Source organism: Pseudomonas sichuanensis, from assembly GCF_003231305.1.
Lineage (GTDB): Bacteria > Pseudomonadota > Gammaproteobacteria > Pseudomonadales > Pseudomonadaceae > Aquipseudomonas > Aquipseudomonas sichuanensis.
The window spans coordinates 1-56498 of record NZ_QKVM01000001.1; the positions used below are offsets into that span (position 1 = coordinate 1).

Consider the following 56498-nt stretch of genomic DNA (forward strand, 5'->3'; position numbering starts at 1 on the left):
GTTACTTTGGCCGCGGCCGGCGAGGCAAGACCAAAGTAACCCGCCGTAAGGGCGGAAAGGTGACTACGCGTCGACATCGCAAATGAATGCGCATACAACTTTCAAAACAAACACCAAAACACCAAACACCAAAACGCCAGAAGTCCACATAAACTTCTGGCGCCTAGATCAAACAACCAAACAACCTATCAACCAAACGGCCGCAGCCCCTGCCTCATCCCAAACAGAAACAGCAACAAATCATGATCCGGTTTAACGGACACCTGCTCGACCTTCGCCTCCCGCGGCAGCGGGCACAAACCACCCACCTCGGCCTTGCTGAACACCGTCAGCCCCGGCTGCTCCCAGGCAGCCGCAGCCACCGTGGTCACCGCCAGTGCCCCAACAAGAAACAAAGCTCGAGCGATTTCTAGTTTCATTGCTCTAACCCTTTGACCGCGCTGCCAAACGCCATCTGGTAAAAATAGAGCAAGGTCTGCCATTCCGCGTCAGTGATCGACGAATGGCGCCGCAACTGACGCAAATCGTTGTACGCCGCGCGTTGGCAGCTGATTCGTCGCCGGCACTTCTCCAGATCGAGCAAGGCCACTTCAGCCCGGGCCTGCTCACCGGTGCCGATCACCTTGACGAACACATGCTTGCCGTAGAGGCAACCATGCTGCCAGTGCCCCAGGTGCATGCGCGCCAGGTTATCGGCAAGGTCCTTGAACACCCGCTCATGGACTGCCTGGGGATAACGCTCACGAGCGCCTTCGCTGTACCAGGTATCCAGGTCGACAAAACCGTCCAACGCTTCGCTTACCAGCAGCGCACGCCACTGGTGATCGGCATCGCGTTCAGCACCGGCAAACACGATACGCGGCACACGCACACCCAACTGCTCGAAACTGTTCAAGGCATCGAGTTCACGCAAGACCGTGGGCCGACCGAACGGGTGCAGCAGGCTCCGGTAGATATGGCCAACCTGGCGCTTGGCATACAACAGCTGGCCGCTGGCGTCGCTGAGGCGTTGCACGCCGCTTTCGCCACCACGCCGCTGGTTGGGTTCCTCGACCCATTCGCCCTGCTGCTGCCAGTAGAAATCAAACTGACCGGACTCATTCTGCACTGCCGCCATCAATCACTACCCCTTACGTAAAACGTACACGCGCCACATCGCGTAGAACGGCAGAAAGTCGAGCCGTTCCTGAATTCTGAAACCCGCAGCCGTAAATTCTTCTTCTACTGTAGCCGCCGGTAACACAAAGCGGTTCTGGTAGCTGTCCTGCTCAGCTCTGACACTGCGTCGAGCTTCAAGTTTCTTGCGCCGCCACGCCTTGAAGTTGCCATCCACCCACAGTGACAGAATCACACTGTCACGGCTAACCCTTTGAAATTCAGAGAGAATTGTTTTTCGGTGGGCGGGGTCACCGATATGGTGGAACAGCCGCATGCAGAAGATGCTGTCTACCGCGTTGTCCGGCAAGTCAATGGCAAAGGCGGAAGTCTGCAAAGGGCGTACCCGTGCCACCACCTCTGGCGGTTGTGCTGCACAGGCTGTCTCGATCATCGCTGCGGAATTGTCAGCGCCAATGATCACCCGGTTAGGCTTTTCCGCCAACAGGGGCCAAAAACGCCCTGCGCCGCATGGCAGGTCCAGGACCAGGCCTGGCTCGCCGGCCAAGGCCAAGGCATTGCGGGCCATCTGCTCGTCGCGTTTGTGCGATAGCCGCCTGGCCAAGCCATCCTGGTGTTTGAGGAAGTAGTCGCGGGCATGATCCCGATCGTACTTTTCGGAAAATTCGAGTTTGATGGGGCTACGCATCGAGCATCTCCTGACTCCAATGCGCTCACGTTAGGTAAGTGCGCGTAGGAATCAGGTTATGCAGATGTGAAAAAACCGTGATCAAACAGAACAGGTGTTACAAGACGTTAACCTGGATCCAGAACCTTACTGCCCGTCCTGATCCTCATCGACCATCTTGTTACCCTGGCTCAGGTCTACCTGGAAACGGCATCCGTGGGGCTGCGTGGTACTCAGGGTGACGCGCCAGCCCTGGTCATCGCAGATCCGCTGCACCAACGACAGCCCCAGGCCAAGCCCCTCGCCACGGCGCTCGTCACCGCGCACGAACGGGCGGAACATCGCTTCGCGCTGCTCCTCCGGGATACCCACCCCGCTGTCCTCGACACTGAACCCGTTGGGCTCCAGGCTCAGGCGGATATAGCCGCCATCGGTGTAGTGGGCGGCGTTGCGCAACAGGTTGCCCATGACCGATTGCAGGAAGGTGGCGTTGTACAGCGTCGGGCCGGCGCTCACCCGACCATCGTAGTAAAGGGCCAGGCCTTTCTGTTCGATAGTGTCGCGCCATACGGCGGTCAAATCATCACCCACTTCACGCAAGGTCGCCTGGGCGGCGATTGCGCCTTCATCACGTTGCGCGCGAGCCAGCATGAGGAACGTCTTGACCAGCTCGCGCATCTCCTCGGTGGCCCGTGCGATGCGCTCGACCTGGCTGCGCGCACGGCTGTCCAGGTTGGGGTTTTCAATCAGCAGCTCGCAGGAGGTGGCCAGCACCATCAACGGCGTGCGCAGCTCATGGCTGACGTCGCTGGTAAACAGCCGTTCACGGGTCAGCGCATCACGCAGGCGGCCCAGGGTATCGTCGAAGGCCACCGCCAGCTGCCCGACTTCGTCCGCCGCGTAATCCGGCGCCAGCGGTGGCGCCAGGCCGAGCAACTGGTCGCGATGACGCACCTGTCGAGCCAGGCGGATCACCGGCGCCATCACCCTTCGTGCCAACACCCAGCCGAGGATCACCGCCAGCGCCAGGCTGAGCACGAAGCCCACCACCACGACGGCGAACAGCACCCGCTCACGCTCCTCGAAATCGCTCTGGTCCTGCAGCAGCACATAGCGCCGCCCATCGACGATCTCGACCATCGCGTGATACGACAACTGGTCGCGGAACACCTCGTGGAAGCCCGGTTCCAGATGCCGCAAGTCCTTGGGCAGCTCGAAGTCATCACGCCCGCCGCTGAAATAGAACAGCTGGTCCGGACGCGGCCGGTGGCTCCAGTCGCTGACACTGTCCATGCGCAACAGACGCTGCAGGTCACCGCCGAGCACCGAGGAAATCAAGCGTTCCTCGACCAGGTGCACGGTGGCGACAATGCCGAAGGCAAAGGCCCCGGCCACCAACGCACTCATCAACGCAAAGGCGATGATGATGCGCTGGGCAAGGCTCTGCTTAAACTCCATCGCGGCCCTCGGCGAGGCGATAGCCGACGCCATGGACGGTATGCAGCAGGGGTTTGTCGAACGGTTTGTCGATCACCTGGCGCAGCTGATGGACGTGGCTGCGCAGGCTGTCGCTGTCGGGGCAATCATCGCCCCACAGGGCCTCTTCCAGCACTTCGCGGCGCAGCACGTGGGGGCTTTTCTGCATCAGCACGGCGAGCAGCTTGAGGCCCACCGGGTTGAGCTTGAGCAGGCGGCCCTGGCGGGTCACTTCGAGCGTGTCGAGGTCATAGCTCAGGTCGGCCACCTGCAAGGTACGGCGACCGCCGCCCTGGGCACGGCGCAGCACCGCTTCGATGCGCGCGGCCAGTTCGGACAAGGCGAATGGCTTGAGCAGGTAATCATCGGCACCGGAGCGGAAGCCCTGGAGACGATCATCCAACTGGTCACGGGCGGTCAGCATGATCACCGGGGTATCGCGGCGGGCATCCTCGCGCAGGCGCTTGCACAGCGTGTAGCCGTCGATGCCGGGGAGCATGATGTCGAGCACGATCAGGTCGTAATGCTCGGTAGCGGCCAGGTGCAGGCCCGACAGGCCGTCCTGGGCGCAGTCCACCGTGTAGCCTTTCATGCCCAGGTAGTCGGCCAGGTTGGCAAGAATGTCGCGGTTGTCTTCAACCAAAAGAATACGCATCGGGGTCTCCTGTACCGCGCTTCGCTCGGCGGCAGCTTAAGGCCATCGCCCGCGCTGTGCCAGCCCTCGGGAAAATTCACCAGGCTTTACAGTTTTTTCACCGAACCTTCACGGACACAGGATAGCGGGCGCCCGACAATGCCCGGTCTTTTTCCACCCCTGGAGCTGTCATGCAGGAAACTATCCGCCCACGCCCGATCAATCCGTGGCTTTACCTGGGCATCCCTTTCATCACCATCGTCGCGTTGATCCTGCTGGAATGGACATCGGTAGACATGGACCTGGCCAACCTGTTCTTCGACCGGGCTGCCGGGGAGTTCATCGGCCGCCATAGCTACCTGCTGGAAACCATCCTGCACGACCGGGTCAAACAGGTGGTGATCGCCTTGAGCCTGGTGGCGGTCGCAGCGTTCATCGCCAGCTTCTTCTGGCAACGCCTGTTCGGCTGGCGCCGTGAACTGGGCTGCCTGGTGCTGGCGCTGAGCCTGTCCACAGCCTTCGTCACCCCGCTCAAGCAACTGACCCAGGTACAGTGCCCGTGGAGCCTGAGCCAGTTCGGCGGCAGCGAAACCTACAGCAAGCTCCTCGAACCACGCCCGGCTACCGACAAGGCTGGCCTGTGCTGGCCGGGTGGCCATGCGGCGACCGGGTTCTGCCTGTTCGCGCTGTTCTTCGTGCTGCGCGATCGCCGGCCGCGCCTGGCCAAGGCGGCGCTGGGGCTGGCGTTTGTGGCAGGGTCGGTGCTGTCGGTGGGCAGGATGATGCAGGGTGCGCACTTTCTCTCGCACAACATCTGGACAGCGGTGTTCTGCTGGCTGATCGGGTTGGGGTGCTATTACCTGGTGCTGTATCGCCGGGGGATGGCGACGGCACCGGTGGCTCAACGCAGCGTTGCCTAATGACGGGGCCGCTGCGCGCCCCATCGCCGGCAAGCCGGCTTCCACAGGGTCGATATCTGCGCGGTCCGTGTGGGAGCCGGCTTGCCGGCGATGGGCTGCACAGCAGCCCCAAAGACAGCGACAAACGAAAAGCCCCGCACTAGGCGGGGCTTTTCATTACAGCTGGGGGTAAGGCTGGCTTACATCATGCCGCCCATGCCACCCATGCCGCCCATGTCAGGCATGCCAGCAGCTGGCTTGTCTTCCGGCAGGTCGGCAACCATGGCTTCGGTGGTGATCATCAGACCGCCAATCGAAGCTGCGGCTTGCAGGGCCGAACGGGTGACCTTGGCTGGGTCCAGGATGCCCATCTCGATCATGTCGCCGTATTCGCCGGTAGCGGCGTTGTAGCCGTAGTTGCCCGAACCTTGCTTGACCTTGTCGGCCACAACGCTTGGCTCGTCGCCGGCGTTGGCAGTGATCTGGCGCAGCGGGGCTTCGACAGCGCGACGCAGCAGGGCGATACCGACGTTCTGGTCTTCGTTGTCGCCTTTGAGGTCAGCGATGGCCGACAGGGCACGCACCAGGGCAACACCACCGCCAGGCACCACGCCTTCTTCGACGGCTGCACGGGTAGCGTGCAGGGCGTCTTCAACGCGGGCTTTCTTCTCTTTCATTTCAACTTCGGTGCCGGCACCGACCTTGATCACGGCAACACCGCCAGCCAGTTTGGCCAGACGCTCTTGCAGCTTCTCACGGTCGTAGTCCGAAGAGGTTTCCTCGATCTGGGCACGGATCTGCTTGACGCGGGCTTCGATCTCGGTGTCGGCGCCAGCACCATCGATGATGGTGGTGTTTTCCTTGGACAGGATGACGCGCTTGGCGTTACCCAGGTGCTCCAGGGTGGCGGTTTCCAGGGACAGGCCGATTTCTTCGGAGATGACCTGGCCGCCGGTCAGGACGGCGATGTCCTGCAGCATGGCCTTGCGGCGGTCGCCGAAGCCCGGTGCCTTGACCGCAGCAACCTTGACGATGCCGCGCATGTTGTTGACGACCAGGGTAGCCAGCGCTTCGCCTTCGACGTCTTCGGCAACGATCAGCAGCGGACGGCCGGACTTGGCAACGGCTTCCAGAACTGGCAGCAGTTCGCGGATGTTCGAGATCTTCTTGTCGACCAGCAGCAGCAGCGGGCCTTCCAGCTCGGCAACCATGGTGTCCGGCTTGTTGATGAAGTACGGCGACAGGTAGCCGCGGTCGAACTGCATGCCTTCTACGACGGACAGTTCGTTTTCCAGGCCCGAGCCTTCTTCAACGGTGATCACGCCTTCTTTGCCGACTTTTTCCATGGCTTCGGCGATGATTTCACCGATGGAGTTGTCGGAGTTGGCAGAGATGGTACCGACCTGGGCGATGGCCTTGGAGTCGGCGCATGGCTTGGCCAGGTTCTTCAGCTCGGCGACAACGGCGGCGGTGGCCTTGTCGATGCCGCGCTTGAGGTCCATCGGGTTCATGCCGGCAGCGACGGCTTTCAGGCCTTCGTTGACGATGGCCTGAGCCAGGACGGTAGCGGTGGTGGTGCCGTCACCGGCAGCGTCGTTGGCCTTGGAAGCGACTTCCTTGACCAGCTGGGCGCCCATGTTTTCGAAGGCGTCTTTGAGCTCGATTTCTTTGGCGACGGAAACGCCGTCCTTGGTGATGGTCGGCGCGCCGAAGCTCTTGGCCAGGACCACGTTGCGGCCTTTCGGGCCGAGGGTCGCTTTTACCGCGTCAGCCAGAACGTTGACACCAACCAGCATTTTCTTACGGGCGGAATCGCCGAATTTTACGTCTTTAGCAGCCATGATCGTTTAATCCTTGGAATTCTTTGGAGTAACGGGAAGTCGGGGAAATCAGCCTTCGACAACGGCCAGGATTTCGTTTTCGGCCATGACCAGCAGGTCTTCGCCATCGACTTTCACGGTGTTGCTGCCCGAGTAAGGGCCGAAAACCACTTTGTCACCCACTTTCACGGCCAGCGCGCGAACTTCGCCGTTGTCCAGGATGCGACCGGTGCCGACAGCGACGACTTCGCCGCGGTTCGGTTTTTCAGCGGCCGAACCCGGCAGGACGATACCGCCAGCGGTTTTCGATTCTTCTTCGCTGCGACGGATGACGACGCGGTCATGCAGAGGACGAAGCTTCATTGTCGATCTCTCCCAAATAGTGGTTTTCATCGGCCGGTGTCAGCACCGGCGGGTTGATGCGGTCCGGCGTTGCCGGGAGTGGCCCGCGAAGGGCGAACCACCTGTGTCATGTCTGGTGTCACCACCAGAAACCTTGCGGTGACCACATACATGAGGCCGGCTTATTCGATTACAAGGCTTGATACGGAAATTTTTTCATCAGGGGATTCATTGCAATTACTTGTCGCGGCGCTCGTACTCGCCTTCGATCACATTGGGGCGGTGGCCGGGATCACGGGGCTGGGCCTGGAACGGGTCATCCTGGAACGCCCGCTGGCGCAGGGCCTGCTCTTCGGCACGGCGGCGCAGCTTGCCGGCCACCAGGCGGCGGGTGAACGGCAGCAGGCACAGCAGGCCCAGCACGTCACTGATGAAGCCCGGCAGCAGCAGCAGGCCACCACCCACCGCCATCATCAGCCCCTGGAACATTTCTTCGGCGGGCAACTCGCCGCGCTGCAGGCTCTCACGGGCACGCAGGGCGGTCGCCAGGCCGGCTACGCGCATCACCAGCACACCCAGTGCGGAGCCGGCGATGATCAGCAGCAGCGCCGGGAAGAAACCGATGGCGGCGCTGACCTTGACGAAGACGAACAGCTCCAGCACAGGGAAAAGGAGAAACAGCAGTAAAAAGGCACGCATCACTAATTCCTCGACGGAAGAACATCTTCCTGTAGGAGCATCAGATGGATGCGTGCAGGCGTTTTTTCAACCCTCTGCGCGCGCCACCGTCGGCCACTGTTCGGCACGGGCCAGCAGCACCAGGGCTTCACGGACTTGTGTCGGGTTATTACAAGTTGTTGGGAAGGCCAGCCAGTACACCGCCTGGCCGATGCGCAGGTGCATGCCTTCGCTGTCGATGCCGACCATTTCAGCCGCTGTCGTGCTCGGCAGGCCGCTCAGCGCGACATAGTGGGCGATCGCTTTGGCATGGTCGCTGTTCATGTGTTCGATCATGCTCGCTTCGCCAGCGCCGGCAAAGGGGTTGGCCAGGGTAACCTGGTCGAGCCAGTGAATCGCGCCGAAACCACCGATGTAGCGGTGGCGCACCGGCAGCAGCACCCAGAAGTCGAAATCGTGGGCCTTGTGGTAGTTCGCCGACTCCGGGAAATAGCGGTAGTAGCGCGCGGCGGCCGCTTCGATGGCCGCTTCGTCGCTGAGCTTGTGCGCCTCGGCCATCACCGTCAGGCGCCCGACTGCCTGCACGTCCTCGGCCTCACGTTCGCCCACCAGCAGCGAACACTTGGGGTCCTTCTGCAGGTTGTGGGTGTGCTGGGCGATACGGCTGATAAGAATGATGGGGTGCCCATCGGCGTCCAGGCAGTAGGGGACCACCGAACCGAACGGGAAGCCCGGCATCGACTTGGAATGGGTGGAGAGCACGCCACGGTACTCCTTGAGCAGCAGTTCCCGGGCTGGACGAAGGGCGTTGGTACTCACGAAGGGGCTCCTGGCGATGGGCGGGGTGACAGACAAGATAAGCATTATCACCGCCAGGTGCCAGACAGGCCGGTCGCGCAGCGGCCCGGGGCCTACCAGGTCACGCCGAAACCGGCGGTGTAGCGGGTCTTGTCGAGATCACGATCATCGGTGCCCTTGATCAGGTCCTTTTCCGCCTTGAGGTTGAGCGAAGCCCATTCGGTGACCTTGTAGCGCAGCCCCATTTCCGCATCCAGGGCGTAGTCGGCGACGCCGCCAAACGGCTTGCCCACCTCGCCATTGGTGAAGAACTGCACTTTCTTGCCGATCAGGTAACGGGTGTAGTCCCACTTCACGGCCGCGGCGTAGAAGTTGTCCTTGCCGCCGTCGCGATACTGGTAATCGGTGCGGTTGATCAGCGAGCCCAACGAGAACGCCCCCAACTCGTCATCCCAGAACTGGTAGCCCGGGCCAGTACCGACGGTGCGCTGGCGCGCCAGCTCTTCGATCTGGTCGCGCTTGTACTCCAGACGCCCCTGCCAGAACCATTTCTCGGTGATGAAACGGTCGAGCGCATATTCCGCGCTCCAGTTGTTGGCGGTGGTGACATCGTCCTTGCTCTCGCGGTTGTATTCGCCTTCGGCGTTGTGCCGCCAGCGACCGTGGCGCGCGCTGGTCTTGAAACTGACGTCGTAGTCGTCGGTGTCGTTCTCGGCGCGCTTGTAGTCCAGCGCCACGTCGACATTGCCTTTCCACAGGAAGTCCTCGACCAGCGGTCGGGGCTTCATGATCTGCTCGATGCTGGCCAACTCCACGGTCTTGGGCGCATCGCCGTTGGCCAAGGTCACCTTGCCCGGTTCGGCAGCCTTGAGCGACTTGGCCTTCTCGCCGCTGTAGGCGTCCTGCTTGACCAGCAGTTCCTGGTCGCTCTCAAGGGTCTTGACCTGTTTCCAGTCCAAGGCGATCGAACCACCGTACGAGGTCTCCAGCAGCAACTTGCCGCCATCGAAGACGGTGATCTTGCCAGTGAGTCGATCGCCGTTCTTCATCCACACGGTATCGGCCAGCGCCGAGGTGCAAAGCGATACAGCGAAGAAGCAGAGCAGGATTCTTGAGTACATAAGTGGACTACGGATTCGATTTGCCGAAAAAAGCCGGGCATTATCCGGATGCCCACGCCATGAGCAAGGACAGACCCAGACCATGCCGATGAGTTCCACTCTTATTTGCCGTTGCCATCCGTCCGGTTTCATCTACAGGCCAGGGGGGCTCTGATGTCTGCCATCTCTGCTCCACCACCGGAAGATGCCGAAGCCCGACGAATGGCGTTGTACTCGGTACTCGGCCAAGTACCGCCGGGCAAGGTGGTCAGCTACGGCCAGCTCGCCGAGCTGGCGGGCCTTGGCCGCGCGGCACGCTGGGTCGGCCGCACCCTCGGGCAGCTGCCTGCGGACACCCGCCTGCCGTGGCACCGGGTGCTCGGCGCGGGGGGGCGCCTGAGCCTTGCCCTGGGCACCCCATCGGGCGACGAACAGCGTGCCCGTCTGCGCGCAGAAGGCGTGAATGTAGCCAATAATCGTGTGGATATGGCGCGCCATGGCTGGCGCCCGATGGAGCACAGCGGTTAGAGTGCGCGCTTTGTTTTCGCAAACTTGAGGCAGATGTTGGCCCATGCCCCGTAAAACCTGGCGCGCTGCGCTCGCTGCCTATGCCAGCCCGTCAACCTTGGTACTTCTGCTGCTCGGATTCGCCGCCGGCCTGCCCTACATGCTGGTGTTCTCGACCCTGTCGGTCTGGTTGCGCGAAGCGGGTGTGGCGCGCGAAACCATCGGTTACGCCAGCCTGATCGGCCTGGCGTATGCCTTCAAGTGGGTGTGGTCACCCCTGCTCGACCAATGGCGCCTGCCGCTGCTCGGCGGCATGGGCCGCCGCCGTTCGTGGTTGCTGCTGTCGCAGGTGCTGGTGGTGCTGGGCTTGGTCGGCATGGGCTTCTGCGACCCGCAGAAACACCTGTCATGGCTGGTCGCGCTGGCAGTGCTGGTGGCCTTTGCGTCGGCTACCCAGGACATCGCCGTCGATGCCTATCGCCTGGAAATCGCCGACGACCAGCGCCAGGCTGCGTTGGCCGCCAGCTACATGGCCGGCTACCGGGTCGCCGCCCTGCTGGCCACGGCCGGCGCGCTGTTCTTCGCCGAGTGGTTCGGTTCCACCGGCTTCAGCTATCTGCATCAAGCCTGGACCGGCACCTACGTGCTGTTCGGCGTGCTGATGCTGCCGGCAGTGTTCACCACGCTGATCATGCGCGAACCCCCGGTACCGCTGCGTACCCAGCTGTCGGCGGCGCGCTACGGGCTGATGCACCAGCTGGCGTCGGTGTTCGTACTGATCATCCTGCTGGTATCGGTACCTGCCAGTTTCACCCAGATGTTCAATACCGACTGGGCCAGCGTGCTGTTCGGCGACGCCACCCCGCTCGACCTGCTGCTCGAAGACCGCGCCTTCCTGCGCCTGCTGCTGTATGCACTGCTGAGCTGGGCGTGCCTGTCGTCCCTCGGCCGCCGTGGCCTGGCCCCGGTGCTCACCCCGGTCAACGACTTCATCAGCCGCTACCGCTGGCAGGCCCTGCTGCTGCTCGGGTTGATCGCTACCTACCGCATGTCCGACACGGTGATGGGCGTGATGGCCAACGTGTTCTACATCGACATGGGCTTTACCAAGGACCAGATCGCCAGCGTCAGCAAGATCTTCGGCCTGATCATGACCCTGGTCGGTGCCGGTGCCGGCGGCCTGCTGATCGTGCGCTTCGGCATCCTGCCGATCCTGTTCATCGGCGGCGCGGCGTCGGCGGCGACCAACATCCTGTTCCTGATGCTGGCCGACATGGGGCCGAACCTGGAAATGCTGGTGGTGACCATCTCGCTGGACAACTTCAGCTCGGGCCTGGCCACCTCGGCGTTCGTCGCCTACCTGTCGAGCCTGACCAACCTGAAGTTCTCGGCCACGCAATATGCCCTGCTCAGCTCGATCATGCTGCTGCTGCCGCGCCTGATCGGCGGCTATTCAGGGGTGATGGTGGAGAAGTTCGGCTACCACGATTTCTTCCTGATCACCGCCCTGCTGGGTGTGCCGACCTTGATCCTGATCGCCTTGCAGTGGCGGCAGGAAGCCGGTCGGGGAAAGCCGGTGCCGGTGGAGAGCCCGGCAGCTGAACAGAACTAGGCCTTCAAGGGCCTCATCGCGGGGCAAGCCCGCTTACAGGCTTACAGGCTTACAGGCTTACAGCGTGGGAGCGGCGGTGCGCCGCTGCGACTTGCCCCGCGATGTTTCTACTGTGCCACGGCCCCTTCATCAGGACGGCCACCCACCACAAACCATAACGGCCAAAGCGCCAGCGCCCCTGCCACGCCAGCGGCTAGGGCAAAGTGCATCAGGCTCGCACCCGCGCCCAGCATGGCCAGCAGTGCGCCCCCCAGCCCCAGCAAGGCGATGGTGATCATCCCCAACATGGCCGACACCAGGCCCTTGCTCTGCTCGCTGGCGAACAGCGTCATGCGGTACAGCACGGCGTTGGCCACACCCAGCCCCAACGCGTACAGCGACATGCCGGCCACCACGCTGGTCACTGTCGGCCAGTACCAGGTCGCCGCGACCATCAACGACAGGCCCGCCAGGTAAGGCCACAGCGCACCGCGCACCAGTGCAGGCAGCGGGTAGCGGTCGGCGATGCGGTTGATGATCAGGTTGCCGAGGATCAGCCCGGCGAACACCGGCAACTGCCACAGCGCGTATTCCATCGTGCTCAGGCCTTCGTCGTGGATCAGCAGCACCGGCGACAGGCCGATCCAGCCGATCAGCGGCAACCCGACCAGGCCCAGCGCCGCGCTGCCCGCGACAAACCGGCGGTTGGCCAGCAACTGGCCATAGCCGGCCAACAGCGGTAGCAGGTGAATCGGCGTGAACGGCAGGCGTGAGCCGTCGCGGCGCTCCACCCCCAGGGTTTCCGGCATCAAGCGGTACAACAGCAGCCAGCACAGCACCGCACCGACCGCGAACGCCACGAACAGCCAGCGCCAGTCCAGCCACTGCAACATCAAGGTGCCCACCAGCGGCCCGAGCAGCGGCGACAGCAGTGCGATGTTGGCCAGCAACGCCATCATGCGCACCGCGTCGGCCTCGCTGAACGCCTCGTTGAGAGCCGGGTAGCTGACCGTGACCACGAAGCCCAGGCCGATGCCCTGCAGCAGGCGCAGCAGGTTGAACAGGCCGATGTCATGCACCCAGAACGTCGCCAGGCAAGCCACGCCGAAGAACAGGCAGCCCGTCAGCAGCAGCGGGCGCCGGCCGTAACGGTCGGCGAGCGGGCCGATCAGCCATTGCAGCACCACCCCGCCCAGCAGGTACAGGTTGAGGGCGTGGGGGATGAATTCCGGGCTGGCGTCCAGGTCGCCGACCACGACCGGCATGGCGGGCATGACGGCATCGCTGGCCAGGTAGGTCAGCAGTTCGAACAGCGCCAGGGTCAGGCCGAACAGCAAGGCTCGCACGGGGGTGATGTACAGCAGTGGTTTCATGATCGGTATCAGGTGGGGACGGGTGGGGTCAGGCTATATGCCAGAAATGACGGCGGATTGCTGTGAGCAAGTGTAAGGGGCAGAAAAAACCGGGGCCGCTTTGCGCCCCTTCGCGGGTAAACCCGCTCCCACAGGTTAAGTGTGAACCCTGTGGGAGCGGGTTTACCCGCGAAGGGGCGCAAAGCGGCCCCGACTGTCAAAGCAGGTTTATTGCAGGGCTGTCTCCTGCACCACTCGGATCACCCGCTGCGGAAAGGGAATGTCGATCCCTTCAGCCTTGAGCCGGTCACGGGCATGCTCGTTGAGCATGAACATCACGTCCCAGTAGTCGGCGGTCTTGGTCCAGATGCGCAGCGACACGGTGATCGAACTGTCACCCAGGGTCGACACCACCGCCTGCGGCGCCGGGTCCTGCAGCACACGCGGGTCCTGGGCCAACTCCAGCAGCACATTGCGGGCCTTCTGCAGGTCGGCGTCATAGTCGACACCCACGTCGAACACCACCTTGCGGGTCGGCTGACGGTTGGTGTTGGTGATGATGCCGTTGGACAGGCTGCCGTTGGGCATGATCACCGTCTTGTTGTCACCGGTACGCAGCACGGTGTGGAAGATCTGGATGCTGTCCACGGTGCCCGCGACGCCCTGGGCTTCGATCCAGTCGCCGATGCGGAACGGGCGGAACATCAGGATCAGCACGCCCCCGGCGAAGTTCGCCAGGCTGCCCTGCAAGGCCAGGCCGATGGCCAGGCCGGCGGCACCGATGGCGGCGACGAACGAGGTGGTCTCGATGCCGATCATCGACGCCACGCTGACCATCAACAGGACTTTCAGCACGATGTTGGCCAGGGTGCTGATGAAGCCCTGCAACGCCGCGTCGGCCTTCAGGCCAACCAGTTTGCCCAGCCGAGCACTGAGCCTGCTGATGATCCACCAGCCGATCGCCAGCGTCAGCAAGGCCAGCAGCAGACGGCTGCCGTATTCCATGATCAGCGGTACCCAAGTCTGCGACTGGCGAACCAGCTGGTCGACCTCTGCATTCAAATCCATCGTCATCTTCTCCTGATGCCAAGCGGCAAAAAACACATTGAAACGGGCCGCACAGCATGCAGCGACCGCAGGAACCGATGGACATCATTGAGCCATCAAGGTTCCTGCCCTGCCCCGATCAGTCGCGGAAGTTGTTGAACTGCAGCGGCATGTCGAATTCCTTGGCGCGCAACGCAGCGATCGCCTCCTGCAGGTCGTCACGCTTCTTGCCGGTGACGCGAACCTGCTCACCCTGGATCGAAGCCTGGACCTTGAGCTTGGCGTCCTTGATGTGGGCAACGATCTTTTTCGCCAGGTCCTTGTCGATGCCTTCGCGGAACTTGGCTTCCTGCTTCATCTCCTTGCCGGATGGGTAGGCGTCCTTCACTTCCAGGCACTTGACGTCGATCTTGCGCTTGACCAGGGCCAGACGCAGGATCTCGACCATCGCCTCGAGCTGGAACTCGGCCTCGGCGGTGAGCATCACGGTCTGCTCCTTGTCCTTGAACTCGATGCTGCCCTTGCCCTTGAGGTCATAGCGGCGGTCCAGTTCCTTCACCGCGTTGTCCACGGCGTTGGTGACTTCGTGCTTGTCCAGTTCCGATACCACGTCGAACGAAGGCATGGGGGTTCTCCATAAAAAAACAGCGCGCTCAGCTTGAAGATGGAGCGCGTCAGGGTTAGGGGGTTAAAATGCGGGCTCATTATAACGGGTTGCGAAACGCAGATGAGCAGCACCTGGCATATTCTCGGCGCCGGTAGCCTCGGCAGCCTCTGGGCCTGCCGCCTGGCCCGCGCCGGCAAGGCAGTCCGCCTGATCCTGCGCGACCAGCAGCGCCTGGCGGCCTACCAGGCCGTCGGCGGGCTGACCCTGGTCGAACAGGACCACAGCCGCCTCTACGCGATCCCCGGCGAAACCCACAATGCCCCCGGCCCTATCCACCGCTTGCTGGTGGCCTGCAAGGCCTATGACGCGGCGCCCGCGGTAGCACGCCTGGCACCACGGCTAGCCGAAGGTGCCGAGCTGGTGCTGCTGCAGAACGGCCTGGGCAGCCAGGATGAGGTGGCCGACCAGGTGCCCCACGCCCATTGCATCTTCGCCTCCAGCACCGAGGGCGCGTTCCGCGAAGCGGACTGGCAGGTGCGCTTCGCCGGCCATGGCTTCAACTGGCTGGGCAACCCGCTCAACCCCGCCATGCCAGAGTGGTTCGACGACCTCCACGACGCCGGTATTCCCGCCCAGTGGAGCGTCGATATCCTTTCGCGGCTATGGCGCAAGCTGGCGCTCAACTGCGCCATCAACCCATTGACCGTGCTGCACGACTGCCAGAACGGCGGGCTGCTCGGGCACCTGGCCGAAGTCGACCAGCTGTGCGACGAACTGGCCAACCTGCTGTTGCGCTGCGGCCAGCCCGAGGCCGCCAACGACCTGAAGGAAGAAGTGCAACGGGTGATCCTCGCCACCGCCGCCAACTACTCTTCCATGTACCAGGACGTGCGTCATGGCCGGCGCACCGAGGTCCATTACCTGCTGGGCCACGCCTGCCGCGTCGCCGCCCGGCACAAGGCAAGCGTGCCGCAGCTGGAACACCTGCAACGGCGCCTGGTCGATAGCCTGAAGGCTCGCGGCCTGCCCAGCGACTGACTGGCCCATCCACCGGACATGGATACCCCCTGACTCATGAGCCTGCGCCAACGCCTGGAAAACCTCCCGGTCGGGCAGAAACTGCTGGCAGCCCTGCTGGTGCTGCTGGTTACCATACTGCTGGTCGCCAACCTGGCGTTCATCAGCGCCGCCTACTGGATCACCCAGGAAAGCATGGCGCCCCAGGCGCTGCAGACCATCGGCAAGCTGGTGTCCAACCCGCAGCTGTCCTCGCGGGCCGGCGACTCCCCGGAGACCGCCAGCGCCCTGCTCAAGGAGCTCGACAGCTACTCGCCGTTGCGCGCGGCGGCCATCTACGGTGGCGATGGGCAGATGCTCGCCCAGCTCCAGCACGGCGACGCCCTTACCCTGCCCAAGCGTTATCGCAACATCGACGGCTGGCGCCTGATGGAGTTTCGCAGCACCCAGCTGATCCGCCTGCCACGCAATGCCAACCCGCCCGCGCACCTGCTGCTGGTGGCCAGCAGCGAGCTGCCGATGGCGTTCTACACCGGCACCCTTTCCGCCAGCCTGGCGATCCTGGTATTCAGCATCCTGCTGTGGCTGGTCATCGCACGGCAGATCAAGCGCTTGATCACCCTGCCGATCAACAACCTCGAAGAACTGTCGCGCCAGGTCACCCGGGAAGAGAGCTACGCCCTGCGGGCTCAGCGCGGCAACGATGACGAGATCGGCAGCCTGGCCGATGCGTTCAACACCATGCTGTCGCGCATCGAGGCCCGCGAGCAGCAGCTCAAGGGCGCCCGCGACGAGTTCCAGCAGGCCTACGACCAGGCCCAGGGCCTGGCGGAAGAAACCCGCCACACCAACCGCAAGCTGGAGCTGGAAGTCCAGGTGCGCAGCAAGATCGAAAAGAAACTCACGGGCTTCCAGAACTACCTGAACAGCATCATCGACTCCATGCCCTCGGCGCTGATCGCCCTCGACGAGCAGCTTTACGTCACCCAGTGGAACCACGAAGCCACGGTGCTTTCCGGCACACCGCTGGACGAAGCGCTGAACCAGCCGATCTTCCTGGCCTTCGCGCCGCTCAAGCCGTTTTTGCCGCAGCTCAAGGAAAGCGTCGAGAAGCACCGGGTGGCGAAGATCGAGCGGGTCACCTGGCCCAAGGGCGATGACCTGCGCCACTACGCCCTGACCTTCTACCCGCTGACCGGCGGCGGCGGCCGTGGCGTGGTGATCCGTATCGACGACATCACCCAGCGCCTGTCGCTGGAAGAAATGATGGTGCAGTCGGAGAAGATGCTCTCGGTCGGTGGCCTGGCCGCGGGCATGGCCCATGAGATCAACAACCCGCTGGGAGCGATCCTGCACAACGTGCAGAACATCCGCCGGCGCCTGTCGCCGGAGCTGCCACGCAACCAGGAACAGGCCACCGAGCTGGGCCTGGACCTGCCGGCCATCAACCGTTACCTGGACAGCCGCGAAGTGCCGCAACTGCTCGACGGCATCCAGCAGGCCGGCGCCCGGGCGGCGAAAATCGTCACCCACATGCTCAGTTTCAGCCGCCTCAGCAACCGTCAGCTGGCGCCCTGCGACCTGCCGGCGCTGATCGACCAGGCAGTGGAAATCGCCGGCAACGACTTCGACCTGGCCATCGGCTTCGACTTCAAGGGCCAGGCCATCGTCCGCCAGTTCGACCCGCAGCTCGGGGCTGTGCCCGTCACCGCCAACGAGCTGGAGCAGGTGTTGCTCAACCTGCTGAAGAACGCTGCCCAGGCCATTCACCAGCGCCCGCAGCCCAGCGAGCCGGGGCGAATCACCCTGCGCACCCGGCTCAACCCGCCGTGGGCGGAAATCCAGGTGGAGGACAATGGCGTGGGCATGCCCGAGGCCGTGCGCAAGCGTACCTTCGAGCCATTCTTCACCACCAAGGAGATCGGCCAGGGCACCGGCCTTGGGCTGTCGGTCTCGTACTTCATCATTACCAACAACCACAAAGGGCAGATGGAAGTGCACTCCACGCCCGGCCAGGGCACCTGCTTCACCCTGCGCCTGCCCCTCGGCCTGCCGGCCACCACCAAAACGGAGACGTGACATGGGCTATCGCCTGTCGAAGATCTACACCCGCACCGGCGACAAGGGTGAAACCGGCCTGGGCGATGGCCGCCGGGTGCCCAAGGACCATCCGCGGATCGAGGCGATCGGCGAGGTGGACAGCCTCAACAGCCAGCTTGGGGTATTGCTGGCCGGATTGGCCGAAGCTGGCCTGGAAGAGCTGATCGAGGTACTGACGCCGTGTCATCACCGCCTGTTCGACCTGGGTGGCGAGCTGGCCATGCCCAGCTATCAGGCATTGAACGCTGCAGAGGTCGAGCGCCTCGAAGCGGCCATCGATCGCTGGAACGATGAGCTGGGGCCGTTGAAGAACTTCATCTTGCCGGGTGGTTCGGCGCTGGTGGCCCAGGCTCATGTGTGCCGCAGCCAGGCGCGGGCGGCGGAGCGGCGGTGTCAGCAGTTGAATGCCGTTGAGCCGCTGGAGGGGGTGGGGTTGGCCTATATCAACCGGCTTTCCGATCTGCTGTTTGTCGCGGCGCGGATTATCGGGCGGCGACAAGGTGTAGCCGAGGTGCTGTGGCAGGCAGCCACAAAGCCGGCCTGAAAAGCATCGCGGGGCAAGCCCGCTCCCACGCCAGTTACACACGTTAGCGTGGGAGCGGGCTTGCCCCGCGATTGCCAGCGCGCTCAGATCTCAGGCCAGAACGCCCGGATCCCGGCAACACCTTGTGCCCCAACTTCCCATGCTCGCTCCCGCTCACCCGCCCCGACCCCACCCAACAGGAACACCGGGCGGCTGACCGAACCGATCAAACGCTGCGCCTCATCCCAACCCAGCGGTATGGCATCCGGATGCGTCTGGGTCGCCTGCACCGGCGACAGGGTGACGAAATCCACGCCCATCTGCTCGGCCAGCGCCAGCTCTTCGGCATTGTGGCAGGACGCCGCCAGCCAGCGGTTCTCCGGGAAGGGGCGGCCTTTGGCGGCGTACTTGCGCAGCTGCGCCGCAGTGAGGTGCCAACCGGCCGCCGGGAAGTCGCCCAGCCACTCCAACGGCCCCTTGAGCATCAGTTGCGCCTTGCCGGCGCACAGCCCGACCGCATCCACGGCAACGTCGCGGTACTTGGGGTCGTACATGTCCGGGGCGCGCAGCTGGATCAGCTTGATCCCATTGGCCACGGCCTTCTGGATGCCCTTGAGCAGCTCCGGCACCTCCAGCCCATCCGGCGTGATCAGGTACTGATCCGGCAGGCGCGCGGCGGCGACGATCGGCTTGTTGGCTTCAGGGAAGTCGTACTGGCCCAAGTCGCGTGGCGCCACCCAGGCCAGCGGCTGGCCTTCCGCGCCATGGGGCTCGCCGGTGAAGGCATCCACCTCGCGCACGTCCAGTAGCACCTGCTTGTCCGGGTAGTCGTGGCTGACCTTGATCAGCGGTCGCGAACGGCTGACCTCGATACCCAGTTCTTCGCGCAGCTCACGGGCCAGCGCCGCTTCGACGCCCTCGCCCTCCTCCAGCTTGCCGCCGGGGAACTCCCACAGGCCGCCCTGGTGCTGGGTGTCGGCACGGCGGGCGATCAGGATGCGCCCGTCGGTGCCACGAATGACCGCTGCCACTACATGAATCCGTTTCACCCTTCACGCTCCGCCAGGCCGGCTTTCTGCCAGGCCTGGAAGGCCGGCCATTGGTAAATGGTCTCGATGTAGGCAGCCGCTTCGGCCGGCACCGCGACACGGTAGGTGCGCAGGCGCACGGCCACCGGGGCGAAGAACGCATCGGCCAGGGTCGGGCGGCCGAACAGGAACGGACCGTTGTCCTTGGCCACTACGCGGCATTCGCTCCACAAGGCGACGATACGGTCGATATCGACCTGCACGTCCAGTGGCAGCTCATCCAATGCCTGGTCGCGGGACAGATCGAACGGCATGTTGCCGCGCAGGGCGAAGAAGCCGCTGTGCATCTGCGCGCAGGCCGAACGCGCCTGGGCACGGGCGGCAACGTCCTCGGGCCAGAGCCTGGCTTCGGGGTGCTGCTCGTTGAGGTATTCGGCGATGGCCAGAGAGTCGGCGATCACGCCGTGCCCGGTCTTGAGCAGCGGCACCTTGCCGGTAGCCGAGAACGCCAGCAGGCGTTGGCGGGTGTCGGGCTGGTTGAGTTTGATCAGGGTTTCTTCGTAGGGCGCGCCGGCCAGTTCGAGGGCCAGGGCGCCGCGCAGCGACCAGGAGGAATACAGCTTGTCGCCGATGATCAGGTGATAGCTCATGGGTCGGCTCCATGTTTCATGGCAGAGGGAGCATCGCAGGGCAAGCCCGCTCCCACGCCGAAAGTCGTGGGAGCGGGCTTGCCCCGCGATGGGGCGGATCAAGTGCGGTATTCGGCGTTGATCTTCACGTACTCGTGGGACAGGTCGGTGGTCCAGATGGTTTCGCTGCACTGGCCACGGCCCAGCTCGATGCGGATGGTGATCTCTTCCTGGGCCATCACTGCAGAACCCTGCGCCTCGGTGTAGCTCGGGCTGCGCCCGCCCTGGCTGGCGATGCATACGTTGTCGAGATAGACATCGATCAGGCTGACATCCAGCTCTGGCACGCCGGCACGGCCCACTGCGGCGAGGATGCGGCCCCAGTTCGGGTCGGAGGCGAACAGTGCGGTCTTGATCAGCGGCGAGTGGGCCACGGCGTAGCCGACGTCCAGGCATTCCTGGTGGTTGCCGCCGCCGTTGACTTGCACGGTGACGAACTTGGTGGCGCCTTCGCCGTCACGCACGATGGCCTGAGCCACGTCCATGCACACTTCGAACACGGCCTTTTTCAGCGCCTCGAACAGCTCGCCGCGGGCCTCGGTCACTTCAGGCACGTCGGCCTTGCCGGTGGCGATCAGCATGCAGCAGTCGTTGGTCGAGGTGTCGCCGTCGATGGTGATGCGGTTGAACGACTTGTTGGCGCCGTCGAGCATCAGGTCTTTGAGTACCTGCGGTGCGACCTTGGCATCGGTGGCGATGTAGCCGAGCATGGTGGCCATGTTCGGGCGGATCATGCCGGCGCCCTTGCTGATACCGGTGACGGTGATGGTCTTGCCGTCGAACTGGAACTGGCGGCTGGCACCCTTGGGCAGGGTGTCGGTGGTCATGATGCCGGTGGCGGCTTCGGCCCAGTGGTCCTCGGACAGGTTGTCGAGGGCTGCCTGCAACGCGCCTTCGATCTTCTCGACCGGCAGCGGCTCACCGATCACGCCGGTGGAGAACGGCAGTACCGACTCGGCAGGCACGCCGGTCAGTTCGGCCAGTTTGGCGCAGGTGCGCTCAGCGGCGGCCAGGCCTGGGGCGCCGGTGCCGGCGTTGGCATTGCCGGTGTTGGTCAGCAGGTAGCGCACGGTGCCCTGCACGCGCTGCTTGGAGAGGATCACCGGTGCGGCGCAGAACGCGTTGAGGGTGAACACGCCAGCAACGCTGGAGCCTTCGGCACAGCGCATCACCACCACATCCTTGCGCCCGGGGCGCTTGATGCCCGCCGAGGCGATGCCGAGTTCGAAACCGGGAACCGGGTGCAGGGTGGGCAAAGGACCAAGACCAACAGCCATTAGAGCGCTCCTAGAAAATACGGTGAATCGGTGATGGAAAAGCGGGGCCGCTTCGCGCCCCATTCGCGGCACAAGGCCGCTCCTACAGGGTTGTTGCGATTCCTGTAGGAGCGGCCTTGTGCCGCGAATGGGCCGCCCAGCGGCCCCGGTGTTGTCACGTTACAGCAGATGGTTCAGATCACTCGATCTGACCATGGCAGTGCTTGAATTTCTTGCCCGAACCACACCAGCACGGCTCGTTGCGGCCCAGCTTGAGGTCGTTACGCACAGGCGCGGCGGCCACGGCGACTTCGGCACCTTCTTCAGCCACTTGCTCGCTTTCCAGGCCAGGGGCGGCAGCGTGCTGGAACTGCATGCGGCTGGCCAGCTCCTCGGCTTCGCGGCGCAGGCGGGCTTCTTCTTCGACCGGGTCTTCGCGGCGTACCTGAACGTGCGAAAGCACGCGGATGGTGTCGCGCTTGATCGAGTCCAGCAGTTCCTGGAACAGGGTGAACGACTCGCGCTTGTACTCCTGCTTCGGGTTCTTCTGCGCATAACCGCGCAGGTGAATCCCGTGACGCAGGTGGTCCATGGTCGACAGGTGGTCTTTCCACAGGTCGTCCAGTACACGCAGCAGGATCTGCTTCTCGAAGGTACGCAGCGCGTCTTCGCCAGCCTGGTCCTCTTTCTCGTTGTAGGCGCTGGTGATCTCGGCGATCAGCTTCTCGCGAAGCGTTTCCTCGTAGAGATGATCGTCCTCGTCGAGCCACTGCTGAATCGGTAGCTTGATGGCGAAATCGCTGGCCAGCGAAGCTTCGAGGCCGGCAACGTCCCACTGCTCGGGCAGCGACTGCGGCGGAATGTGCTGGCTGATGGTGGCATCGAGCACTTCCTGGCGGAACTCGGCGATGGTGTCGCCGATGTTTTCGGCGGCCAGCAGGCTGTTGCGCATGTGATAGATCACCTTGCGCTGTTCGTTGGCCACGTCGTCGTATTCGAGCAGCTGCTTACGAATATCGAAGTTGCGGCCTTCGACCTTGCGCTGGGCCTTTTCGATGGCGTTGGTGACCATGCGGTGCTCGATGGCTTCACCGGACTGCATGCCCAAGGCCTTCATGAAGTTCTTCACCCGGTCGGAGGCGAAGATGCGCATCAGGCTGTCTTCCAGCGACAGGTAGAAGCGGCTGGAGCCGGCATCGCCCTGGCGGCCGGCACGGCCACGCAGCTGGTTGTCGATACGGCGCGATTCGTGGCGCTCGGAGGCGATCACGTGCAGGCCACCGGCTTCCAGGACCTGCTGGTGACGCTTCTGCCAGTCGGCCTTGATCTTGGCGATCTGCTCGGCGCTCGGGTTGTCCAGGGCGGCGACTTCGGCCTCCCAGTTACCGCCGAGCAGGATGTCGGTACCACGGCCGGCCATGTTGGTGGCGATGGTCAGCGCACCCGGGGCACCGGCCTGGGCGATGATCTCGGCTTCTTTTTCGTGGTACTTGGCGTTCAGGACCTTGTGATCGATGCCTTCCTTCTTGAGCAGGTTGGACATGTGCTCGGAGGTTTCGATGGTCGCGGTACCGACCAGCACAGGACGGCCCTGGGCCATGCTTTCCTTGATGTCGGCGATGATCGCGGCGTACTTCTCATCGGCGGTCAGATACACCAGGTCGTTGAAGTCCTTACGGGCCAACGGCTTGTTCGGTGGGATGACCATCACGTTGAGGTTGTAGATCTGGGCGAACTCGAACGCTTCGGTGTCGGCGGTACCGGTCATGCCGGACAGCTTGGTGTAGAGGCGGAAGTAGTTCTGGAAGGTGGTGGAAGCCAGGGTCTGGCTTTCGGCCTGGATGTTCAGGTTTTCCTTCGCTTCGATGGCCTGGTGCAGGCCTTCGGACAGGCGACGGCCCGGCATGGTACGGCCGGTGTGCTCGTCGATCAGGAGGATCTGGCCTTCCTGGACGATGTACTCGACGTTGCGGTGGAACAGCTTGTGCGCACGCAGGCCGGCGTAGACGTGGGTCAGCAGGCCCAGGTTATGCGCGGAGTACAGGCTCTCGCCCTCGGCCAGCAGGCCGGACTGGGTGAGCATGTCCTCGATGAACTGGTGGCCGGCCTCGTTGAGTTCGACCTGGCGGCTCTTCTCGTCGATGCTGTAGTGGCCCTCTTGGGTCACCTGGCCTTCGACTTCCTCGATGTGCTGGGTGAGGCGCGGGATCAGGCGGTTGATCTCGATGTACAGCTTGGAGCTGTCTTCGGCCTGACCGGAGATGATCAGCGGGGTGCGCGCTTCGTCGATAAGGATGGAGTCGACTTCGTCGATCACGGCGAAGTTCAGCTCACGCTGGAACTTCTCGTCGACGCTGAACGCCATGTTGTCGCGCAGGTAGTCGAAACCGAATTCGTTGTTGGTGCCGTAGGTGATGTCGGCGGCGTAGGCGGCGCGTTTTTCTTCCGGCGGCTGGAATGCCGAGACGATACCCACGGTCAGGCCGAGGAATTCGTACAGCGGGCGCATCCAGTTGGCGTCACGGCGGGCCAGGTAGTCGTTGACCGTGACCACGTGCACGCCCTTGCCGGACAGCGCGTTGAGGTACACGGCCAGGGTACCGACCAAGGTCTTGCCTTCACCGGTACGCATTTCTGCGATCATGCCTTCGTGCAGGGTCATACCGCCGATCAGCTGAACGTCGAAGTGACGCATGCCCATCACGCGCTTGCCGGCCTCACGGGCCACGGCGAAGGCTTCAGGCAACAGCTGGTCGAGGGTTTCGCCTTTGGCCAGGCGCTCTTTGAACTCTGCGGTCTTGCCCCGCAGCTGTTCGTCGGAGAGGGCCACCATCTTCTCTTCGAAGGCATTGACGGTGCTCACCGTCTTGAGCAGGCGTTTGATCTCGCGCTCGTTCTTGCTTCCAAAAAGTTTCTTTAACAAAGGCGCAAACATATCGGCAGGATCTTCCACACGTAGGGATGGAGGGCGGCCCCATGAGTCGCCCGTGCAGCCCAGAGGCCGCATGCGAACGAGCATTCTACCCGGAAACGATTGTGAGGAAAGTGGTGGATTTCCACGATACTGGCACAGCGTATGTATGGGGCCTGCCTAACATAAGGGCTTTTTCGCCAAGTTCAAGGTGGCGGAACATGAAACGTATCGAGAATGACTTGCATCAGTTTTCGGCCTGATGAGCTTGTGTGGGCCTCTTCGCGGGTGAACCCGCTCCCACAGGACTTCCTCAATCCTCGAAGCGGTTACCAACTTGTGGGAGCGGGTTTACCCGCGAAGAGGCCGGGGCAGACAGTGGCAAAATCCCGCATCTGTTAGACTGCCGATCTTGTAACCTGCGGCGAAACTCTAGATGGCCTACAAACCCTCCCCCGCCCGCCCGCCCGCCGACCTGCTGCGCAAGGCCCGGCCGCTGCGCCTGCTGCTCAACCAGGCCGAGCGCCTGGAGCATCTGCAGCGCCTGCTGGAAAGCCAACTGCAACCGGCCGCCCGCGAGCATTGCCATGTAGCGTCATGGAAAGAGGGCACCTTGTTGCTGGTGGTCACCGACGGCCACTGGGCCACCCGCCTGCGCTACCAGCAGAAGCGCCTACAGCGTCAGTTGCTGGCGCTGGAAGCCTTTGCCAACCTGACGCGGATCCTGTTCAAGGTGCAGCCGCCGCTGGTGGCGGCCAAACGCGAGGGACAGGGGCCGGAGCTTTCGGAAACTGCCGCCGAAAGCATCCGCGGCTCAGCCGAAGGCATCAGCGACCCAAGGCTCAAGGCAGCGCTGGAACGACTGGCCGCGCACGCCCAGAACAAAGACTGAGCACGTCCGAACTGACTGCGGCCTGTAGGAGCGGGTTTACCCGCGAAGCATGCGCTGCGGTGGACGGCACGGGCTGCGCCCGTGTTCGCGGGTAAACCCGCTCCCACAGGGTAGCGCCAGGTACTTAAATTGTGGGCAAGACAGTTGCTCCCACAGAAGCTGCGCAGCGACTGAATGCGAAAATAAAAAAGGCCACCCGAAGGTGGCCTTGATCAACAACTAGAGAGTGTTCGAACTTACACAGCCGCAACAGGGCGCATGTACGAGATCGGTGCCGTGCTGGCATCTTCGAAGAACACCACTTCCCAGGCGTCGGTTTCAGCAATCAGCTTGCGCAGCAGCTGGTTGTTCAACGAGTGGCCGGACTTGTAGCCCTTGAACTCGCCGATCAGGCTGTTGCCCAGCAGGTAAAGGTCGCCGATGGCATCGAGGATCTTGTGCTTGACGAATTCGTCTTCGGAGCGAAGGCCGTCTTCGTTGAGTACGCCGGTCTCATCGACCACGATGGCGTTCTCGACACTGCCGCCCAGCGCAAGGTTGTGCTTGCGCAGGTACTCGATGTCACGCATGAACCCGAAGGTCCGGGCGCGGCTGACTTCCTTCACGAACGACGTGCTGGAGAAGTCTACAGACGCGCTCTGGGTCTGGCCCTTGAGGACCGGGTGATCGAAGTCGATCTCGAAGCTCACCTTGAACCCGTCGAACGGCAGGAAAGTGGCGCGCTTGTCGCCCTCTTCCACTGTCACTTCGCGCAGGATGCGAATGAACTTCTTCGGTGCGTCCTGTTCTTCCAGGCCGGCCGATTGGATCAGGAATACGAAAGGTCCGGCGCTGCCATCCATGATCGGCACTTCCGAGGCGGAGAGCTCGACGTAGGCGTTATCGATGCCCAGGCCCGCCATGGCGGAGAGCAGGTGCTCGACCGTATCGACTTTGACGTCACCGTTGACCAGCGTCGTAGACATGGTGGTCTCGCCGACGTTGGCCGCGCGCGCCGGGATTTCGACCACAGGGTCGAGGTCGGCGCGACGGAAGACGATGCCGGTGTCGACAGGCGCAGGCTTGAGGGTCAGGTAGACCTTCTCCCCGGAGTGCAGGCCGACGCCCGTGGCACGGATGGTATTCTTCAGGGTGCGTTGTCTAATCATGGCATTGGCCGCTTCAGCGCAAATAATGCGAACAGGTATCAACAAAGGCTGGGGATGATAACAGACCCGGCCTTTGCTGAACACCAATCACCCTTATACCCCTGATAAATTCCATCAATCGGCCTGACGACGCAGGAACGCAGGGATATCCAGGTAGTCCAGATCGTCCTGTGGGTTGAGTTTAGCGGCCGCCGCGGCACCTGCATGGGCCTGGTTGCGCATGACGGTCGGGCGCTCCAGATCACGGTAGTTGACGGCTGGCTGCTCCTGGCGAACCGGGGCCGGGTTGGAGGACTCGTAAACCTGCTGAGCGGTCTGCAGGGTGTTGTCGACCACCTTGACCGGCTTCTCGATGCGCGCACCCAGGCCAGTAGCGACCACGGTCACGTGCAGTTCGTCGCGCATGTCCGGATCGATCACGGTACCCACCTTGACCATGGCGTGGTCGGAGGCGAAGGCTTCGATGATGCTACCCACGTCGGAGTACTCACCCAGCGACAGGTCAGGGCCTGCGGTGATGTTCACCAGGATGCCGCGGGCGCCCTGCAGGTTGACGTCTTCGAGCAGCGGGTTGCGGATCGCCGCCTCGGTGGCTTCACGGGCGCGATTCGGGCCGCTGGCGCAACCGGTACCCATCATGGCCATGCCCATTTCGCTCATCACGGTGCGCACGTCGGCAAAGTCGACGTTGATCATGCCAGGGCGCTTGATGATGTCGGAGATACCGCGCACGGCACCGGCCAGCACGTCGTCGGCCTTGGCGAAGGCGGACAGCAGGCTTGCATCCTTGCCCAGGATGGTCAGCAGCTTCTCGTTGGGGATGGTGATCAGCGAGTCGACGCTGTCAGCCAGCATGCGGATACCTTCGTCGGCGATCTGCATGCGCTTGCGGCCTTCGAACGGGAACGGACGAGTCACCACCGCAACGGTGAGGATGCCCATTTCCTTGGCCACTTCGGCGATGATCGGCGCAGCACCGGTACCGGTACCACCACCCATGCCGGTGGTGATGAACACCATGTTGGTGCCCTGCAGCACTTCGGCGATGCGCTCACGGTCTTCCAGCGCGGCCTGGCGGCCGACTTCTGGATTGGCACCCGCGCCCAGGCCCTTGGTCACGCCGGTACCCAGTTGCAGAATGGTGCGCGCGCCGATGTTTTTCAGCGCCTGGGCATCCGTGTTGGCGCAGATGAACTCGACGCCTTCAATGTTGCTTTTGACCATGTGGTTAACGGCGTTGCCGCCGCCACCGCCCACACCGATCACCTTGATGACCGGGCTTTGCGGGACGTTGTCTACGAGCTCGAACATTTTCCCTCTCCTTACAGTTCTCTAGTTGTTGCGCCTACCACTACTGCTTTGAAACTTAGAAGTTGCCCTGGACCCAACGCTTGAGTCGCTCAAGCACCGGGGCCTTCGGTTCATCGCCATAGCTGTTGTTGCTGCTGTTGCTGATGCCGGTCAGGGACAGGTCCTCGGACTGCTTCTGCAGCCCGTAGGTGAGCAGCCCCACGCCGGTGGAATAGATCGGGTTGCGCACCACGTCGCTCAGCCCCCGAACGCTGTGCGGTACGCCCAGGCGTACCGGCATGTGGAAGATTTCCTCGGCCAGTTCCACGGCGCCTTCCATCTTCGCGGTACCGCCGGTGAGGACGATGCCGGCCGGCACCAGGTCCTCGTAGCCGCTGCGGCGCAGCTCGGCCTGGATCAGGGTGAAGAGCTCGTCGTAACGGGGCTCGACGACCTCGGCCAGGGCCTGGCGCGACAGCTCGCGCGGTGGGCGGTCGCCCACGCTCGGCACCTTGATGGTCTCGCCGGCGCCAGCCAGTTTGGCCAGGGCGCAGGCGTAGCGGATCTTGATTTCCTCGGCGTACTGCGTGGGTGTGCGCAGGGCCATGGCAATGTCGTTGGTGACCTGGTCGCCGGCGATCGGGATCACCGCGGTGTGGCGGATCGCGCCTTCGGTGAAGATGGCGATGTCGGTGGTGCCGCCACCGATGTCCACCAGGCACACGCCCAGCTCTTTCTCGTCGTCGGTCAGCACCGAGTAGGCCGAAGCGAGCTGCTCGAGGATGATGTCGTCGATTTCCAGGCCACAGCGGCGCACGCACTTTTCGATGTTCTGCGCGGCGTTGACCGCGCAGGTGACCACGTGGACCTTGGCCTCCAGACGCACGCCGGACATGCCCAGTGGCTCGCGCACGCCTTCCTGGTTGTCGATCACGTAGTCCTGCGGCAGGGTGTGCAACACGCGCTGATCGGCCGGGATCGCCACGGCCTGGGCCGCGTCGAGTACGCGCTCAAGGTCGGCGGTGCTGACTTCGCGATCGCGGATGGCGACGATGCCGTGGGAGTTCAGGCTGCGGATGTGATTGCCGGCCACGCCGACGAACGCCGAGTGGATACGGCAACCGGCCATCAGCTGGGCCTCTTCCACGGCGCGCTGGATCGACTGCACGGTGGACTCGATGTTCACCACCACGCCCTTCTTCAGGCCGCGGGACGGGTGAGTACCGATACCGACGATTTCCAGGGTACCGTCTTCGCCGACTTCCCCCACCAGCGCCACCACCTTGGAGGTGCCGATGTCCAGCCCGACGATCATTTTGCCGCTATGCGCGTTTGCCATGGTCCTGCCTCTCTCTAATTCTTCGCAACGGCGGGTTGGGCCGTCGTCGGTGCATTCGGTTCCCGCCAACCAACGGCCAGACCGTTGGCGTAACGCAGATCGATGCGGGCGATGGTGGTGATCTGGTCTTTAAGCGTTTTGTCGTAAATGGCAATGAAACGGCGCATTTTCTCCACCAGATGGTCGCGCCCCAACAGCAGTTCGATGCCTGGCCCGGCGCTGCCCGCGCCAGTGGTCAGGAACCAGCTGCCTCGCTCGCGCAGCTCCAGGCGAGCGATGGAAAAGCCCATGGGGCGCAGCATCTGGCTCAATACCTGATACTGCTGCATGACTTGTTGCTGAGCCCGCTGCGGCCCGAACAGCTGCGGCAGATGCTCGTAGTTGGCCAGCTCGCGCGGGGTGAAAGCCTGGCCCTGGTTGTTGAGCAGGGCCTCGTCACCCCAGCGCGCCACCGGCAGTTGTTCTTCCAGGCGGATCACCACTTCGTCCGGCCAGACCCTGCGCACTTCGGCGTGGGCGATCCACGGCATCTGTTCCAGCTCGACGCGCATGGCCGTCAGGTCGACGGTGAAGAAGCTCGCCGCCACATAGGGCGCGATACGCTGCTGCACCGCCTGCTGGCTGATGTAGCTGAGGTCGCCCTGCACGGCGATCTTGGTGATCGGCCGGTCGGCATACGGCATCAGGCGGATTGCGCCTTCATAGGCGCCAAAGCCTGCAGCCACCAGCAGCACCGGCCACAACAGGCGCTTGAGGCCGCCGAAGTTGGGACGGGGCAGGCGCGCCGATACGGGCTCGTCGGCCACCAGTCGGCTGGCACCACGCGGCACCGGCTTGCTGCGGCCGGGGACGGGTTGCTGCTGACGTATCATCGCGCCTTGCATGGCTGTTAACCTCGCGTCGCTACGCTGTCGGCCAGGATCGCCAGCACCAGTTGCTGGAAGTCCAGGCCGGCCGCGCGGGCCGCCATGGGCACCAGGCTATGATCGGTCATGCCAGGTGCGGTGTTGACTTCGAGCAGCCAGAACCGGCCCTGCTCGTCCTGCATCACGTCCAGCCGGCCCCAGCCTTCGATGCCGATGGCATCGCAGGCACGCGCGGTCAGGTCGATCAGCTCTTGTTCCTTGACGCTGTCCAGGCCGCACGGGATGCGGTACTGGGTGTCATTGGCGATGTACTTGGCGTCGTAGTCGTAGAACACGTGCGGGGTGCCCAGCGCGATCGGCGGCAGCACCTGGCCACGCAGCACGGCGATGGTGAACTCCGGGCCGTGAATCCATTGCTCGACCAGTACTTGCGAATCGTATTTGGCGGCGTCTTGCCAGGCGGCGATCAGTTCCTGCTCGCTGTTCACCTTGGCCATGCCGATGCTCGAACCTTCATGGGCAGGTTTGACGATCAGCGGGAAGCCCAGTTCCGCACTGGCGGTAACACAATCCTGCTCGCTGGCCAACACGGCGTGGCGCGGGGTTGGAATGCCCAGGCTCTGCCACACCTGCTTGGTGCGCAGCTTGTCCATGGCCAGTGCCGACGCGAGGATGCCGCTGCCGGTGTAAGGAATGCCGAGGCACTCGAGCAGGCCTTGCATGCTGCCATCTTCACCGCCACGGCCGTGGAGGATGATGAAGGCGCGGTCGATCTTCTCGTTCTGCAGGCGAGCCAGCAGGTCATCGCCCACGTCGATGGCGACCACGTCGACACCGGCGCTGGTCAGCGCCTCGATCACCGCGGCGCCGGACTTGAGCGACACCGCGCGCTCGGCGCTCTTGCCGCCGTACAGCACGGCGACGCGGCCGAAGGCCTTGACGTCGAGGGTGGAATGCAGCGTGTCGTAGGCGCTGGTCATTTCGACTTCTCCTGCTTGGCGCCAGCGAACAGCGGGCTTTTCATCAGTTGCGGGGCCAGCCCGCCGACGTCACCGGCACCCTGGCAGATCAGGATGTCGCCGGCGCGCAGCAGCGGCTGCACCAGCGGCGCCAGCTCGGCGCCACGTTCGATGTAGATCGGGTCCAGCTTGCCGCGCTGGCGGATGCTGTGGCACAGCTGGCGGCTGTCGGCGCCCGGGATAGGCTCTTCGCCGGCCGGGTAGACTTCCATCAGCAGCAGCACGTTGGCGTCGCCCAGCACCTGCACGAAGTCGTCGTACAGGTCGCGGGTACGGCTGTAGCGGTGCGGCTGGTAGACAATCACCAGGCGCCGGCTTGGCCAGCCGCCGCGCACGGCCTTGATCACCGCGGCAACTTCGGTCGGGTGATGGCCGTAGTCGTCGACCAGCATCACGCTGCCGCCTTCGACCGGCAGCTCGCCGTACACCTGGAAGCGTCGGCCGACGCCCTGGAAGCCGGACAGGCCCTGGACGATGGCCTCGTCGCTGATGCCTTCGTCAGTGGCGATGGCGATGGTGGCCAGGGCATTGAGCACGTTGTGGTTGCCCGGCATGTTCACCGACACCTCGAGCGGCTCGCGGTCGCGGCGCAGCACGGTGAAGTGGGTCTGCATGCCCTGCTGGCGCACGTTGATGGCGCGGATGTCGGCCTCTTCGCTGAAGCCGTAGGTGACCGTCGGGCGCTTGACCTGCGGCAGGATCTCGCGCACTACCGGGTCGTCCAGGCACATCACGGCCAGGCCGTAGAACGGCAGGTTGTGCAGGAACTCGACGAAGGTCTTCTTCAGCTTGTTGAAGTCGCCTTCGTAGGTCGCCATGTGGTCGGCGTCGATGTTGGTGACCACGGCAACCATCGGCTGCAGGTGCAGGAAGCTGGCATCGCTTTCGTCGGCTTCGGCAATCAGGTAGCGGCTGGTGCCCAGCTGCGCATTGGTGCCGGCGGCAGTCAGCCGGCCACCGATGACGAAGGTCGGGTCCAGGCCACCGGCGGCGAACACCGAGGCCAGCAGGCTGGTGGTGGTGGTCTTGCCGTGGGTGCCGGCCACGGCGATACCGTGGCGATAGCGCATCAGTTCGGCGAGCATCTCGGCACGCGGCACCACCGGGATGCGGCGCTCGAGCGCGGTGGCGACTTCCGGGTTGGCCGGGTTGATCGCGCTGGACACCACCAGCACATCGGCGCTGGCGGCGTTCTCGGCGCGGTGGCCGACGAAGATCTCGGCGCCGAACGATTCCAGGCGTTCGGTGACCGGCGAGGTCTTGAGGTCGGAACCGGACACTTCATAGCCCAGGTTCAGCAGCACTTCGGCGATACCGCACATGCCCACGCCGCCGATACCGACGAAATGGATACGGCGGATACGGCCCATCTTGGGCTGCGGCATGGCTTTCTGGCTTTCAACCATGGGCCACCTCCAGGCAGATATCGACCACGGTGCTGGTTGCGGCAGGTTTGGCCAGGCGACGCGCGGTGCCGGCCATGGTGTTGAGTTTCTCGGGTTGCATCAGCACCTCGTTCAGGCGTTCAGCGAGCTGCGCTGCGCCAGTTGTCGCTTGCGGCATCAGGAAGGCAGCGCCTTCACGAGCCAGATAATGGGCGTTGTGGGTCTGGTGGTCGTCGATGGCGTGGGGCAAGGGCACCAGCATCGAAGGCAGGCCTGCCGCCGCGAGTTCGCTGACGGTCAGGGCACCGGCCCGGCAGACCACCATGTCGGCCCAGCCATAGGCGTGGGCCATGTCCTTGATGAACGGTTCCACCTGCGCTTCGACTCCCGCCTCCTGATAACGCTCGGCGGTGATCGGCGCATGGTGCTTGCCGGCCTGGTGGAACACCTCGGGCCGCAGGTTCGCGGGCACCTCGGACAGGGCCTTAGGCAACAATTTGTTCAATGGTTCCGCACCCAGGCTGCCACCCATGACCAACAGGCGCGCGCGGCGATCGGCCAGGGGCGCGCGCTGCGCATCCATGAACAGCTCGGCACGCACCGGATTGCCGGTGGTGCGCAGCTTGTCGCTGGCTGCGAAGGTGCCCGGGAAAGCCTCGCACACCCGCGCCGACAGCGGCACGAGCAGACGATTGGCGGTACCGGCGCGGGCGTTCTGTTCGTGGATCACCAGGGGCACGCCGCACAGTCGCGCGGCCACACCGCCAGGGCCGGTCACGTAGCCGCCGAAGCCGATCACGCAGACCGGTTTGAGCTCACGGACGATACGCCGTGCCTGCAGCACGGCCTTGACCAGGGTGAACGGAGCCTTGAGCAGCGACAGCTTGCCTTTGCCGCGCAGGCCGCTGACCTGGATCAGGTGCAGCGGCAGACCGGCCTGGGGCACCAGCTCGTTCTCGATGCCACGCGGGGTGCCCAGCCAGTGCACGTTGTAGCCACGGGCCTGGAACTCGCGGGCACAGGCCAATGCCGGGAACACATGGCCGCCGGTACCGCCGGCCATGATCAATACGTTCTTGCCGTCAGCGGCCATGACTGGTCTCCTCGGCAAAGTCGTGCTCGTTGAATTCGTGTTCCTCGCTGCCCAGGTGCGTGCGGCTCTCCCACTCGATGCGTAACAACAAGCCTACGCAGGCGCAGCAGATCACCAGCGAACTGCCCCCGTAACTGAGGAACGGCAGCGTCAGGCCCTTGGTTGGCAGCAGGCCGACGTTCACGCCGATGTTGATCAGGAACTGGCCGATCCACAGGAAGGCCAGGCCGAACGCCATGTAGGCGGCAAAGAACTGCTTGGCCTTCTCGGCCCACAGGCCGATGTACAGGGCGCGCACCGTGACGAAGACGAACAGCGCGACGGTCAGCAGCGAGCCGACCACGCCCAGCTCTTCAGCCAGCACCGAGAACACGAAGTCGGTGTGCGCTTCAGGCAGGTAGAACTGCTTCTGTACGCTGTTGCCCAGGCCCACGCCCAGCCACTCGCCGCGGCCGAAGGCGATCAGCGCCTGGGTAAGCTGGTAGCCGGAGCCGAACTGGTCGGACCACGGGTCGGTAAAGGTGATCAGCCGCGCCATCCGGTACGGCTGGGCCTGGACCAGGACGACCACCGACACCACCGCCAGCACCACCATCAGCGAGAAGCGGAACAACCCCACCCCGCCCAGGAACAACATGGCCGCAGCGGCGCCCATCATCACCACGGTGGCGCCGAAGTCCGGCTCCATCAGCAGCAGGACGGCCATCGGCAGCAGCACGATGAACGGCTTGAAGAAGCCCATCCAGGTTTCGCGCACTTCGGTCTGCCGGCGGACCAGGTAGCCGGCCAGGTAGATGACCACGAAGACCTTGGCGATCTCGGACGGCTGGACGTTGAAGAAGCTGAAGCCGATCCAGCGCATCGAACCGTTCACTTCGCGACCGATACCGGGCACCAGCACCATCACCAGCAGGCCGAAGGCGCAGATCAGCATCATGAAGCCCATGCGCTGCCAGGTGGCGATCGGCACCATCATGGTCATCACCCCGGCTCCCAGGCCGAGGACGACGTACACCAGGTGGCGGAACATGTGATAGAGCGGGTTGCCAGACTGCACCGCGGCCACTTCCGAGGACGCCGAGGTGATCATCACCAGGCCCAGGCCGAGCAGCGCCAGGCAACCGGCCAGCAGCGGGAAGTCGAGGTCGATGCCACGGCCGCTGATCAGCGGCGACGGGTACGGCTTGAGGATGCCGAAGATCATGCCAGCCCCTCCGCCGCCTGGGCGAACAGGCGCCCGCGTTCTTCGAAGTTCTTGAACATGTCGAGGCTGGCGCAGGCCGGCGACAGCAGCACGGCATCGCCGGCCTGGGCCAGCTCGGCGCAGCGCTGCACCGCTTCGTCGAGGGTTTTCACCCGCACCTGCGGCACGGCATCGCCAAGGCTCTCAGCCAGGCGTTCGGCATCGCGGCCCAGCAGCACCACAGCGCGGCAATGTTGCGCCACCGGCGCGCGCAGGGCGGCGAAGTCGGCACCCTTGCCGTCACCGCCGGCAATCAGTACCAGCTTGCCTTCGATATCGGCCCCCAGGCCTTCGATGGCAGCCAGTGCCGCACCGACGTTGGTGGCCTTGGAATCGTCGTACCAGTTCACACCGTTGCGCTCGCGGATCCACTGGCAGCGATGGGCCAGGCCCTTGAACTCGCGCAGGGCTTCGAGCATGGGCGCGAACGACAGCCCGGCGGCATGGCCAAGGGCCAGGGCCGCCAGGGCGTTGCTCTGGTTGTGGGCACCGCGAACCTTCAGCTCGCGCACCGGCATGAGCGTCTGGAATTCGAAGGCCAGGTATTTTTCGCCGTCGACTTCGCGCAGGCCAAAGGCCTTGAAGTCCGGCGTATTGAGGCCGAAGGTCCAGCACGGCAGGCCTTCCACCGGCAATGGCCGGCTCAGCGCGTCCTGGCGGTTCACCACCACCTGCCGGGCGCCGCGGAAGATCCGGTGCTTGGCCAGGTGATAGGCCGGCAGGCCGCTGTAGCGGTCCATGTGGTCTTCGCTGATGTTCAGCACCGTGGCCACTTCGGCATTGAGCTGGTCGGTGGTTTCCAACTGGAAGCTCGACAGCTCCAGCACGTAGAGCTCCACGCTGTCATCGAGCAGGTCCAGCGCCGGCGTGCCGAGGTTGCCGCCGACTGCCACACGTTTGCCCGCCTTGGCGGCCATTTCACCGACCAGGGTGGTGACCGTGCTCTTGGCGTTGGAGCCACTGATGGCCACGATCGGCGCCTTGGCGTAACGGGCGAACAGCTCGATGTCACCGGACAGCGTCACGCCACGTGCCGCTGCCTGCTGCAGCGCCGGGGTAGCCAGGGCCAGGCCGGGGCTCACGTACAGCGTGCTGGCGCGGCACAGGAAGTCCACATCCAGCTCGCCACAGCGCACTTCCACCTGCGGGTAATCACGGCGCAAGGTGTCCAGTTCCGGCGGTTGCTCGCGGGTGTCGGCGACCGCAAAGGCAATGCCCCGGCTCGCCAGGAAGCGAACCAGGGACATGCCGCTCTTGCCGAGGCCGACAACGATGCGGAATTGGTCGGAAGCGATCAGTGACACGCTCGTTTACCTCAGTTTCAGGGTGGCAAGGCCGATCAACACCAGAATCACGGTGATGATCCAGAAACGGACGATCACCCGTGGCTCGGGCCAGCCCTTGAGTTCAAAGTGGTGATGGATCGGCGCCATGCGGAATACGCGCTTGCCGGTCAATTTGAAGGACGCGACCTGGATCACCACCGACAGGGTTTCCATCACGAACACACCGCCCATGATGAACAGCACGATTTCCTGGCGGACGATCACGGCGATGGTGCCCAGTGCGGCGCCCAGTGCCAGTGCACCGACGTCGCCCATGAACACCTGGGCCGGGTAGGTGTTGAACCACAGGAAGCCCAGGCCGGCACCGATCAGCGCGCCGCAGAACACGATCAGTTCGCCCGAGCCCGGTACGTAAGGGATCAGCAAGTATTCGGCGAACTTCACGTTGCCCGACAGGTAGCAGAAGATGCCCAGGGCGCCGCCGACCATCACCGTCGGCATGATCGCCAGGCCATCGAGGCCGTCGGTCAGGTTGACCGCGTTGCTCGAACCGACGATGACGAAGTAGGTGAGCACGATGAAGCCGGCACCCAGCGGAATGGTGAGGTCCTTGAGCATCGGGATGATCAGCGTGGTCTCGACGCTGGTCGGCGCGGTCTTGTAGAGGAAGATCGCCGCAGCCAGGCCGAATACCGACTGCCAGAAATACTTCCAGCGGCTTGGCAGGCCGCGCGAATTCTTCTCGATCACCTTGCGGTAGTCGTCGACCCAACCGATGGCACCGAATGCCAGGGTGACGATCAGTACCACCCAGACGTAGCGGTTGGTCAGGTCGGCCCACAGCAGGGTGCTGATGGCGATGGCGGACAGAATCAGCGCGCCGCCCATGGTCGGGGTGCCGGACTTGGACAGGTGCGATTGTGGGCCGTCGTTACGCACGGCCTGACCGATCTGGCGGATCTGCAGGGTACGGATCATCCACGGGCCCAGGCACAGGGCCAGGGTCAGCGCGGTCAGTACGCCCAGGATCCCGCGCAGCGAGAGGTACTGGAAGACCGCGAAGCCCTTGTAGAACTGTTGCAGATACTCAGCCAACAGCAGCAGCATTAATGTTTCTCCCCGCCGGTTTCGCACAGTGCAGCCACGACGTTTTCCATCGCAGCGCTGCGCGAGCCCTTGATCAAGATAGTGGTGTCGCTGGCGGTCTCGACGCGGACGGCATCGATCAGCTCAGCTTGTGTAGCGAAATGGCGGCCATTGGCGCCGAAAGCCTGTACCGCATAGGCCATGTTGGCACCTACCGCGTAAAGCGCATCGACCTTGCCGCGGGCGTAGTCACCTACCTGACGATGGCCTTCCTCGGCCCATTGCCCCAGTTCGCCGATATCCCCGAGCACCAGAACGGTGCGCCCGGAAAAGCCGGCGAGTATATCAATGGCCGCACACATCGAGGTGGGATTTGCGTTGTAGCTGTCATCGATCACCCGCACACCGTTCGGCGCAATCTGCGCCACCGTGCGGCCCTTGACCGGTTGCACGGCCTCGAGGCCGGCCTTGATGCCGCTCAGGCTCAGACCAACGGCATGGGCGGCGGCGGCGGCGGCCAAGGCATTGCTGACGTTATGGGTGCCGAGCAGGTTCAATTGCACCGGCACGCTGCCATCAGGCCCATGCAAGGTGAACGACGGGCAGCCACGGGCATCGCGGCCGATGCCGCTGGCGTAAAAGTCAGCCTGCGGGTTGTCCAGGGCGAAGCTCAGGATGCGATGAGCGCCGGCACGCTTGCGCCAGATTTCAAAGGCCTTGTCGGCCAGGTTGAGAATGGCGGTACCGCCCTCGCCCAGGCCTTCGAGGATCTCACCCTTGGCCTCGACGATTTTCTCCGGGCCGCCGAACTCGCCCACATGGGCAGTGCCGGCGTTGTTGATGATCACCACCTGAGGCTGGGTGAGGCCGACGGTGTAGCGGATTTCGCCGATGCGCGAAGCGCCCAGCTCGATCACGGCGGCGCTGTGCTCGGGGGCGATCTCCAGCAGCGTCAGCGGCGCGCCGAGGTCGTTGTTCAGGTTGCCACGGGTGGCATGGACCAGGCCCTGGGTACGCAGGATCGCGGCCAGCATTTCCTTGACGGTGGTCTTGCCGCTGGAGCCGGTGATGGCGACCACGGGCTTGTCGTAACCGGCGCGGTTCAGCGCACCGAGCTGGCCGAGGGCCACACGGCAGTCGGCGACCAGCAACTGCGGCAGGTCGACGCCGGCGATTTCCCGTTCGACCAGGGCCGCGACCGCACCCTTGGCCTTCACATCAGCCAGGTAGTCGTGGCCATCGAAACGCGGCCCGGTGAGCGCGACGAACAGTTGACCGGCAGCCACGCTGCGACTGTCGATGCTGACGCCGGTGAAGCTGGCGTCGGCACCGACCACACGCGCACTCAGTGCCGTGGTCAGCTGGCTGAGGGTCATGGGCTTAAGCATGCGGAGCCTCCCAGGCGGCCAGTGCCTTCTCGGCCTCGACCAGGTCGGAGAAGTCATGGCGCTCGCCATTGATCTCCTGGTAATCCTCGTGCCCCTTGCCGGCCAGGACGATCACGTCGTTGGCGCTGGCGGTAGCGATCAGGTGGGCGATGGCCGCGCCACGGCCGGCGACGAACTCGACGCTGACGGGCTGGGCGAAACCGGGGCGAATATCGTCGAAGATCCGCTGCGGATCTTCAGTGCGCGGGTTGTCGTCGGTAACCAGCACGCGGTCGGCCAGGCGTTCGGCCACTTCGGCCATCAGCGGGCGCTTGCCGCGATCGCGGTCGCCGCCACAGCCGAACAGGCACAGCAACTGGCCGTGGGCATGCGGGCGCAAGGCTTCGAGGACTTTTTCCAGCGCATCTGGCGTGTGCGCGTAATCGACCACCACCAAGGGTTTGTCGCCGCCACCCAGGCGCTGCATGCGGCCCACCGGGCCCTGCAGTTGCGGGGTGACCTTGAGGATCTCGTCCAGCGAATAATCCAGCGCCAGCAGCGCTGCCACGGCGGCGAGCATGTTGCTCAGGTTGAAGCGACCCAGCAGTTGACTGCGCAGGGTGCGCTCGCCCTGGGCGGTGACCAGGGTGGCGCGCACACCATCGTCATTGAAGCTGGCTTCACGACAGAACAGCGAAGCGTCCGGGTTTTCCAGGCTATAGCTGAGCAGCCGGGTCTCGCTGTGATCGCTGCTGGGGCGACGGGCAAAATCATCGGCCAGGCGACGACCGAACGCATCGTCCAGGTTGACCACCTGGCAGCGCAGGCTCGGCCAGGCGAACAGCTTGGCCTTGGCGGCCTCGTAGGCCTCCATGCTGCCGTGATAGTCGAGGTGATCGCGGGACAGGTTGGTCATCACCGCAATGTCGAACTCCAGCGCAGCGACGCGCCCCTGCTCCAGGGCATGGGAGGACACTTCCATGGCCACGGCCTTGGCGCCGCCCTTTTTCAGGTCGTTGAGCGTCGCCTGCACGGCAATCGGGTCCGGGGTGGTCAGTCGACCACTCTGCAGCTCGCCATAGAAGCCGGTACCCAGGGTGCCGATCAGGCCGCAACGCTGGCCGAGGGCATCGAGTGCCTGGGCCAGCAACTGGGTGACACTGGTCTTGCCATTGGTGCCGGTGACGCCCACCAGGTTCAACTGGCGGCTCGGCTCGCCATAGAAACGCCCGGCAATCTGCGACAGCTGGCCGATCAAACCCTTGACCGGGATCAGCGGCGCGTCGGTGATCGGCAGTACGCTGGCACCTTGCTCTTCGTAGGCCACCGCGGCGGCGCCACGGGCCAGGGCATCGGCGATATGGTCACGGCCATCGACCTTGGCGCCGGGCACGGCGAGGAACAGGTCGCCCGGGCGGACGGCACGGCTGTCCAGGGTCAGCTCCCGGATCAACGGGTCGCGGCTGGCGTTGGCGAATAGCTTGCTCAATGGCATCGTCATCATCCACGCCCTCCCTTGGCGGGTACTGCACTGACTTGCTGTTGATCGGTGGGTGGCGGCAGGTTGTCTGGCGGCACGTTCATCAGGCGCAGGGTGCCGGACATGACTTTGCTGAATACCGGCGCCGATACCAGGCCACCGAAGTAGCCGCCTTTGCTCGGCTCGTCGATGACCACGACGATGGCGTAGCGCGGGTCGCTCATCGGGCCGAAGCCGGCGAACAGCGAACGGTAGGCGTTCTCGGTGTAGCCCTTGGAGCCGACCGTGGCTTTACGGGCGGTACCCGACTTGCCACCCACGTGATAGAACGGCACCTGCGCACGGAACACCCCGCGCGGCGCCTCGATCACCTGCTGCAGCATGGCCTGCACGGTCTCGGCGGTTTCCTTGGGGATCGCCTGCACGGCTTCCGGCGCCTTGTCGACCTTGAGGATCGACAGCGGCACCATCTTGCCGTCGTTGGCCAAGGCCGCGTAGGCATGCACCAGTTGCAGCGCGGTCACCGACACGCCGTAGCCATACGACAGGGTCGCGGTCTCGGCCTTGCGCCACTCGCGGTGGTTGGGCAGGTTGCCGACGCGCTCACCCGGGAAGCCCAGGCCGGTGTACTGGCCAAGACCCACCTGGGACATCACCCGGTAGATGGCCTCGCCGCCGATATCGAAGGCGATCTTGCTCATGCCCACGTTACTGGAGTTGATCAGGATGCCGGTGAGGTCGAGGATCGGGCCTTCGCTCTTGGACACGTCCTTGATGGTGTAACGGCCGATCTGCAGGCTGCCCGGGTACACCTCGACCTTGTCGGTGGGCTTCCAGCGGCCGCTCTGCAACGCGGCGCTCATCGAGATCGGCTTGACCGTCGAGCCCGGCTCGAACACGTCGATGATCGCCCGGTTGCGCATGGCCGCCGGGAACATGCTGCGGCGGTTGTTCGGGTTGTAGGTGGGCTGGTTGACCATGGCCAGCACTTCACCGGTCTTGACGTCCATGATCACCAGGCTGCCGGCCTTGGCTTCCTGCTCGGCGATGGCGTTGCGCAGCTCACGGGTGGCCAGGTACTGCAGGCGCAGGTCAATCGACAACGCCAAGGTCTTACCGGCCTTGGCGTTCTTGGTTACCTGGATATCCTTGATCAGCCGGCCGCGTCGATCCTTGATCACCTGCCGTTTGCCGGGCACCCCGGCGAGCCATTCGTCGTAGGCCAGCTCCACCCCTTCACGACCATGGTCGTCGAGGTCGGTGAAGCCGACCATATGGGCGGTGACGTCGCCGGCCGGGTAGAAGCGGCGGAATTCTTCGAGCCCGTAGACACCGGGCACTTTCAGGTCGAGCACATGCTGCCCCTGCTCCGGGGTCAGGCCGCGGACCAGGTAGATGAATTCCTTGCTGGCCTGCTGGGTGAGGCGCTCGGTCAATTGCTGGGGGTTCTGCCCAAGCGCTGCGGCCAGTTGCGGCCAACGGTCCTTGGCAACCTGCATTTCCTTGGGGTTGGCCCACAAGGTGGTGACCGGCGTACTGACCGCCAGGGGCTCGCCGTTGCGGTCGGTGATCAGGCCACGGTGTGCCGGGATAGGGATATGGCGCAGGCTGCGGGCATCGCCCTGGCCCTTGAGGAAGTCGCGATCGACCACCTGCAGGTCGATGATGCGCCAGCAGATGGCACCGGCCATCAACGCCAACAGGCCGATGACCACGCGGAAGCGCCAGGGATAGAGTGCACCTTCGAGCTTCATCATGGCGCCACCATCCGCACTTCGTCAGCGGCCGGCACGCGCATCTTCAGTTGCTCGCTGGCGAGGGTCTCGATACGGCTGTGGGCGGTCCAGGTGCTCTGCTCCAGAATCAGACGCCCCCACTCGGCCTGGGCCTTGTCCCGCTCGTTCAACTCGCCGTACAAGGTGTTGAGCAGCTGGCGGTTCCAGTGGGCGCTGTAAGACACGGCAATGGCCGAAACGAGCACACCCACGAACAGCAGAAGCATCAGGAAGCTTCCGCCTGGCAAAGGTTTGGCAAATAGCCGGCTCACCGAAGCTTCTCCGCCACCCGCATCACGGCGCTGCGCGACCGCGGGTTGGCCTTGAGCTCTTCGGCGGAGGCGAACTGTGCCTTGCCGATGAGCTTGATCTTCGGTTCGAAGACCTTGTGCTGCACTGGCAGGTTGCGCGGCAGGTTGTCGGCCTCGCCTTTGACCAGCTTGCGCATGAACAGCTTGACGATGCGGTCTTCCAGCGAATGGAAGCTGATCACCACCAGGCGACCACCGATCTCCAGGGACTCCAGGGCGGCCTCAAGGCCAGCCTCCAGGTCGCCCAGCTCATTGTTGACGTGGATACGCAACCCCTGGAACGCGCGGGTGGCCGGGTTCTTGCCCTTTTCCCAGGCAGGGTTGGCGACCTTGAGCACTTCGGCCAGATCACCGGTTCGGGTGAAAGGCTGCTTTTCGCGACGTTCGACCACCGCACGGGCCATGCGGCCGGCGAAACGCTCCTCACCGTATTCCTTGAATACCCGGGCGATTTCTTCCACTGGAGCGGTGGCGATGAATTCGGCGGCGCTCACGCCCTTGTCGGGGTTCATGCGCATGTCCAGCGGGCCGTCGTTGAGGAAACTGAAGCCACGCTCGGGATCGTCCAGCTGCGGCGAGGACACGCCCAGGTCGAGCAATACGCCACTGACCTTGCCGTCCAGACCACGCGCGCGCACCTCGTCGCCCAGCTCGGCAAAGCTGCGCTGCACAATGACAAAGCGGCCGTCTTCGGCCGCCAGCGCTTGCCCGGTGGCAATCGCTTGAGGATCTTTGTCGAACCCCAGCAACTGGCCTTGCGGCCCAAGCTTGCTGAGGATCAGGCGGCTGTGCCCGCCACGCCCGAAGGTGCCGTCCAGATAGCGACCGTCGGCGCGCAGGGCCAATGCCTCGACAGCTTCGTCGAGCAGGACGGTGATGTGGTTGAAGCCGCTATCTATGGTCACAGGATCAGGTCACGCAGTTCATCGGGCATGGCGCCCGGTTGTTGAATAGCTGCAAGGTCGGCTGCCGAAACCACGTTCCAGGCATCCTCATCCCACAACTGGAATTTGTTCAGTTGCCCCACCAGCATCGCCTTCTTGTCGAGCTTGGCGTATTCACGTAAACGGGGCGGTACCAGGAAACGCCCACTGCCATCGAGCTCCAGGTCAACCGCGTTGCCGATCAGCAAACGCTGCAGGCGGCGGTTTTCCTCACGCAACGACGGCAAGGCGCGCAACTTGGCTTCAATCTGTTCCCACTCATCGAGGGGATAAACACACAGGCAGGGATCCACTGCGTCGATGGTCACGATCAATTGACCATTGCAACGCGAATCGAGCTCGTCACGGTACCGGCTCGGCATGGCGAGACGGCCCTTGGCATCGAGGCTGACGGCGTTGGCTCCGCGGAACACGGCTGCGATTCCCCACAATGGTAGCTTTTTTGTGCCAGAAAACCCACTTCATCCCACTTTCTGCCACTTGCGCACACTATAGGAATCCGCCCGCCACACCGTCAAGGCGCGTTCATAAGGAAAACCCTTATAGGACGTGGATTTAGCGCAACAAAGGGAAGGGAAAGGATTACTCACGAAGAAAAATGACGGGAAAAATCAAGCGAACTCAGGCGGATAGAGTTCGAAGTTAAAGTGATTTATTAAGAGTAAGATTTTTTTGGTATTACCAGAGGCATCTGCTATCGAAACAAGCAGAGAAAGGAGGGGTGGAGAGTCGATCTGTAAGCCGGGTTTTGTCGAGGACAGTCATTCCTCTACGACGGCCATCACTGGACGCCTCTAGCAACCTACCCGGTTCCGACGCGGGCCACGCCGTATGGAACCCTATTTGGTCTTGCTCCGAGTGGGGTTTACCTAGCCACGAACTGTTGCCAGCCGTGCGGTGCGCTCTTACCGCACCTTTTCACCCTTACCGGCACCGAAGTGCTTAGGCGGTTATTTTCTGTGGCACTTTCCGTAGGCTCGCGCCTCCCAGGCGTTACCTGGCACTCTGCCCTGCGGAGCCCGGACTTTCCTCCCCCGCCTTTTGCGGAACAAAAGACGGCAGCGACTGTCCGATCGACTCTCCGCCGACAAGGTTACCGGCAGCGGCGCTCAAGAACAAGCGACACGACAAACAATATCAGTTTGCCATCAGTCGCGTTGCTGTTTTTCCAGCGCCAGTTGATAGAGCAGGTTCTTGCGCACCCCGGTGATCTCCGCCGCCAACGCCGCCGCACGCTTGAGCGGCAACTCCGCCAGCAGCAGGTCGAGCACGCGCTGCGCTTCGACACTGATAGCCTGCTCGTCATCGGGCGCGACCCAACCGGCCACCAGCACTACACACTCGCCGCGCTGCTGATTGCTGTCGCCCTGCACGAATGCGCGCAACTCGGCCAGCGGCAGGCCCTTGAGCGTTTCGAACGTCTTGGTGATCTCACGCGCGAGCAATGCCGGGCGCTCACCGCCGAACACCGCCTCCATGTCTTCCAGGCATTCCAGGATGCGATGAGGCGCCTCATAGAAGATCAGGGTGCGCGGCTCTTCCCTGACCTGCTCCAGTCGCGCGCGCCGCCCTGCCGTCTTGGCTGGCAGGAAACCTTCGAAAATGAAGCGATCGGACGGCAAGCCCGCGGCCGACAATGCCGCGATCAAGGCGCAGGCCCCTGGCACCGGCACCACCTGCACACCCGCAGCACGGGCCTGGCGCACCAGGTGATAGCCCGGATCGGAAATCAGCGGCGTACCGGCATCGGACACCAGCGCCACGTCGTCACCCGCCAGCAGCCGAGTGATGAAGCGCCCACCCTCATCACGCTCGTTATGCTCATGACAGGCCGCCAGCGGCGTATCGATACCGAAATGCTGGAGCAGACGCACCGAATGCCGAGTGTCTTCAGCAGCAATAAGGCTCACGCTCGCAAGCACCTTCAGTGCCCGCGCACTCATGTCGTCCAGGTTGCCGATGGGTGTGGCAACCACATACAGCGTTCCCATCGTGGATTTCGAAGCCCCTGCAACATCAGTCACTGCGTACACCTGCATACCGGATCAAAGCCGCCATTGTAGCCCGAGCACCGGCAACAGAGCGCAAAGAACTTCGCCTCCCTCACGCTCGCAGCCACCTATAGTGAAGGATCATCATCGGCGATGATCGCGCCACGCCCGCCGCTTGGGTACAATCGCCGGCCAACTTGATCGAGTAACAGGACCTTTACATGATCGCTTGTCTGCGGCTGTTCACAGCCCTCTGCCTCGCTGCCCTGCTGGCAGCCTGCGCCAGCTCGCCCTCATCCAGCCTGGGCGAACTGCCACGCACCCCGGATGCCAGCATCGAACAGCTGCTCGAGAAGGCAGCCACCAGCAAGTCTGCCGAGGATGCAGCCCTGCTGCGACTGAGCGCCGCCGACCTGGCCTACAAGCAGAAAGACTACCCACGCTCGGCGCGTATCCTTGAGCAGGTCCCGCTGGACTCGCTCAAGCCGGCCCAGCAGGTCTTCGCCAACACGCTGGCGGCGGAACTGGCCATGTCCCGCAATCAGCCCAAGGCAGCCCTGGCAGCACTTGCCCACCCAAGCCTGCAACGCGTCGGCGAACTGCCGGAACAGCAGCAGGCGCGCACCTACCGCGTTCACGCCGCCGCCCTCGAGGCCGACGGCCAGGCCCTGGCCGCCGCACAACAGCGGGTGCTGCTGACGCCACTGCTCAGCGGCCAGGCGGCCAGTGCCAACAATGACGCCATCTGGGCCCTGGTCGCCTCGCTGCCAGCCGAACAACTGCAAACACCGGCCAGCAACGAAACCCTTGCCGGCTGGACCAGCCTGGCCCTCGCCGTGAAGCGCGCAGGCACCCTGGAGCAGCAACAGGCCGCGATCGACACCTGGAAAGGCCAACACCCCGACCATCCGGCTGCCAAGCAACTGCCGGTCGCCCTGGTCAAGCTCAAGGAACTGGCCAGCCAGCCACTGACCAAGATCGCCCTGCTGCTGCCCCAGGAAGGGCCGCTGGCAGGCGTCGCCCGCGCCCTGCGCGACGGTTTCATGGCCGCACACTTCCAGGCCCAGCAAGGCGGCCAGCCAGCCCCTGCCGTGCAGGTGTTCGACAGCTCGCGCATCACCTCGCTCGATGACTTCTACCGCCAGGCCCAGGCCGCCGGCGTGCAACTGGTGGTCGGCCCGCTGGAAAAACCGCTGGTGAAAAAGCTCGCGGCCTACCCGCAACTGCCCATCACCACCCTGGCCCTGAACTACGCCGATGCCGGCCAATCAGCCCCGCCTCAACTGTTCCAGTTCGGCCTTGCAGCCGAGGACGAGGCCCGCGAAGTCGCCCGCCGCGCCCGTGCCGACGGCAAGGTCCGTGCGGTTGCGCTGGTACCGCGCGGCGAATGGGGTGACCGCGTACTTGCTGCCTTCCGTAAGGACTGGGAAAGCAATGGCGGCACCCTGCTGGCCGCCGAGCGCATCGCCCAGCCAGTAGCCCTGGCCCAACAGATCGCCGACCTGTTCCAGCTGCGCCAGAGCGAAGGCCGCGCCAAGAGCCTGCAAAGCACGGTCGGCAGCGACATCGCCGCCCAGCCGTCGCGCCGCCAGGACATCGATTTCATCTTCCTTGCCGCCACCCCGCAACAGGCCCAGCAGATCAAGCCGACGCTGAACTTCCAGTACGCCGGCGACGTGCCGGTGTACGCCACGTCCAACCTGTACAGCGCCAGCGGCGACATCAACCAGTACAACGACATGAACGGCATCCGCTTCTGCGAAACGCCGTGGCTGCTCGACACCACCAACAGCCTGCGTCAGCAGGTGGTACAGCAGTGGCCGCAAGCGGCCGGCAGCCTCGGCCGCCTGTACGCCATGGGCGTCGACGCCTACAGCCTGGCGCCACGCCTGAGCCAGCTCAAGGCACTGCCGGACAACCGCGTCGAAGGCCTGTCTGGCAGCCTCAGCATGAACCCAGCGCAACGCATCGAACGTCAGCTGCCTTGGGCCGAGTTCTCCGGCGGCCAGGTCAAACGCCTGCCGGACACGCCGCGCTGATGCCCGGCGCATCGCCCAGCCACGCGGGCCAGGCTGCCGAAGACCAGGCCCTCGATTACCTCCGAGGGCAAGGTCTGCAGTTGCTGACGCGCAACTGGCGATGCAAGGGCGGCGAGCTCGATCTGGTCATGCTCGATGCCGATACAGTAGTATTCGTCGAAGTCCGCTATCGGCTACACGCGGACTTCGGCGGCGCGCTCGGCAGTATCGACGGGCGCAAGCAGAAGCGACTGGCGCTGGCCGCCAACTTATTCCTGCACGATGAACCCCGCTGGGCCGCTCAACCCTGCCGCTTCGACGTTGTCGCCCTGCAGGGCCAAGGCCATGCCGGGCAACCGCTTCTTTGGCTGAAAAACGCCTTCGAGTGCTGAACCTGTACCGAATTTTTCGCTCTATGTTTCGCGGGCGGACCCTGGCGCGCGCCGCGCCGGCCACCGCCCCATTTAAGGTCACCAGATGGACATGCAATCCCGAATTCGCCGGCTGTTCCAGGCCAGCATCGACACCAAGCAACAGGCAATGGACATCCTGGCACCTCACATCGAGCAGGCCAGCCTGGTCATGGTCAACGCCCTGCTCAGCGACGGCAAGATGCTCGCCTGCGGCAACGGCGGCTCGGCCGGCGACGCCCAGCATTTCTCGTCAGAGCTGCTCAACCGCTTCGAGCGCGAGCGCCCGAGCCTGCCGGCCATTGCCCTGACCACCGACAGCTCGACACTCACCTCGATTGCCAACGACTACAGCTACAACGAGGTCTTCTCCAAGCAGATTCGCGCCCTGGGCCAGCCCGGCGACGTTTTGCTGGCGATCTCCACCAGCGGCAACTCGGCCAACGTGATCCAGGCGATCCAGGCCGCACATGACCGCGAAATGATTGTCGTAGCCTTGACCGGTCGCGATGGCGGCGGCATGGCCTCGCTGCTGCTGCCCGAGGACGTGGAGATCCGCGTACCCTCGACCGTCACCGCACGCATCCAGGAAGTCCACCTGCTGGCGATCCACTGTCTGTGCGACCTGATCGACAGCCAACTGTTCGGGAGTGAAGAATGATCCCCAAGCACCTCGGCCTGATGGCCCTCACCCTGTGCCTGAGCGTCACAGGCTGCAGCTCGGTACTGACTTCGGCGCGCAACTCGCCCATCGAGGATGACCGCGGCACCCGCACCATCGGCAGCAAGATCGACGACTCGCTGATCGAGACCAAGGTTTCGGTCAATATCGCCAAGGCCAACCCAGACCTGGACCAGGGCTCGCACATCGTCGTCAGCAGCTACAACGGCGTTGTCCTGCTGGCCGGCCAGACGCCGCGCGCCGACCTCAAGTCGCTGGCCGAGCAGACCGCCAGCCAGGTCCAGCGGGTCAAGAAGGTCCACAACGAACTGCAGGTGATCCAACCTTCCTCGATCCTGGCGCGCAACAACGACGCCTGGCTCACCACCAAGATCAAGACCCAGATGCTGACGGATGCCAGCGTCCCCGGCTCGCGCATCAAGGTGATCACCGAGAACGGTATCGTCTACCTGCTCGGCCTGGTCACCCAGCAAGAGGCCAACGCTGCCACCAACGTGGTGCAGAGCGTCTCGGGCGTGCAAAAGATCGTCAAACTGTTCGAATACATCGACTGATCCCCCGCGAGGGCGAAACCCGCGCCCTCGCCTTTCAACCCCGATCCAGGAAGTACCCCATGAAGAAGTACCTGCTGCCCGCCCTGCTGATTGGCACCTTCGCCACCCTGGCCGGCTGCTCTTCGCCGAGCGTGATCACCCTCAACGACGGCCGCGAACTGCAGACCCTTGACACCCCGCACTTCGATCGCGACTCCGGCTTCTACGAGTTCAAACAGCTCGACGGCAAGCAGAACCGCGTCAACAAGGACCAGGTGCAGAGCATCAAGGACCTGTAAGCGCAAACCGTCAGGCACAAAAAAGGCGATCCACAATGGATCGCCTTTTTTGTTACTTGACCACCTTGAGGCTGGGTCGACCACTGGGGCGTGGCGGCTGGCTCCCGCCTTCCGGCGGGCCATCGTCATCCGGCTCGACACTGTCATCGTGCAGGTCATCTTCATCATCGAGCGGCGGATCCAGCTCAAAGACCATGCCTTGACCGTTCTCACGGGCATAAATACCCAGGATCGCGCCGGCCGGCACATAGAGCGAGTGGGACACACCACCGAAGCGCCCCTCGAAGCTCACCGCATCGTTATCCATGTGCAAGCTACGCACAGCGCTGGGCGAGATATTCAGGACGATCTGGCCATCACTGGCAAAACCCTGAGGCACCTGGACTGCCGGGTACTCGGCATTGACCAGCATATGGGGCGTGCAATCGTTGTCGACGATCCACTCGTACAGCGCACGAACCAGATAGGGGCGACTGGAGTTCATCAACGGTTCCTCTTAAACCTTGCGCATTTCACGTTCGGCAGCAGACAGGCTCGCCTGGAAAGGCTCGCGGGCGAACTGTCGCTCCATGTAATCCAGCAACGGCTTGGCCTGCCGTGGCAATTCAATACCCATCACCGGCAAGCGCCAGAGCATGGGCAATAGACAACAGTCGACGAGGCTTTGCTCCTCGCTCATGAAACAGGGCATCTCGCCAAATAGCGGCGCTACGCCGGTCAGGCTCTCTCGCAGCTCCTTGCGTGCCTGGGTGCGTGCCGCCTCGCTGCTGCGCGGGTCGAGCACGGTATCGGCCAGGGCGCACCAGTCACGCTGGATACGGTGCATCAGCAATCGACTGTTGCCACGCGCCACCGGGTATACCGGCATCAGTGGCGGATGAGGATAACGCTCGTCGAGATACTCCATCACCACGGTCGACTCATACAGCGCCAGGTCACGATCGACCAGTGTCGGCAGGCTGCCATAAGGATTCACTTCGACCAGCTTGGGCGGCAGGCGTTTGGCGTCGACGTCGATGATCTGCACGGCGATGCCTTTCTCGGCGAGCACCAGGCGTACCCGATGAGAGTAATGATCAGCGGGGTCGGAATAGCAGGCTAACCTGTTGGTTGCGCCCATGTAGCGCCTCCTCGCACGGGATGCTTGTAAAACTGTAAATGAAAACGCGCCCGGGGCGCCCCAGCATTGCTGCCAAGGCGCCCCGGGCGCGTTCAACAACCAGAAACTACTGCGTGATCAGTGCACGTCCTTCCAGTATTCGCGCTTGAGCAAGTAGGCGAACACGAAGAAGAAAGCCAGGTACAGCAACACGTAGGTACCGATGCGCTGGCTTTCCAGTTTGACCGGGTTGGCCGAATAGGCCAGGAAGGTCACCAGGTTCTTGACCTTCTCGTCGAACTGCTCGGGCGTCAGGGTACCGGATTTCTCCTCGATGGTCAGCTGGTCGCACGCTTCATGGGTCAGCGGGCTGCCGGTCAGCGGGTCGAACTGCTTCTTGCCGTCGATCACGGTCTGCACCTGCTTGCAGCCGATCACCTGATTACCCTGCAGGCCGACCAGCACGTTGGGCATCCCCACATTGGGGAAGACCTTGTTGTTCACCCGGTAAGGCCGCGCAGGGTCCTCGTAGAAGCTGCGCAGGTAGGTGTACAGCCAGTCATTGCCACGCACCCGGGCAACCAGGGTGAGGTCGGGAGGCGCCGCGCCGAACCAGGTCTTGGCATCGTTTGGCTGCATGCCGATCTTCATGTGGTCACCGATCTTGGCACCGGTGAACACCAGGTTCTCGAGCATCAGCTCGTGCGGGATCCCCAGGTCGTCGGCCACCCGCTCATAGCGCTGGAACTTGGCGCTGTGGCAGCCCATGCAATAGTTGGCGAAGGTCCGCGCACCGTCCTGCAGGGCAACTTTGTCAGTGAGGTCGACATCGACCTTGTCCAGCTCCAGGCTGTGCTCGGCGGCAAACGAAAGGCCAGGCATCAGTGCCAGCAAACATACTGCAATCAACTTTTTCATCAGCCAGTCACCCTTTCCGGAACCGGTTTGGTCTTCTCGAGCCTTGTGTAGAACGGCATCAGCAGGAAGTAGGCGAAGTACAGCACCGTACACACCTGCGACAGCAAGGTACGCCCCGGGGTCGGTGCCAGTACGCCCAGCACACCGAGGATGACGAAGGCCACGCAGAACACCAGCAGCCAGACCTTGCTCAGCCAACCCTTGTAGCGCATGGAGCGCACCGGGCTGCGGTCAAGCCAGGGCAACACGAACAGCACAGCGATCGCGGCGCCCATGGCGATCACCCCGAACAGCTTGTCGGGCACCGCACGCAAGATCGCGTAAAACGGCGTGAAGTACCACACCGGGGCGATATGCTCAGGGGTCTTGAACGCGTTTGCCTGCTCGAAGTTCGGTTTCTCCAGGAAGTACCCACCCATTTCCGGGAAGAAGAACACCACAGCGCAGAACACGAAGAGGAACACCACCACGCCGACGATATCCTTGACGGTGTAGTACGGGTGGAATGGAATGCCGTCCAGCGGGATACCGTTCTCGTCCTTTTTCTTCTTGATGTCCACACCATCAGGGTTGTTCGAACCCACTTCGTGCAAGGCCAGAATGTGCAGCACGACCAGGCCGAGAATCACGATCGGCAAAGCCACCACATGCAAGGCGAAGAAGCGGTTCAGGGTGATACCCGAGATCAGGTAGTCGCCACGGATCCACTGGGTCAGGTCACCACCGATCACCGGAATCGCGCCGAACAGCGAAATGATCACCTGGGCGCCCCAGTACGACATCTGGCCCCATGGCAGCAGGTAGCCCATGAAGGCCTCGGCCATCAGCGCCAGGTAGATCAGCATGCCGAACAGCCAGACCAGCTCGCGCGGCTTCTGGTAGGAGCCGTAGAGCAGGCCGCGGAACATGTGCAGGTAGACCACGATGAAGAACGCCGAGGCGCCGGTGGAGTGCAGGTAGCGCAGGATCCAGCCGTACTCGACGTCACGCATGATGTACTCGACCGAGGCGAAGGCCTCTTCCGCCGAGGGGGTGAAACTCATGGTAAGCCACACGCCGGTAACGATCTGATTGACCAGCACCAGCAGCGCCAGCGAGCCGAAGAAGTACAGGAAGTTGAAGTTCTTGGGCGCGTAATACTTGCTCAGATGGTCTTCCCACATCTTCGTGGCGGGGAAGCGCGCATCGATCCACTCCATGAACTTGCTCATCATGCTTTCTCCTGATCGATGCCGATGACGACAAGGTCGTCCGACTCGTACGAGTGCGGTGGCACTGGCAGGTTCAGAGGTGCTGGCTGGGATTTGTAGACACGACCCGCCAGGTCATAGTGCGAACCGTGGCAAGGGCAGAAATAGCCACCGACCCACTTCGGCCCAAGGTCGGCCGGAGCGACTTCGGGACGGAACGTCGGCGAGCACCCCAGGTGGGTGCACAAGCCGACCAGAATGAGGATTTCAGGTTTGATCGAGCGATTCTGCGGATCGACGTAGGTGGGCTGCACCGACGCCTTGGATTCAGGATCGGACAGCTCGGCGGTGAGCTTTTTCAAGTTGCCGAGGATTTCGTCCGTTCGGCGCACGATGAAGACCGGCTGACCACGCCATTCAGCCACCATTTGCTGGCCTGGCTCGACCTTGGCGATATTGACCTTCACCGGTGCCCCTGCGGCTTTCGCCTTGGCACTGGGAAACCATGACCCCACGAACGGTACCGCAGCCCCCACTGCCCCCGCTGCCCCGACCACGGATGTCGCGGCTACGAGGAAGCGGCGCCGGCCTGCGTTGACGCCGTCATTGCTCATTCAGTCCTCTCCCATCAGCTTGCTTGGCCTGTTTGAACAGGCATCTACTTAGGTACGTCTGTGGCACTAAAAATTGGCCGCCATGGTAAGAAACAAATCCACACACTGACAAGGTGATTACCCGTTCGTGGGCTACAACCCTCGCTTTGCTTGATCTGCGTCTATACGACAAGTGCCCACCGACTGCTGACAGGTTAGTTCAAGCCATAAAAAAAGCCCGGTTCCAAAGGAACCGGGCTTCTTCGACTGCCGAAGCGAAATTAACGCTTGGAGTACTGAGGACGCTTACGCGCTTTACGCAGACCCACTTTCTTACGCTCGACTTCACGAGCGTCGCGGGTGACGTAGCCAGCACGACGCAGAGCGCCACGCAGGGTTTCGTCGTATTCCATCAGGGCACGGGTGATACCGTGGCGGATCGCACCGGCCTGACCGCTGACACCACCACCGGAAACGGTGACGTAGATGTCGAACTTCTCAACGGTCTCGGTCAGTTCCAGCGGCTGGCGAACAACCATGCGAGCGGTTTCGCGGCCGAAGAACACGTCCAGGGAACAGTTGTTGATGGAGATGTTACCGGTACCAGGACGCAGGAAAACGCGAGCGGTTGCGGTCTTGCGACGGCCAGTGCCGTAGTTTTGAGTCGCCGACATAATGAACTATCCCGTTAGATCTTCAGTTCTTGAGGCTGCTGAGCAGTGTGAGGGTGAGCAGCACCCGCGTACACTTTCAGCTTGCGGTACATGTCGCGACCCAGCGGGTTCTTCGGCAGCATGCCTTTGACCGCGGTTTCGATGACACGCTCAGGGGCCTTGGCGATCAACTTCTCGAAGTTGATTTCCTTGATACCGCCCGGGAAGCCGGAGTGGGAGTAGTACATCTTGTCGGAAGACTTGGCACCAGTCACACGAACCTGCTCGGCGTTGATGACGACGATGTAGTCGCCGGTGTCAACGTGAGGGGTGTATTCTGGCTTGTGCTTGCCACGCAGGCGGCTAGCGATTTCGGTAGCCAGACGACCCAGGGTCTGACCAGCGGCGTCGACTACGAACCACTCGCGCTTTACTGTTTCCGGTTTAGCAGTAAAAGTTTTCATTCTCTAAAGCCTCAGAGGCCGCCCAGCGAAAAATAGACGGCGAATCTTACTGGATAGTGCACGGCTTGCCAAGGGCAAACGCGCAGCCGAACGCTGACGCTTTTGGGGGCTCGGGTCGGGCACGCCAATGTTCGACAAAGGTTCTTCAGTCGTGGTGGTGCATCACTTCCGCCACGCGAAGAGCTGCAGAATTATCCAGATTGCGCGAAAAATTTCAACCTGCTTTTATGGGCTTCTTTGTCTGGAGCGTCTTTTCGATGGAATACCGCAAGCTCGGTCGTACCGACCTCAACGTCAGTGCCCTCTGCCTGGGCACCATGACCTGGGGCGAGCAGAACACCCAGGATGACGCCTTCGCCCAGATCAAGCTGGCCAAGGCCGCCGGCATCAATTTCATCGACACCGCCGAGATGTACCCGGTGCCACCGCGCCCGGAGACCTATGCCGCCACCGAACGCATCATCGGCAACTGGTTCGCAAAAAATGGCGACCGCGACGACTGGCTGCTGGCCAGCAAGGTCGCCGGCCCCGGCAACGGCATCAGCCACATCCGCGACGGCCAGCTCAAGCACAACCGCCAGCACATCGTTGCCGCACTCGATGCAAGCCTGGCGCGCCTGCAAACCGACCGCATCGACCTGTACCAACTGCACTGGCCCGAACGCAGCACCAACTTCTTCGGCAAGCTGGGCTACCAGCACCTGCCCAACGACATGTTCACGCCGCTCGAAGAAACCCTCGAAGTGCTCGACGAGCAGGTGAGCGCCGGCAAAATCCGCCATATCGGCCTGTCCAACGAAACCCCGTGGGGCACCATGAAGTTCCTGCAGCTGGCCGAGGCCCGCGGCTGGCCGCGAGCGGTGTCGATCCAGAACCCCTACAACCTGCTCAATCGCAGCTTCGAGGTGGGCCTGGCGGAAGTGGCGATCCGCGAACAGTGCGGTCTGCTGGCCTACTCGCCGCTGGCCTTCGGCATGCTCTCGGGCAAGTACGAAAACGGCGCCCGCCCGGAAAACGCCCGGCTGACCCTGTTCAGCCGCTTCGCTCGTTACTCCAATCCGCAGACCGTGGCAGCTTGCAGCCGCTATGTGCAGTTGGCCCGCGACCATGGCCTGGACCCGGCGCAGATGGCCCTGGCGTTCGTCACCCGGCAACCCTTCGTGACCAGCAATATCATCGGTGCGACCACCCTCGAGCAGTTGCAGAGCAACATTGATAGCCAGGGCCTGAACCTGAGCGATGAACTGCTGGCGGCGATCGAGGCAATCCATCAGGAGCAGCCGAATCCAGCGCCTTGATCAGCCCCCCATCGCGCACGACAACACCCGTGGGAGCGGCGGTGCGCCGATGCGACTTGCCCCGCGATGGGGAATGCGGGGTAGACACAATCGCCAAAAAATAAGACGATCCAGCCGGTGATTGACCACTCTACCCTATAAGAACAATGACAATGATGTTTACCCAACCCCCCGCGTCGCTGCGGCGCGTCAGCATCCTGGCCATTGATAAAGTGTTCGCTTCGACACTGATGCAGGCCAAGGACTTCTTCCACCTGGCCAGCCTGCGCTACAGCAAGCAACTGGGCCTCGGCCTGCAGCCGATGTTCGAGATCGCCCTGGTGAGCCCGGACGGCCTGCCCGTGGACAGTTTCAGCAATGTGCAACTGCCGGTCGACAGTGGCCTGAACGATGCCGATGTGATCATCCTCCCGGCCTTCTGGGACGATTTCGACAACCTGCTGCAACGCTACCCTCAGGTCTTGCCCTGGCTGCGCGCGCAGCACGCCCGCGGCGCAGTGCTGTGTGCCGAGGCCAGCGGCGTGTTCTGGCTGGCCGAGTCCGGGCTGCTGGACGGCAAGGAGGCGACCACCTATTGGCGGTTCTTCGCCAGCTTCGAGGAGCGCTTCCCCAAGGTACGGCTGAACCAGGACAAGCACCTGACCGACGCCGACAACCTCTACTGTGCCGGTGGCACCACCTCGGCCTGCGACCTGTATATCTACCTGATCGAGCGTTTCTGCGGCGCCAACGTGGCCCGTGCAGTGGCCCGCGACATCCTCTACGAAGTGCAGCGCAGCTACACGCCCGGGCGCATGGGCTTTGGTGGGCAGAAACTGCACCAGGACCTGATCATCCTGCAGATCCAGCACTGGCTCGAAGAGCATTTCGCCGACAAGTTCCGCTTCGAGGACGTGGCCCGCAACCACGGCATGAGCATCCGCAACTTCATGCGCCGCTTCCAGAGCGCCACCGGTGACAAGCCGCTGCACTACCTGCAGCGCCTGCGCATCGAGACGGCCAAGGGCCTGCTGTCGAGCTCGCGCAAGAGCATCAAGACCATCAGCTATGAGGTGGGGTACGACGACGCGAGCTTCTTCGCGCGGCTGTTCCGCCAGCACACCGAACTGTCGCCGAACCAGTATCGCCAGCAGTTCATGCAGGAAGCCTGAACGCAAGAGGGCCGCTTCGCGCCCCATCGCCGGCAAGCCGGCTCCCACACCGACCTACTGTGGGAGCTGGCTTGCCAGCGATGGGGCGCGAAGCGGCCCCAGGTTTTGGTCCCTTACGGCTTGTGCGCCCGCGCCAGGAACTCGTGGGACTGCATCTCCAGCAGGCGGCTCAAGGTACGCTGGAATTCGAAGCTCAGGCGCCCGCCGGTATACAGGTCCTTGAGCTCCACCTCAGCCGAGATGATCAGCTTCACGTTACGGTCGTAGAACTCGTCGACCATGTTGATGAAGCGCCGGGCGATGTCATCGGTCGCCACCCCCATCTGCTCGACGTTGCTCAGCAGCACGGCATGGAAGATCTTGCCCAGCTCGATGTAGTCGTTCTGGCTGCGCGGGCCGTCGCACAGGGCGCGGAAGTCGAACCAGGCGACGTCGTCGCAGGTACGCAGGGCGGTGATCGGGCGGTTCTCGATCATCAGCACGTCGTTCTCGACCGCCTGGGTGCACTCCGGCGTCA

At 63.4% G+C, this 56498-nt stretch carries 56 protein-coding genes and 1 other RNA gene (1 of these 57 running past the window's edge); 14 read left to right on the plus strand and 43 right to left on the minus strand.

Features of this window, described 5'->3' with window-relative positions; all coding sequences use genetic code 11:
- Window positions 1–188: 188 nt before the first annotated feature.
- The 5 genes from DM373_RS00005 to colR form a co-directional block, all read right to left on the minus strand.
- Window positions 189–419: a hypothetical protein gene (locus DM373_RS00005; protein WP_110991591.1), complete on the minus strand. Its 231-nt coding sequence runs from the start codon at window positions 417–419 to the stop codon at window positions 189–191.
- Window positions 416–1117 (minus strand): lipopolysaccharide kinase InaA family protein, encoded by a 702-nt coding sequence (locus DM373_RS00010; RefSeq protein ID WP_110991592.1) that lies wholly within the window; start codon window positions 1115–1117, stop codon window positions 416–418. The genes DM373_RS00005 and DM373_RS00010 overlap by 4 nt, the downstream gene beginning before the upstream one ends.
- 6 nt (window positions 1118–1123) lie before the next feature.
- Window positions 1124–1804 (minus strand): class I SAM-dependent methyltransferase, encoded by a 681-nt coding sequence (locus tag DM373_RS00015; RefSeq protein WP_110991593.1) that lies wholly within the window; start codon window positions 1802–1804, stop codon window positions 1124–1126.
- A gap of 126 nt (window positions 1805–1930) precedes the next feature.
- A complete protein-coding gene (locus DM373_RS00020) occupies window positions 1931–3241 on the minus strand; it encodes a sensor histidine kinase (protein ID WP_110991594.1) in 1311 nt (436 codons plus the stop codon).
- Window positions 3231–3914 (minus strand): two-component system response regulator ColR, encoded by a 684-nt coding sequence (gene colR / locus DM373_RS00025; protein WP_028689695.1) that lies wholly within the window; start codon window positions 3912–3914, stop codon window positions 3231–3233. Before colR ends, DM373_RS00020 begins: the two co-directional genes overlap by 11 nt.
- Before the next feature lie 170 nt (window positions 3915–4084).
- Between colR and DM373_RS00030 the strand changes: the two genes are divergently transcribed.
- A complete protein-coding gene (locus DM373_RS00030; RefSeq protein ID WP_110991595.1) occupies window positions 4085–4813 on the plus strand; it encodes a phosphatase PAP2 family protein in 729 nt (242 codons plus the stop codon).
- A 179-nt stretch (window positions 4814–4992) separates the two neighbouring features.
- Here the strand turns inward: DM373_RS00030 and groL are convergent, their stop codons facing one another.
- From groL to DM373_RS00055, 5 genes are all read right to left on the minus strand, one after another.
- Window positions 4993–6633 (minus strand): chaperonin GroEL, encoded by a 1641-nt coding sequence (gene groL, locus DM373_RS00035; RefSeq protein WP_110991596.1) that lies wholly within the window; start codon window positions 6631–6633, stop codon window positions 4993–4995.
- A gap of 48 nt (window positions 6634–6681) precedes the next feature.
- A complete protein-coding gene (locus DM373_RS00040; RefSeq protein ID WP_016488938.1) occupies window positions 6682–6975 on the minus strand; it encodes a co-chaperone GroES in 294 nt (97 codons plus the stop codon).
- Between the two features lie 216 nt (window positions 6976–7191).
- Window positions 7192–7653, minus strand: a complete 462-nt coding sequence (locus DM373_RS00045; protein ID WP_110991597.1) for an FxsA family protein — start codon at window positions 7651–7653, stop codon at window positions 7192–7194.
- Window positions 7654–7719: 66 nt separating this feature from the next.
- The gene (locus tag DM373_RS00050) at window positions 7720–8451 is read right to left on the minus strand and encodes a HugZ family pyridoxamine 5'-phosphate oxidase (RefSeq protein ID WP_110991598.1); all 732 of its coding nucleotides are present in this window, start codon (window positions 8449–8451) and stop codon (window positions 7720–7722) included.
- Window positions 8452–8543: 92 nt separating this feature from the next.
- Window positions 8544–9551, minus strand: coding sequence for a DUF481 domain-containing protein (locus DM373_RS00055; RefSeq protein WP_110991599.1), 1008 nt, complete (start codon window positions 9549–9551; stop codon window positions 8544–8546).
- 153 nt (window positions 9552–9704) lie between these two features.
- On the opposite strand from DM373_RS00055, the gene DM373_RS00060 reads away from it, so the two are divergent.
- Both DM373_RS00060 and DM373_RS00065 read left to right on the plus strand, forming a co-directional pair.
- Window positions 9705–10058 (plus strand): MGMT family protein, encoded by a 354-nt coding sequence (locus DM373_RS00060; protein ID WP_110991600.1) that lies wholly within the window; start codon window positions 9705–9707, stop codon window positions 10056–10058.
- Window positions 10059–10101: 43 nt separating this feature from the next.
- The gene (locus tag DM373_RS00065) at window positions 10102–11649 is read left to right on the plus strand and encodes an AmpG family muropeptide MFS transporter (RefSeq protein WP_110991601.1); all 1548 of its coding nucleotides are present in this window, start codon (window positions 10102–10104) and stop codon (window positions 11647–11649) included.
- A 107-nt stretch (window positions 11650–11756) separates the two neighbouring features.
- Here DM373_RS00065 and DM373_RS00070 read toward each other — a convergent pair whose 3' ends face one another.
- From DM373_RS00070 to DM373_RS00080, 3 genes are all read right to left on the minus strand, one after another.
- Complete coding sequence (locus DM373_RS00070; protein ID WP_110991602.1) at window positions 11757–13001, minus strand: MFS transporter; 1245 nt, start codon at window positions 12999–13001, stop codon at window positions 11757–11759.
- Between the two features lie 207 nt (window positions 13002–13208).
- Window positions 13209–14048, minus strand: a complete 840-nt coding sequence (locus DM373_RS00075; RefSeq protein WP_110991603.1) for a mechanosensitive ion channel family protein — start codon at window positions 14046–14048, stop codon at window positions 13209–13211.
- Window positions 14049–14166: 118 nt separating this feature from the next.
- Window positions 14167–14652 (minus strand): YajQ family cyclic di-GMP-binding protein, encoded by a 486-nt coding sequence (locus DM373_RS00080; RefSeq protein ID WP_110991604.1) that lies wholly within the window; start codon window positions 14650–14652, stop codon window positions 14167–14169.
- A gap of 102 nt (window positions 14653–14754) precedes the next feature.
- On the opposite strand from DM373_RS00080, the gene DM373_RS00085 reads away from it, so the two are divergent.
- From DM373_RS00085 to DM373_RS00095, 3 genes are read left to right on the plus strand one after another with little or no spacing between them, the layout of a single operon-like run.
- Window positions 14755–15672, plus strand: a complete 918-nt coding sequence (locus tag DM373_RS00085; RefSeq protein ID WP_110991605.1) for a putative 2-dehydropantoate 2-reductase — start codon at window positions 14755–14757, stop codon at window positions 15670–15672.
- A gap of 36 nt (window positions 15673–15708) precedes the next feature.
- Window positions 15709–17730: a sensor histidine kinase gene (locus DM373_RS00090; protein WP_110991606.1), complete on the plus strand. Its 2022-nt coding sequence runs from the start codon at window positions 15709–15711 to the stop codon at window positions 17728–17730.
- Between the two features lies 1 nt (window position 17731).
- Complete coding sequence (locus DM373_RS00095; protein ID WP_110991607.1) at window positions 17732–18295, plus strand: cob(I)yrinic acid a,c-diamide adenosyltransferase; 564 nt, start codon at window positions 17732–17734, stop codon at window positions 18293–18295.
- Window positions 18296–18378: 83 nt separating this feature from the next.
- Here DM373_RS00095 and DM373_RS00100 read toward each other — a convergent pair whose 3' ends face one another.
- The 4 genes from DM373_RS00100 to secA form a co-directional block, all read right to left on the minus strand.
- Complete coding sequence (locus DM373_RS00100) at window positions 18379–19323, minus strand: Nudix family hydrolase (protein WP_110991608.1); 945 nt, start codon at window positions 19321–19323, stop codon at window positions 18379–18381.
- The gene (locus DM373_RS00105) at window positions 19320–19952 is read right to left on the minus strand and encodes a glutathione S-transferase family protein (RefSeq protein WP_110991609.1); all 633 of its coding nucleotides are present in this window, start codon (window positions 19950–19952) and stop codon (window positions 19320–19322) included. Before DM373_RS00105 ends, DM373_RS00100 begins: the two co-directional genes overlap by 4 nt.
- A gap of 98 nt (window positions 19953–20050) precedes the next feature.
- On the minus strand, window positions 20051–21268 hold the full coding sequence (argJ, locus tag DM373_RS00110; protein WP_110991610.1) for a bifunctional glutamate N-acetyltransferase/amino-acid acetyltransferase ArgJ: 1218 nt from the start codon (window positions 21266–21268) through the stop codon (window positions 20051–20053).
- A 178-nt stretch (window positions 21269–21446) separates the two neighbouring features.
- Complete coding sequence (gene secA, locus DM373_RS00115; RefSeq protein WP_110991611.1) at window positions 21447–24182, minus strand: preprotein translocase subunit SecA; 2736 nt, start codon at window positions 24180–24182, stop codon at window positions 21447–21449.
- A gap of 412 nt (window positions 24183–24594) precedes the next feature.
- Between secA and DM373_RS00125 the strand changes: the two genes are divergently transcribed.
- Window positions 24595–25050, plus strand: a complete 456-nt coding sequence (locus DM373_RS00125; protein ID WP_110991613.1) for a DUF721 domain-containing protein — start codon at window positions 24595–24597, stop codon at window positions 25048–25050.
- Between the two features lie 236 nt (window positions 25051–25286).
- Here the strand turns inward: DM373_RS00125 and lpxC are convergent, their stop codons facing one another.
- The 18 genes from lpxC to rsmI all read right to left on the minus strand — a co-directional run bounded on the left by lpxC (window position 25287) and on the right by rsmI (window position 44673).
- The gene (gene lpxC / locus DM373_RS00130; RefSeq protein ID WP_110991614.1) at window positions 25287–26198 is read right to left on the minus strand and encodes a UDP-3-O-acyl-N-acetylglucosamine deacetylase; all 912 of its coding nucleotides are present in this window, start codon (window positions 26196–26198) and stop codon (window positions 25287–25289) included.
- 114 nt (window positions 26199–26312) lie between these two features.
- Window positions 26313–27509 (minus strand): cell division protein FtsZ, encoded by a 1197-nt coding sequence (gene ftsZ / locus DM373_RS00135; protein ID WP_110991615.1) that lies wholly within the window; start codon window positions 27507–27509, stop codon window positions 26313–26315.
- Between the two features lie 55 nt (window positions 27510–27564).
- Window positions 27565–28827, minus strand: a complete 1263-nt coding sequence (gene ftsA / locus DM373_RS00140; RefSeq protein ID WP_110991616.1) for a cell division protein FtsA — start codon at window positions 28825–28827, stop codon at window positions 27565–27567.
- A gap of 14 nt (window positions 28828–28841) precedes the next feature.
- Window positions 28842–29711 carry a cell division protein FtsQ/DivIB gene (locus tag DM373_RS00145; RefSeq protein WP_110991617.1) on the minus strand — a complete coding sequence of 290 codons (870 nt, stop codon included), beginning with the start codon at window positions 29709–29711 and terminating at the stop codon, window positions 28842–28844.
- Window positions 29712–29716: 5 nt separating this feature from the next.
- Window positions 29717–30673, minus strand: coding sequence for a D-alanine--D-alanine ligase (locus DM373_RS00150; RefSeq protein WP_110991618.1), 957 nt, complete (start codon window positions 30671–30673; stop codon window positions 29717–29719).
- On the minus strand, window positions 30670–32118 hold the full coding sequence (gene murC / locus DM373_RS00155) for a UDP-N-acetylmuramate--L-alanine ligase (RefSeq protein ID WP_110991619.1): 1449 nt from the start codon (window positions 32116–32118) through the stop codon (window positions 30670–30672). The genes DM373_RS00150 and murC overlap by 4 nt, the downstream gene beginning before the upstream one ends.
- Window positions 32111–33190 (minus strand): undecaprenyldiphospho-muramoylpentapeptide beta-N-acetylglucosaminyltransferase, encoded by a 1080-nt coding sequence (murG, locus tag DM373_RS00160; RefSeq protein WP_110991620.1) that lies wholly within the window; start codon window positions 33188–33190, stop codon window positions 32111–32113. Before murG ends, murC begins: the two co-directional genes overlap by 8 nt.
- Window positions 33180–34394, minus strand: coding sequence for a putative lipid II flippase FtsW (gene ftsW / locus DM373_RS00165; RefSeq protein WP_110991621.1), 1215 nt, complete (start codon window positions 34392–34394; stop codon window positions 33180–33182). The genes murG and ftsW overlap by 11 nt, the downstream gene beginning before the upstream one ends.
- Entirely contained in the window at window positions 34391–35737 is a 1347-nt protein-coding gene (gene murD / locus DM373_RS00170; RefSeq protein ID WP_110991622.1) for a UDP-N-acetylmuramoyl-L-alanine--D-glutamate ligase, read from the minus strand. The genes ftsW and murD overlap by 4 nt, the downstream gene beginning before the upstream one ends.
- Before the next feature lie 6 nt (window positions 35738–35743).
- Window positions 35744–36826 carry a phospho-N-acetylmuramoyl-pentapeptide-transferase gene (gene mraY, locus DM373_RS00175; protein ID WP_110991623.1) on the minus strand — a complete coding sequence of 361 codons (1083 nt, stop codon included), beginning with the start codon at window positions 36824–36826 and terminating at the stop codon, window positions 35744–35746.
- Window positions 36826–38193 (minus strand): UDP-N-acetylmuramoyl-tripeptide--D-alanyl-D-alanine ligase, encoded by a 1368-nt coding sequence (locus DM373_RS00180; protein ID WP_110991624.1) that lies wholly within the window; start codon window positions 38191–38193, stop codon window positions 36826–36828. Before DM373_RS00180 ends, mraY begins: the two co-directional genes overlap by 1 nt.
- Window positions 38186–39676: a UDP-N-acetylmuramoyl-L-alanyl-D-glutamate--2,6-diaminopimelate ligase gene (locus DM373_RS00185; RefSeq protein WP_425272550.1), complete on the minus strand. Its 1491-nt coding sequence runs from the start codon at window positions 39674–39676 to the stop codon at window positions 38186–38188. The genes DM373_RS00180 and DM373_RS00185 overlap by 8 nt, the downstream gene beginning before the upstream one ends.
- Window positions 39673–41406 carry a peptidoglycan D,D-transpeptidase FtsI family protein gene (locus DM373_RS00190; RefSeq protein WP_167409779.1) on the minus strand — a complete coding sequence of 578 codons (1734 nt, stop codon included), beginning with the start codon at window positions 41404–41406 and terminating at the stop codon, window positions 39673–39675. Before DM373_RS00190 ends, DM373_RS00185 begins: the two co-directional genes overlap by 4 nt.
- On the minus strand, window positions 41406–41699 hold the full coding sequence (ftsL, locus tag DM373_RS00195; RefSeq protein WP_011535544.1) for a cell division protein FtsL: 294 nt from the start codon (window positions 41697–41699) through the stop codon (window positions 41406–41408). The genes DM373_RS00190 and ftsL overlap by 1 nt, the downstream gene beginning before the upstream one ends.
- Complete coding sequence (gene rsmH, locus DM373_RS00200) at window positions 41696–42643, minus strand: 16S rRNA (cytosine(1402)-N(4))-methyltransferase RsmH (RefSeq protein WP_167409776.1); 948 nt, start codon at window positions 42641–42643, stop codon at window positions 41696–41698. Before rsmH ends, ftsL begins: the two co-directional genes overlap by 4 nt.
- Window positions 42640–43095 carry a division/cell wall cluster transcriptional repressor MraZ gene (mraZ, locus tag DM373_RS00205; protein ID WP_021784148.1) on the minus strand — a complete coding sequence of 152 codons (456 nt, stop codon included), beginning with the start codon at window positions 43093–43095 and terminating at the stop codon, window positions 42640–42642. The genes rsmH and mraZ overlap by 4 nt, the downstream gene beginning before the upstream one ends.
- A gap of 308 nt (window positions 43096–43403) precedes the next feature.
- Window positions 43404–43763, minus strand: an RNA gene (gene rnpB, locus DM373_RS00210) — RNase P RNA component class A.
- Window positions 43764–43830: 67 nt separating this feature from the next.
- Window positions 43831–44673: a 16S rRNA (cytidine(1402)-2'-O)-methyltransferase gene (rsmI, locus tag DM373_RS00215; protein ID WP_167409777.1), complete on the minus strand. Its 843-nt coding sequence runs from the start codon at window positions 44671–44673 to the stop codon at window positions 43831–43833.
- 221 nt (window positions 44674–44894) lie between these two features.
- Here rsmI and DM373_RS00220 point away from each other — a divergent pair, with 221 nt between their 5' ends.
- The 5 genes from DM373_RS00220 to DM373_RS00240 all read left to right on the plus strand — a co-directional run bounded on the left by DM373_RS00220 (window position 44895) and on the right by DM373_RS00240 (window position 48615).
- Window positions 44895–46712, plus strand: coding sequence for a penicillin-binding protein activator (locus DM373_RS00220; protein WP_110991626.1), 1818 nt, complete (start codon window positions 44895–44897; stop codon window positions 46710–46712).
- Window positions 46712–47083 (plus strand): YraN family protein, encoded by a 372-nt coding sequence (locus DM373_RS00225; protein WP_110991627.1) that lies wholly within the window; start codon window positions 46712–46714, stop codon window positions 47081–47083. The genes DM373_RS00220 and DM373_RS00225 overlap by 1 nt, the downstream gene beginning before the upstream one ends.
- A gap of 85 nt (window positions 47084–47168) precedes the next feature.
- Window positions 47169–47762 carry a phosphoheptose isomerase gene (locus DM373_RS00230; RefSeq protein WP_011535550.1) on the plus strand — a complete coding sequence of 198 codons (594 nt, stop codon included), beginning with the start codon at window positions 47169–47171 and terminating at the stop codon, window positions 47760–47762.
- Window positions 47759–48337, plus strand: a complete 579-nt coding sequence (locus DM373_RS00235; protein ID WP_110991628.1) for a BON domain-containing protein — start codon at window positions 47759–47761, stop codon at window positions 48335–48337. Before DM373_RS00230 ends, DM373_RS00235 begins: the two co-directional genes overlap by 4 nt.
- Window positions 48338–48396: 59 nt before the next feature.
- Window positions 48397–48615, plus strand: coding sequence for a YgdI/YgdR family lipoprotein (locus DM373_RS00240; protein ID WP_110991629.1), 219 nt, complete (start codon window positions 48397–48399; stop codon window positions 48613–48615).
- Window positions 48616–48667: 52 nt separating this feature from the next.
- Here the strand turns inward: DM373_RS00240 and DM373_RS00245 are convergent, their stop codons facing one another.
- From DM373_RS00245 to rplM, 7 genes are all read right to left on the minus strand, one after another.
- Window positions 48668–49099, minus strand: coding sequence for a ClpXP protease specificity-enhancing factor (locus DM373_RS00245; protein ID WP_110991630.1), 432 nt, complete (start codon window positions 49097–49099; stop codon window positions 48668–48670).
- Between the two features lie 12 nt (window positions 49100–49111).
- Window positions 49112–49735 carry a glutathione S-transferase N-terminal domain-containing protein gene (locus DM373_RS00250; protein WP_110991631.1) on the minus strand — a complete coding sequence of 208 codons (624 nt, stop codon included), beginning with the start codon at window positions 49733–49735 and terminating at the stop codon, window positions 49112–49114.
- Window positions 49736–49852: 117 nt separating this feature from the next.
- Entirely contained in the window at window positions 49853–50632 is a 780-nt protein-coding gene (locus DM373_RS00255; protein WP_110991632.1) for a cytochrome c1, read from the minus strand.
- Entirely contained in the window at window positions 50632–51843 is a 1212-nt protein-coding gene (locus DM373_RS00260) for a cytochrome b (protein WP_110991633.1), read from the minus strand. The genes DM373_RS00255 and DM373_RS00260 overlap by 1 nt, the downstream gene beginning before the upstream one ends.
- Window positions 51843–52436: a ubiquinol-cytochrome c reductase iron-sulfur subunit gene (gene petA, locus DM373_RS00265; RefSeq protein ID WP_110991634.1), complete on the minus strand. Its 594-nt coding sequence runs from the start codon at window positions 52434–52436 to the stop codon at window positions 51843–51845. Before petA ends, DM373_RS00260 begins: the two co-directional genes overlap by 1 nt.
- A 260-nt stretch (window positions 52437–52696) precedes the next feature.
- Window positions 52697–53089 carry a 30S ribosomal protein S9 gene (rpsI, locus tag DM373_RS00270; protein ID WP_110991635.1) on the minus strand — a complete coding sequence of 131 codons (393 nt, stop codon included), beginning with the start codon at window positions 53087–53089 and terminating at the stop codon, window positions 52697–52699.
- A 14-nt stretch (window positions 53090–53103) separates the two neighbouring features.
- Window positions 53104–53532 (minus strand): 50S ribosomal protein L13, encoded by a 429-nt coding sequence (gene rplM / locus DM373_RS00275; protein ID WP_003260798.1) that lies wholly within the window; start codon window positions 53530–53532, stop codon window positions 53104–53106.
- Between the two features lie 257 nt (window positions 53533–53789).
- On the opposite strand from rplM, the gene DM373_RS00280 reads away from it, so the two are divergent.
- Together DM373_RS00280 and DM373_RS00285 are read left to right on the plus strand one after the other, a co-directional pair.
- The gene (locus DM373_RS00280) at window positions 53790–54830 is read left to right on the plus strand and encodes an NADP(H)-dependent aldo-keto reductase (protein WP_110991636.1); all 1041 of its coding nucleotides are present in this window, start codon (window positions 53790–53792) and stop codon (window positions 54828–54830) included.
- Between the two features lie 254 nt (window positions 54831–55084).
- A complete protein-coding gene (locus DM373_RS00285; protein WP_167409780.1) occupies window positions 55085–55981 on the plus strand; it encodes a GlxA family transcriptional regulator in 897 nt (298 codons plus the stop codon).
- Between the two features lie 113 nt (window positions 55982–56094).
- Here the strand turns inward: DM373_RS00285 and zapE are convergent, their stop codons facing one another.
- A protein-coding gene (gene zapE, locus DM373_RS00290) for a cell division protein ZapE (protein WP_110991637.1) crosses the window boundary here: on the minus strand, window positions 56095–56498 show its final stretch. The gene runs 691 nt beyond the window's last position; the window shows 404 of its 1095 coding nt (coding positions 692–1095); its start codon lies off the right edge, out of view — the gene reads right to left on this strand; it ends in the stop codon at window positions 56095–56097.

Coding starts and splice junctions, on each gene's coding strand:
- DM373_RS00005 (WP_110991591.1), bottom strand. CDS start 419: ATGAAACTAGAAATCGCTCGAGCTTTGTTTCTTGTTGGGGCACTGGCG.
- DM373_RS00010 (WP_110991592.1), bottom strand. CDS start 1,117: ATGGCGGCAGTGCAGAATGAGTCCGGTCAGTTTGATTTCTACTGGCAG.
- DM373_RS00015 (WP_110991593.1), bottom strand. CDS start 1,804: ATGCGTAGCCCCATCAAACTCGAATTTTCCGAAAAGTACGATCGGGAT.
- DM373_RS00020 (WP_110991594.1), bottom strand. CDS start 3,241: ATGGAGTTTAAGCAGAGCCTTGCCCAGCGCATCATCATCGCCTTTGCG.
- colR (WP_028689695.1), bottom strand. CDS start 3,914: ATGCGTATTCTTTTGGTTGAAGACAACCGCGACATTCTTGCCAACCTG.
- DM373_RS00030 (WP_110991595.1), top strand. CDS start 4,085: ATGCAGGAAACTATCCGCCCACGCCCGATCAATCCGTGGCTTTACCTG.
- groL (WP_110991596.1), bottom strand. CDS start 6,633: ATGGCTGCTAAAGACGTAAAATTCGGCGATTCCGCCCGTAAGAAAATG.
- DM373_RS00040 (WP_016488938.1), bottom strand. CDS start 6,975: ATGAAGCTTCGTCCTCTGCATGACCGCGTCGTCATCCGTCGCAGCGAA.
- DM373_RS00045 (WP_110991597.1), bottom strand. CDS start 7,653: ATGCGTGCCTTTTTACTGCTGTTTCTCCTTTTCCCTGTGCTGGAGCTG.
- DM373_RS00055 (WP_110991599.1), bottom strand. CDS start 9,551: ATGTACTCAAGAATCCTGCTCTGCTTCTTCGCTGTATCGCTTTGCACC.
- DM373_RS00060 (WP_110991600.1), top strand. CDS start 9,705: ATGTCTGCCATCTCTGCTCCACCACCGGAAGATGCCGAAGCCCGACGA.
- DM373_RS00065 (WP_110991601.1), top strand. CDS start 10,102: ATGCCCCGTAAAACCTGGCGCGCTGCGCTCGCTGCCTATGCCAGCCCG.
- DM373_RS00070 (WP_110991602.1), bottom strand. CDS start 13,001: ATGAAACCACTGCTGTACATCACCCCCGTGCGAGCCTTGCTGTTCGGC.
- DM373_RS00075 (WP_110991603.1), bottom strand. CDS start 14,048: ATGGATTTGAATGCAGAGGTCGACCAGCTGGTTCGCCAGTCGCAGACT.
- DM373_RS00080 (WP_110991604.1), bottom strand. CDS start 14,652: ATGCCTTCGTTCGACGTGGTATCGGAACTGGACAAGCACGAAGTCACC.
- DM373_RS00085 (WP_110991605.1), top strand. CDS start 14,755: ATGAGCAGCACCTGGCATATTCTCGGCGCCGGTAGCCTCGGCAGCCTC.
- DM373_RS00090 (WP_110991606.1), top strand. CDS start 15,709: ATGAGCCTGCGCCAACGCCTGGAAAACCTCCCGGTCGGGCAGAAACTG.
- DM373_RS00095 (WP_110991607.1), top strand. CDS start 17,732: ATGGGCTATCGCCTGTCGAAGATCTACACCCGCACCGGCGACAAGGGT.
- DM373_RS00105 (WP_110991609.1), bottom strand. CDS start 19,952: ATGAGCTATCACCTGATCATCGGCGACAAGCTGTATTCCTCCTGGTCG.
- argJ (WP_110991610.1), bottom strand. CDS start 21,268: ATGGCTGTTGGTCTTGGTCCTTTGCCCACCCTGCACCCGGTTCCCGGT.
- secA (WP_110991611.1), bottom strand. CDS start 24,182: ATGTTTGCGCCTTTGTTAAAGAAACTTTTTGGAAGCAAGAACGAGCGC.
- DM373_RS00125 (WP_110991613.1), top strand. CDS start 24,595: ATGGCCTACAAACCCTCCCCCGCCCGCCCGCCCGCCGACCTGCTGCGC.
- lpxC (WP_110991614.1), bottom strand. CDS start 26,198: ATGATTAGACAACGCACCCTGAAGAATACCATCCGTGCCACGGGCGTC.
- ftsZ (WP_110991615.1), bottom strand. CDS start 27,509: ATGTTCGAGCTCGTAGACAACGTCCCGCAAAGCCCGGTCATCAAGGTG.
- ftsA (WP_110991616.1), bottom strand. CDS start 28,827: ATGGCAAACGCGCATAGCGGCAAAATGATCGTCGGGCTGGACATCGGC.
- DM373_RS00145 (WP_110991617.1), bottom strand. CDS start 29,711: ATGCAAGGCGCGATGATACGTCAGCAGCAACCCGTCCCCGGCCGCAGC.
- DM373_RS00150 (WP_110991618.1), bottom strand. CDS start 30,673: ATGACCAGCGCCTACGACACGCTGCATTCCACCCTCGACGTCAAGGCC.
- murC (WP_110991619.1), bottom strand. CDS start 32,118: ATGGTTGAAAGCCAGAAAGCCATGCCGCAGCCCAAGATGGGCCGTATC.
- murG (WP_110991620.1), bottom strand. CDS start 33,190: ATGGCCGCTGACGGCAAGAACGTATTGATCATGGCCGGCGGTACCGGC.
- ftsW (WP_110991621.1), bottom strand. CDS start 34,394: ATGATCTTCGGCATCCTCAAGCCGTACCCGTCGCCGCTGATCAGCGGC.
- mraY (WP_110991623.1), bottom strand. CDS start 36,826: ATGCTGCTGCTGTTGGCTGAGTATCTGCAACAGTTCTACAAGGGCTTC.
- DM373_RS00180 (WP_110991624.1), bottom strand. CDS start 38,193: ATGCTTAAGCCCATGACCCTCAGCCAGCTGACCACGGCACTGAGTGCG.
- DM373_RS00185 (WP_425272550.1), bottom strand. CDS start 39,676: ATGATGACGATGCCATTGAGCAAGCTATTCGCCAACGCCAGCCGCGAC.
- DM373_RS00190 (WP_167409779.1), bottom strand. CDS start 41,406: ATGAAGCTCGAAGGTGCACTCTATCCCTGGCGCTTCCGCGTGGTCATC.
- rsmI (WP_167409777.1), bottom strand. CDS start 44,673: ATGGGAACGCTGTATGTGGTTGCCACACCCATCGGCAACCTGGACGAC.
- DM373_RS00220 (WP_110991626.1), top strand. CDS start 44,895: ATGATCGCTTGTCTGCGGCTGTTCACAGCCCTCTGCCTCGCTGCCCTG.
- DM373_RS00225 (WP_110991627.1), top strand. CDS start 46,712: ATGCCCGGCGCATCGCCCAGCCACGCGGGCCAGGCTGCCGAAGACCAG.
- DM373_RS00230 (WP_011535550.1), top strand. CDS start 47,169: ATGGACATGCAATCCCGAATTCGCCGGCTGTTCCAGGCCAGCATCGAC.
- DM373_RS00235 (WP_110991628.1), top strand. CDS start 47,759: ATGATCCCCAAGCACCTCGGCCTGATGGCCCTCACCCTGTGCCTGAGC.
- DM373_RS00240 (WP_110991629.1), top strand. CDS start 48,397: ATGAAGAAGTACCTGCTGCCCGCCCTGCTGATTGGCACCTTCGCCACC.
- DM373_RS00245 (WP_110991630.1), bottom strand. CDS start 49,099: ATGAACTCCAGTCGCCCCTATCTGGTTCGTGCGCTGTACGAGTGGATC.
- DM373_RS00250 (WP_110991631.1), bottom strand. CDS start 49,735: ATGGGCGCAACCAACAGGTTAGCCTGCTATTCCGACCCCGCTGATCAT.
- DM373_RS00255 (WP_110991632.1), bottom strand. CDS start 50,632: ATGAAAAAGTTGATTGCAGTATGTTTGCTGGCACTGATGCCTGGCCTT.
- DM373_RS00260 (WP_110991633.1), bottom strand. CDS start 51,843: ATGAGCAAGTTCATGGAGTGGATCGATGCGCGCTTCCCCGCCACGAAG.
- petA (WP_110991634.1), bottom strand. CDS start 52,436: ATGAGCAATGACGGCGTCAACGCAGGCCGGCGCCGCTTCCTCGTAGCC.
- rpsI (WP_110991635.1), bottom strand. CDS start 53,089: ATGTCGGCGACTCAAAACTACGGCACTGGCCGTCGCAAGACCGCAACC.
- rplM (WP_003260798.1), bottom strand. CDS start 53,532: ATGAAAACTTTTACTGCTAAACCGGAAACAGTAAAGCGCGAGTGGTTC.
- DM373_RS00280 (WP_110991636.1), top strand. CDS start 53,790: ATGGAATACCGCAAGCTCGGTCGTACCGACCTCAACGTCAGTGCCCTC.